We start from the raw sequence: 57,671 nt of genomic DNA, 5'->3' as shown, positions 1-57,671 counted from the left end.
TATTATTTGTTTTTGGATCAACTACTCATTTATTTTTAATAGCCTTGTTGTAATAATTTCCTTGGGTTTTTTCTAATTCATAACCCACTCTATCACGTATTTTATCAATTTTAGCTTTTTGAGAGTCAGGCATACTATTATAAGCTATTGTTCATGGATCTACCGCAACACCTGCTGCAACTGTTAAATTAGATGAAAACTGAGTCATGATATGACTATCTCTATATCCTGGATTACCATTGGCATTCGTTTCATTTAATACCGAAGAAAAACCTGGTTTTAAATAATCTTTAATCTCTCTATTATTTTCATTTAATACACCAACTGGCATATATAAATTATTATATAAATTTGATCCATTAAACGTTTTATATAAACCACCTTCTATTGTTGGCGTTTCCAAATCCACCTTAAATGTATAATTTCTATTTTCATATGTTTTATTAATCGTGTGATTAAAAATGTTATTACTTGCTACTCCAAACAAAGTAGCTACACCTGTTAACATAACACTAATTCCGAATGAAACTAATTTTCAAAAACTATTAAACGCTAATGTGAATGCAAATCTTTTCTTTACATTCTTTTTAGCTGTTCATTTTTGATATTTTTTAAATAATTTAGAGCTACTTACGTCATTTACTCCAGAAATTAAATCAATTGCTTTGTGTCTCAACGAAATTAAAGAGACTATATAAATTAGCATACTCATACCTATAAAAGGCAAGAATACTGTGAAAAACAATGAAATAATATCAAATGGTAATTTAGATTTTGGCACAGTTCAATATGAATTAAATATACTTAAAACTAAATATTGACTTTGATTACCAATAACATAACCTAAGATACCACCAATTACCGCTGTTACCATTGCAAAAATAGTAAATGATAAAGAAATTTGAGAAGGTTTATAACCTTGTGCAACCAATATACCAATAACTTTATTTTTATTTTTTATATATCTTTGAATAATAAAAATAATTGATATTGCCACAACAAATGTAAAAACAATCATAATTGCAATGGTAAAGAATGAAATAGATGAAATTATTTTTTGAACCGCTGTTATTCTTAATGATCTCTCTGGATTTATAGCATCTATTTCAGTTGTTAGAAATACACGTTGTAATTTTCCACTATCTTTAATTAAACTATTCACTATTTTAGTAATATGATTTTTTAATTCTACATTTGAATGTTTTGTAGAATTTTTTACTAATAAAGCTTTTTTAACAACATTTCCAATATATGCGTTATGAATTCTATCAAAGCCTAATTTATTAACATAAATTAAAGCTTGATTAGTAATATCAACTTGTAAATTGTTTTCATCAATAACGGGATACATATAATCAACTGTTGTTTCTTGTCCTATTATTATGAATTTAACTCCATTAACATTGATTATAAATTCATCACTTAAACTATTAATTAATTGATTCATTTCAATAGGATTAGTTGGTATGTCACCAGCATAAATACTTTTATTATTATTTTTTAAATAAGCATAATTAACTTTAGCTAAATAACTATTTGTATTGTTAAATACAACATCTTTCAATTCTTTAGGTTCAATAATTGTGTCAATTAAATCTGTAACCAAAGAAATAAAATTAAAACCAAAAATATTGTTTTTATTTGATTTAGATATTTCTTTTAATTTATTAATATAGGCGCCATCTATATTTAGTTTTTCAAAATTATCTATATTTATAGGAATACTAGAAGTATCTAATGATTTTGTAGATTTATATAAAAATGTTTTAAATCGCACAAATAATTCAGAATCTTCTTCAAAAAGAGCTTCAAAATTAACCAATCTATTTAACAATAAATATGATAAATTACCATTAATTTTTCCTGGTTGTTGTTTTTGTGTTGCAAGGTATGAAATAGAAATTTCAGGAAAAATAAATCTTAAAATAGGATTTATTATCGCCTCTGATATACCGAATATTTCTACAGGAAAACTAATTGATGATTTTTGAATTAATTTAATTGCTTGCTTTCTTATTGAATAGAATGAATCTTTTTGTAAATAACGTTTTACAAATTTATTAATAGTAGTGTAATAAATACCATTAGGATTTTCTGAATTATATGAATAATATTTACTTGATGCTATGTATCCTAATTGTAAAATTAACATATTTTTATTTTGTTGTACTCATTCACTAAATTTAGGATTACTATCAATTAAATTTTGTATTTTAGAATTATCATATTTACCGTTTGATTTTAAATCAAATAAAGTAATTTGTGAAGGATTAGCTAAAAATTCGCTTAATCAAAAATTAGTTGTCTCGAAAAATGGTATATTTTGACCTTTTGCTTTTTTATGTGCTAAAGCCAAAATTTCATTATCAATTGCTAAATTTAAAAAATCATTTACAAATTTTTTCGATTCTTCAAAATTAGCTAACTTATTATCAAACATTTTTATTCATGGTAAATAAATATTAAATGCTTGTGCTCCTAAAGCAAACTCATTTGAAATTATTGGATTGGAAACTGAAGAAATTGCTTTCTTAAGAGTTTGTCAAAATGACAAACCGCTATCAAAATTTTGTAAATCATTTAATAAATCAGCACCTGTTTTTTTATTATCATCAATTATTAAAGAAGTTCCACCTTTTGTTTGATTTACAAACAATTGAAATTTAATTAAATTATCTAAAAATTGTTTCTTTGTATCTGTTTTATTTAGTAAATCAAATTCATTTAGGAAGTTTTTATCTTTTTCACTAAAAATGTTTAAATCAATCAGAGCTGATTCCTGAGAATTACTTGATGATACTTTTTTTAGTATATTTTCTAGTTGAATACTTGCATCATAATTAGAATAAATGGTGTTTTGTGGTGCTGACAATAATTTTGAAAAAATGTTTGCAAAATCAAAGAAACCTAATTTATTTGGATCGTTTGCTGGAATAAAAATAATTTCTTTTTTACCAGAAGGACTTGTAATATTTAATTCTTGTGTTTCATTTGATAAATTAAACATCGTAATTAAATTTTGTTTAAATGCTCTATTTGAACCCGGTTTCTTAAAAATTGATTTGAGAAATGCTATTATTCCATCATGAAATTCTATTTGTTCTACACTAACGAAAAATGATTTATTTTCGATAAGATTAGTTTGCGAATTTAAAACTTCTTTTTTAAATTCATAATTCTTAATTTTTATAGATTTTACTAATTCTTCATATAAAATATCAAAATCAATGCTTTTAATTATATTAATCAAAGATGTTTTTACATTATCAAAAGCTTCTAGATTATTCGAATTATTAAGTTTACTAATAATAGGTGTTAAAACAGAAATTAAAGAAGGATTCCATTTTTGTAAAAAATTATATAAAACCCCATCTGTATTATTTAAGTCTAATAGTACTGAAAAATTGAAATTATCTATAAGTTTTGATAAAGCTAATTTAAGTTGTTGTTGATTTAAAGAACCAAAGACTCATTTGATTATTTGCGCTGATGTTAATTTTTTATAATAAGTTTTTGAATTAACAACAACTTCTGAATTATTTTCATTTTCAAATCATAATTTAGCTTGTTCACTCAATTTAGCAAAATTTATAGAACTAATGAAATCATATAAACTACTAATAAAAATTTTAGGATCTTTTGAAAGCTCTACAAGTGAGTTGGCTGTTATATATTTATTCAAATCAAGAGCTGTTAAGTCATAAATTAAATTAAATAAATTATTTGTTTCGTTTTTTAAATATTGCTTTTGAGATTCTAAATCTCCTTTATCAGAAAGCGTAATTTTAATTTGTTGAATAATACTAAATAAAATAGATTTTAATAAATCACCAGATTGTTCATGACTAAGTTCATAAACTAAATCGAAACCTATTTTAGGTAAAATAGCTTTATTAAAATTTCCAGAACTAAAAACAGTTGCAAAGTTATTTTGATTTAATACTTTTTTCAATATTTTAGATAATTTATAAACTTGCTCTGCGGTTAAATATTTTTCTTTTACTAAATCATAATTTAATAAAAATTTTTCAACAGAATTTATTAAAAAATCAATTTTGTTATTATTTAAAGCATCTTGTATTAATTCTGTTTTTGGTGATAAGAATAACAAAGGAATATAATAAATATTTTCAAAAAGTTTGTCTTTTTTAACTCAACCTAATTCATCAGTTTTTATAAATTCAGTTCCTATTGTCAATTTATTTTTTATCATTCATTGATTAAATAATCCAAAATCTAAACCTTCACTTGTGAAAAAATCGTTATACAAAACAAATCATTCTTCAGGGGTTACAAACTGGTTATTATTTTTTAAACGGGTTACAATTTTAAATTTGTTTCCAACAAATATTACACCAAGATTAAATTGGTCAATCTCTTCTAAAGTAGGTGTTTGTTTAGTTAAATCAAAACCAATTAAAGGTAATATTTTAATATTATTTAGTGTTTTGCTTCTGTTTAAAAAAGGATTATTGTCAACCACTTTGGCAAAATGATAATAAGGTTTTATATAATCTGGATCAGTATATAAATTTTTACCAATTGATTGAATAATCATTGAAGCAACATGTGGATTTATTTGAGCAGTTTTAAAAATATTTGTTTTTGATGAATTATTTCTATTTAATAATGTTGGTTCATAATATTCTTCATATAATTTACCTACATTAATTTGAATTCCATCTATTTCGTTTTTTTCATTTCCAGTATTAATAAAATGAAAAACATTTTTTTTATTAGTTGTTTCATTTATTCCATCTACTGTTAAAGTTTCACGAATACCAATGTTATCTTCTCCAACACCAAAAGAATTGTTTTTTTGATTTTTTATTCTATTAATAATTTCGTTTTGTGTTGTTACATAAGCTTTATTTTTAATAAAATTAAATCTTGTATTCTTAATATTTTCATCTGAAATTTCTGTTAAAAAGTCTTTATGGCTTAATTTTGTAACATTTTTATTAAAAACTTTTTCGATATTTCAAATTGTTTGTGCATTTTGTAAAGAAATGCTATATGGTGTATCACTCTTATTAGGCATCCTTCTTGAATCAGTTGTATATAAATACAAATTCTCTGTTTCAAAATAATTATTTGAATCATTTAAAGGTAACAATAATTGTTTAATTAATTTATTGTTTTGTTGTAACATTCCATTTGCATCATAAGGAACAATAATATTTGTTTTTCTTTTTTTTCAATAAGAAAAACTTTCTAATTTGTCTCACAAATCATCTCTATTGATTGAATTCATATCGCCGAGTGTTTGAATAAATGTTTTAAAAGCTCCACTTCATTTATTTTTAGCATTATTTTTGTCAACAAAACTTGTGAAGTAATTTCATCTTAAAAATTCGATATCATTATATTCTTTGGCTATTCATTCTTTTTTAAGTAAGTACTTTTTATTTGCTTCAAATGTATAATGTTGTTTTTGAATGGTTTCCTGATTATTATTCAATCCAAAAATATCTTTTGCATATCAAAAGCTATTTAATTTTAAATTTTCATTTAATTGTTGAAATGAACCTTCATAATCAATAAATTTAGAAAGATTATTATTAATATTATTTTGTTTAAAAATAAATTTACTTTTTTCAATATGATTAAAAGATAATAAATTTGCAACCTGAGTTGGTGTTAATCCAATTCCAATACCACTATCAACTCATTGATTTCCCAAAGTAAAATCAAATGTTAGCAATTTATCTTTTAAATTAACATAAAGTGAACTTAATTGTTTACCGTATATTTCTGTATCATTACCAACATTTATTATTTCTAAACTCATTATGTCACCAATAGAATATTGTTTATCAAAAAATAATTGATTTGAATCATTTGGTTCCAAAACAAATTTTTTAGTTAAATTTATATATTTATTACTACTTGTCTTTTCAAAAACTTCTACTTTAGTTTCATGCTTAAAATTAAAGCCTAATCCATCTATATCGTCTAAATAAAACTCAGAATTTGATATTTCAATATTGTTATTTTTTTCACCTCTGTAAGAAGTATAAAAGTTTACTAAATCATCTTTTTTAATATAATAATCAGAAAAAACTGGATTCAGTTCACCAATTTCTGACAATTTAATAAAACCATCATTGTTTGTGATGTATAAAATATTTGATTCTGAACCAAAATATTCTTTTTTATTGTTTATTGGAGTAGAGGATAAACCAAAAGATTTATCATAATTTATACTATATGAAATTGGAGTATAAAATTTTTGATTATTTGATTTTAGAGAATCTGCTGTTTCTCCATTAACAAAATATCCTTCATTATATGCATTGCCCTGCGTTGGTAAATTTAAATCAACAGAAACATCATGTAATTTAGAAACTTGTTTGTAATTTTCAAATCCTCCAACTAAAGTTGTTCTCATACTTGATAATAAAGTAAAAATTGCTGATGTTAAAAAAACTAAAAAGCTAAGACCTATAACAACAACTTTATTTTTTGAGAGTGACTTAAAAACTTCTTTAAATAATCTTCACATATCTAAACTCCTTTTTTATTTAAAGTAAAATAATATTCACTAATTATAATAAAAGTTAAATAATATAAAAATATATAAAAGGTCCAATTTTGGACCTTAGTATTATTAATTTGTTTTTTCTTCAAAAAGTTCATCTAATGAAAATTGATTATCCTCATGAATTTTTTTTGCCTCGGTTTTAGGAGGTAATTCCATATGTTTATTAATATATTCAATTTCTTCTGCAACAATAGTTTCTTTTTCTAAAAGAGCAGTTTTAATTAATTCTAATAATTCTCTATTTTCATTAATTACTTTATGTGCATTTTCTTGAGCCTCTAAAATAATTTTACGAACTTCTAAATCAATTTCATGACCTACTTGACTTGAAAAACCTGCTGATTTTAAATAGTCTCTACCTAAAAATGGACTACCTTCATCTTCCTCATATTGAATAGGTCCTAATGAAGACATACCAAATTCTGTAACCATTTTTCTTGCAATTTTAGTTGCTTTAGAAATATCATTGCTTGCGCCAGTTGATATGTTTTCCTTACCATAAATGATTTCTTCACTTGCACGACCACCCATGAAACTAGTTATCATCGCAATTAATTCTTTTTTAGTTGCATTATATTTTTCTTCTTCAGGAGTCATTAAATTGTATCCACCTGCTTGACCACGAGGAATAATAGTAATTTTTTGTACTTTGTTACCACCAGGTACTTTTAATCCAACAACCGCATGACCCGCTTCATGGTAGGCAACCATTGTTAATTCTTCTTTAGTAATAACTCTATTTTTTTTAGCAGGACCCGCCATAACTCTATCAATAGCTTCATCAATATCTTCACGAGTTATATATGCGTTATTTGATCTAACAGCTAATAAACTTGCTTCATTTATAACATTTTCAAGTTGTGCTCCAGAATAACCAGGAGTTCTTTTTGCAACTTGTGCTAAATTAATATCTGGCGAAATTCTTTTACCTTTTGCGTGTAATTCTAAAATTTCTTGACGTTCTTTTACATCAGGTAATCCAACAGTAATAGTTCTATCAAAACGACCTGGACGTGTTAATGCTGGATCTAAAACATCAGTTCTATTTGTTGCTGCAAAAAATAAAATACCATTATTTTCTTTCATACCATCCATTTCAACTAGTAATTGATTAAGTGTTTGTTCACGTTCATCGTGACCTCCACCTAAACCTGCACCACGGGTACGACCAATAGCATCTAACTCATCAATAAAAATAATCGCAGGTGCATTTTTTCTTGCTTCTTCTACAACTGTACGTACTCTTTTAGCTCCTAAACCAACATACATTTCTACAAAATTAGAAGCAGAAATAAAGAAGAATGGAACATTTGCTTCTCCTGCTGTTGCTTTTGCGAGTAATGTTTTTCCTGTTCCTGGAGGACCACCCAGTAATATACCATGTGGCATTCTAGCACCCGCTATCGCATACTTTTTAGGATTTTTAAGATAATCAACAATTTCTTGAATTTCTTCAATTGCTTCTTTATTTCCTGCAATATCTTTAAATGTTTTATCACTTTTTACTTTTTTAGCAGGATTTTTGTCATCACCAACTGCTCCCATCATATTCATACTTTTTTTCATCATTGATCTATAGAAAAAGAATAATAGTACAAATAAAATCAATGTTGGTAGAATTGAAAGAATTAAACTTTTTAAAAATGAAGGTTTATTAATCTCTAATGGAATTGATTCAATTGATGGCAATGCTCCATCATATTTTGCAGCATTAAATAAATTATTTGCTAACGTTCCTGAATTTTTTAAGTCACTAATTTTTAAATATTCTGCAACATTAGTTCTGCCAATATGAGCAATATATGAAACGACTGAAGAATTTTCTACATATTCAAAGTTAATTGTGCCTAAATATTCATCTCCTCTTACATTCCTCAAATATATATTATCGGTAATACTTTGTGAAGCATTTTTTATCTTTTCTTGAAATTCTGCAATATTAATAACTTTTGCAGATGGCTTTAATCTTTCATACAAAAAATATGTAAATAAAGCAATAGCAATTAAAGATAAAATAGTTGTCACTACTACAAGTGATTTTTTATTTTTCATTATGTCTCCTTTATAAATATAATTTTAAAATTATATAGTAATATAAATAAATCAAAAGTTGAATAATCATCTATTATTAACATATTATTTTTTTCGATTTATATTATATTTTTCCATAACAGTTCTAAAATCATTATATACAAATGAAATTGCAGCATCAGCAGAAATCTCTGCTATTGATTCAAAAATAGGCATTTCTTCTGGTTTAAAAGGCATTAAAACATATTTTTTTAATTCAATTTTTTTATCTCTACCAATGCCTATTCTCATTTTTTTAAATTCATTATTATTTAACTTAGTTACAATACTTTGAATACCATTATGTCCTGCAGAAGAACCTCCAATTTTAATAGCAGCATGCCCTAAATTAAAATCCTTTTCATCATGAATAACCATAATATCCGTTGGATCTATTTTATAAAAATGAGAAATGGCTTGTACAAAATCTCCTGAATTATTCATATATGTTAATGGTTTTGCAATTATCATGTCTTCAGCTACCACAAATTTTCCATTAAATTTTTCTTTATTCAATTTTAAATTTAGTTTTTCAAGAATTTTATCTATAACTAAAAAACCTGCATTATGTCTAGTAAATTTATATTCTAAACCTGGGTTACCTAATCCAACTATTAATTTCATAATTTAATCCTTTTCTAATAATACTTTTATTGATGTTCTTATTTTTAAATTAGTCGACGCATTTTCAATTTTTTCAAAATATAATCTAGAACTTCCTAAAATTACTAACTTTTCCTTTGCTCTAGATATACCGGTATAAAGCAGCTTATTCTTTAACATATAATTATAAGAATCTAATATAGGAAAAATTACTGCTGAAGCTTCACTACCTTGAAATTTATGAATAGTAATAGCATATGCTAATGATAAATTTTCTTTATATTCTGATGGTGTATATTCAACTATTTTATTTCCAAAATCAACTAATAAATTATTGCTGCTATTAAGTTTTTTAACATAACCTATTTCACCATTATAAACATCTTTTTCATAATCATTTATTAATTGAACAACTTTGTCATTACAATAAAAATGTTTTATTTCACCCCCTCAATTAAAAGTTACTAAGGGTTTAGTTTCACCACTACTTTGAAAATTTAGATTTCAATTTTGAAGAATTTTATTAACTTCTTTAATTCCAACAGAGGTTTTATAGGTTGGAATTAATAATGCAACATTGTCTATACCATAATCCAAAACCAATTCCTGATAATATGATTCTATATTTCTTAAAAACTCATCATTGTTCATTTCACAAAATTCAACTGAATCGGAATTTAAATCTGGCCTAATATGCTCTTTAATATTTAAAAAATGATTACAAATGTCCAATTTTTCTGTTCTAAAAACTTCTTCCAATATTGTAGTTGGAATTTTTTGTGAATTTATAAAATCCTCTAACATATTGCCGGGTCCAATGCATGGTAATTGGTTTGCATCTCCAACAAAAATAATTCTTTCAATATTTGGACAAGATTCTAAAACAACAAAAAACAAATTTATATTAACCATTGAAAATTCATCAATAATTATGACTTTAGTTTTTTCAGCAAATTCACCTTTTAAAATTATATTTTCATCATCTTTTGGTAATTTTAAAAAACTATGAATTGTTCTTGCGGGAATGCCATATTTATTACTAATAATTGTTGCTGCTCTACCAGTTGGTGTTAAAATTTCTACTTCTTCTTTTTTATAATTTGATTTTAAAACAAATGTTTCATATATTTGTTTTATCAAATAAGATTTTCCTGTTCCCGGAAAACCCGAAATAATTGAAACTGAATGATTAATTGCATTTTGAAAAGCCTGGACTTGTAATTTTGAATATTTAGAATCTATAACATAATCATTTATATTTTTCTTTTCCTTGTTCAAAATTGTTTTTATTTTATCTACAATATATAATTCTTTCTTATACATTTGCATCGTTGTAATCAAATGTGTTTCATCAGAAAAGTATAATTCTCCATTATTAATACATTCTCAAATAGCCTCAAAAACATTATCCAATGAATAATTATGTTTAGTAATAATAATATTTGACAAATCATTAATATTTATTAAAGTATTATTCTCCATAAAAAATTTTGTATTAATATAATAAAAAATTAGAGCTCTTAATTTTTTTCTTTCGTAATTTATAATTTTCAAAGCTTTTGCGAATAAATCAACCTCTTCAAAGTTTAAATTATTATTAACATATAAATCAAACGGGTCCTTTGTTTTATACAAATCCACAAAATTTAATCTTCCAAATATATCGGTTAATTTAGAATAAAAGAGTGTTAGATTATGTTCAACAAAAAAAGCATAATTTTCATCCTTATATTTCTTTGAAAAAGTCAATAAATTTTCAAATACTTCTGGTTTTAATAATGTTTTAAATTCTAGAGGGTTTGCGATAAATAACTCAAAAAAATCCTCACCTTTCGCTTTTTTAATTTTTTCAATAGTTTTCTTACCAAGACCTTTAACTTGCATAACTAATAAGTTTTCTAATTCTTGTTTATCTTTTATTTCACTTACTTTTATTGTTTCCAATATTTTAGTATCTTTATACTTAGAATTTTTATTTTCTTTTAAAGTAATTTCATATGTAACAGGATAAAGTTCAATTTGTTTTTTTGTCATAAAAACTTTGATAACTTCATCCTCTTTCGTCCTAAAAACTGTTAAAGTATAATCTCATTTTTTAGATTCACCGCCAGCAAAGATTTTCATAAAATTTCCAACGTATTTTTTATCTGTATTTTTATCATTACTATTCATATATTAAAAAATTATAATTTTAAATATTAAATAATTAATAATATAGTGACAAAAACCGTTTTTTTTATATTTATCCACATAGTTATTAACATATGTAAATAAATGTTATTTTCGATCATAAAACACTATAATATAAGTGTTTTGGTTGTTGATAATAATGTGGATAACTGTGTTTTATAAACTTTTAATGAAATATTGTACAAATTATGTTTTATTTTTTTAATATTATTATTAATATGAAAGTAAATAAAAAAACATCTGAAAAAAATGCATTATTAAAATCTTGAACTGCAACTTTTTTAAACTCAATAAATAGTGATATTCCTGATAGAATGTTATATAAAAATTTTTTTTCAACATTAGAAATATATGATGTTGATCAAAATAATCATGTAACTATTTCAACAACACTAGCAGATTCAAGTATTTTAGTTCTAAAAAATTTGTTTGGGACTCATATTTCAAAAGCATTGGAAGACACTTTTGAAAAACATTGTGATTATAGTTTTATAACAATTAAAGAAGAAACGCAAATTAAAAAAAATAAAAAAAATTCTGAAAAAATAGAAATAGAAAATAATTTAATAAAAAAAGAATCTACTTTTTCAAATTATGTAAAAGGAAATTTTAACGAGGAAGTAATTAAAATTGCACAATATATAATAGCTGGCGGAAAAGAATATAATCCTATATTTATTTATGCAAAATCCGGTCTTGGTAAAACACATTTATTACATGCTATTGCAAATGAATTGTTAAATAAAAAAGAAACAGTTAAATTGATCAATCCAATTACTTTTGCAAGAGATATTTCTTTTCTTCTTCAAGAAAATGATCAAAAAAAACTAAAAACAATGAAAGATGAATTTGATAATGTAGATATTTTAATGTTTGATGATTTTCAAAACTATGGATTAGGTAATAAAAAATCAACTATTTTAACCATTTATAATATTTTAGATAATAGAATTCAAAACAATAAAATTACTATTTTTTGTTCTGATAAACCTATTTTCGCATTATCTGCAATGTTTGATGAAAGACTTGTTTCAAGACTAAATATGGGTTTACAATTAGAAATTAAACAACCAGAACAAAATGATTTACTAAAAGTTTTAAATTTTTTATTAGATATCAATCATTTAAATCCTAATAATTGAGAAGAAGATGCAAAAAAATTTGTAACTAGAAATTATTCAACATCAATAAGAACTCTAATAGGAGCTATAACGAGAATAAAATTTTTTAGTTCTGAAATTAAAAAAAGAGCAAATTCACAATATACATTAACAGTTGTGCATCAAATTTTAGATACTTTACAAAAAAACAAAGAAAATATCACACCTGATTCAATAATCGAATATGTTTCGAAATATTATAAAATACCTAAAAAAGAGGTTTTGGGAAAAACTAGAAAAAAAGAAGTTGTTTTAGCAAGACATATTGCTATATATATAATAAGAAAACAATTAGATTTATCTTTAGATGAAATAGGTAGGTGTTTCGGGAATAGAGATCATTCAACAATTTTAAATGCAATAAATAAAATTGAAAAAGATAGTGATAATCCAGACAATACACTAAAGAGAACAATTTCAATAATTAGTGATGATATTTACAAATTAAAATAAACACATTTTATTAATATTTTATAAACAATAAAAAATATCAAAAAAATAAATAATAAACAAATTTTATATAAGAAAATATACTTTTTAATAATTATTCACAAATAAACAACATATATTATTAAAATAAAAGGAGAAAAAATGAAATTTAAAATTCAAAAATCAATATTAGATGAAACTTTAGATATTGTTTCAAGGTATTCAGACTCAATAAATTCAATGTATGCGTTAAGATGTATTTATATTGAAATAACAAAAGAAAAAATCATCTTTAAGGCTTCAGATGGTGTAATAAGTATTATTAAAAAAATTGATGTTGATAATGTTAATGTTATAGTTGAAAAAGAAGGAAATTGTTTAATACAAGCTAACATTTTAAAAAATGTTATTAAAAAATTATCAGGAGAAGTAACATTATCTTTAAGTTACAATTCTTTAAAAATAGTTCAAAATAATTTTGAATATACACTAACTACAAATCCAATTGATTCATTTCCAAATATCGAAGATAGTTATAATGTCACAAAATTTGAAATAAATACTGAAGAATTTAAAAAATGTGTTAAAAATGTTGCTTTTGCAACAAGTAATGATAATTCGTTAATTTATAAATGTATTAATTTAAAATTTAAAGGAAATACTGTAAGAATGGCTGCAACTGATAGCTATAGACTTGCATATAGTAAAATGAATATACAACATAATTTTATAAAAGAATGAGACTTGTCAGTTATTGCTAAAAATGTTAAAGATTTAATTCCTAGTGATGCACCAGAAAAAGTTGTTATGTTTTATAATAATGTAAAAATAGGTGTTGAATACAAAAATACTTTTATAATTTCACAAATAATAGATCTTCCATTTCATGAACCAGAATCATTAATCAATAATATGAATATTCAATATAAAATTGAAATTGACAAAAATGAATTTCTTGATTTAATGAATAAAGTTTGATTTATATCAAATGATAAATATAATAGATTAGAATTAACAATTAATAAAAACGAAATAACTATGTTAAATAGAATTGACGAAATTGGAACTTCAATTGCAAAAACAAAAAACTTTAAATTTGATGGAAAAGCTTTTGAAATGGATTTAAATTATAATTTCACCAAAGATGCTTTAAATGTTTTTAATGATAATGTATTTATGTTAATTGATGATAAAATTCAAAAAATTTTAATAATATCTAAATCAAATGAAAATGTAAAACAATTAATTACACCTATAAGAAGATAATATGAATTCAATTGTAAAAATTAAAGGTGAATTTATTACCATTGGAAAATTACTTAAATTAATTGGTGAAATTGATACAGGTGGAACATCTAAAATTTTTTTAGAAACAAATGAAATCAAAATAAATAATAAAAAGCCTCAAGGAAGATCTACGAAAGTATTCCCCGAAGATATTGTTTGAATTAATGATAAATTATTTAAAATAACTAACTAATTTTTAATCTAATTAAAATAAAATAAACAGTAAAAGCTATTTTAATATTTAAAAATATATTTGTTATCTTAAAACATAAAATATTATAAAAATTAAAATAATTACAAAATTAAAAATGATTCCTGCATAATCTAGGAATCATTTTTACAATAATGAATTTTAAAGTAAGATAATTTCTTCTTCTTTACATTTATCAATAATATGGTCAGGTCAAATTCCAACTTGAACTTCTCCAATATGTTTTTTTTCTAATAAAAACATTGATAATCTACTTTGTCCAATTCCACCACCTATTGTAAAAGGCATTTCATTTTTTAAAATTTTATTATGATAATCTCCAAACGATAACTCATCTATATTTTTAAATTTAGCTTGTTTTAATAAAGATTCAGAATCAACTCTAATTCCCATTGAACTAATTTCAATTGCTTTTTCATTAACTTTATCTCAAAATATTAAATCACCATTTAAATTTCAATCATCATAATCGAAAGCTCTTTCACTTTGAGGTTTACCATTTTTTAATGGGTATCCAACTTTATAAACAAAAAAAGCTTTGTTTAATTTTGCAAATTCATTTTCTCTTTCTTCTTGATTTAAATTTGGATATTTTTCTAATAATTCTTCAGATGAAATAAAAACAAGATTTTTTGGTAATTTTGAAGATAATTGAGGATATTCAAAATTAATTTTATTTTCAACATATCTTATCGTGTTATAAATTTTTAAAACTGTTTTTTCTAAATATTCTAAAGTTCTATCTTTTTTAGAAATAATCATTTCTCAATCTCACTGATCGACATAAATAGAATGGATATTATCAAATTCCTCTTCTTGTCTTATTGCGTTCATATCAGTTCATAAACCTTCATATTTTTTGAATTGATATTTTTTAAGAGCATATCTCTTTCATTTTGCTAAAGAATGAATAACTTCTAATTCTTTGTTTAAATATTTAGGGTTAAAATTAACAGGTTTTTCACCATTCAAACCATCATTAATTTTTGTTTCTTTTTCTACAAATAAAGGTGCTGAAACTCTGATTAAATTTAATTCTTGACTTAATTTTTTAGTAAAAGTAAATTTTAAATTTTGAATTGCTAATTGTGTACTACGAACATCTAATTTATTTTTATACATTATTTTGTACCTCTTTCTCTTTTTTAGTTGATTTTAACATATATGATAATGTTGAAATATAGATACCTAATGACATTAATTGTCATATTGTTGCTGTTAATAATGTTGTACTTAATTCTTTATTATATAAAGCCATTGATATTCAATAACAAACTCATAATATATTAGCTACAACAAATAGAAAAATCATGAATTTTGATAATCCGCTAAAATCTTTATTTTCAAAAGATTTTAATATTTGTGGTAAAAATGCGAACGTTGTTAACATAGGTGCTATTTGCATTAATATTGACATAGTATATTTATCAACATGATATTGTCCATTATTTGCTCATATTCCTACAGCTCCTGCTGATGAAAGACCTAAGGATAAAAATAATGTTAATCCTAAAACTATTCATTGCATTTTATTTCTATATTTATTTTTTGAATATCTATACATAAAAAATAAAACTAACGAATAAATTAAACTACATACAACGTTAGCAAAATAACTTGCAGTAATTTTTCTTTCTCAATTTTGATCAAATGAACCTATTATTATTCACAGAAGTAAAGCAACAAAAAATATTCAAAATGAATAATATTTTACATTTCCAACTTCTTTAGTTTTAATTAATTTTATAAGTTGAGGAAGTGTTACAATAGCTGTTATTATAGATGAAACAATTCCAAAAAATATTGCCATCCATCCAGCTCATATTCATCCTCCTTCTTGTAATCCAAATGCTTTAAACATTTTTGCTCCTATCATTATTTATAATATTATTTATAATATTGTTAATTTCTTTATATTTTTTGTAGAACATTGCATGCCCACATTCATTAATTTCAACAAAATCACAATTTTGTTCTTTTATAATTTTTTGTATTTCTTTTTCTAATACATATTTATCTTGTTTTGCAAAAACTATTGTAAAACAATTGTTTTTATCAAATAAAGGTTTTATTTTTTTATTAACGTATTCCTGATTTAAAATCTGTTGAGTAACAATTTTATTAAATTTTCTTTTTCTTAAATTTAACACTTCATTATCTATTTTTAATATATTATCTTTAACAGATTTTTCTAAGAATTTTGCATTATCATAATCAGATAATAAATTTAACTGACTTTCATAAAATTCTTCAGAATTATTTGGTAATAGCCAATTTAATAATTCAAGATAATGTTTTTTATCATCTATTAAATAATAGTTTAATGGTGCACACATTATTATTTTGTTTATATTGTTATTTAAACCTGCAAATAATGAGGGAACTGAACCCATTGAATGAGAAAGTAAATAAATAAATTTATTACCAAACATTTTTTTAATAAATTCACTTACTATTTGCGAATAATATTCCAATGTTGGTTCTTTAATATGGTTACTAGATTTACCACAACCAGGTAAGTCTAAAGCAAATAAATTATAATTTCTTTCTAATCTATATAAAGAAATTACTCTTGCTGCCTCATCGCTAAAACCATGTACAAATAATAAAATAGGTTTATTTATATCAATATCTTCAGATAAATAACTTATTGTTTCATTAAATATTTTTATTTCTTTTCTAATCATATTATCCTAAAAGCAATTTTATTATTTCTTCTTTTGTGATTGTTCCAAAATATTCGTTCATATTTATAGAATCTAAAACTTCCTTAATTGAACTTTCATTTAATTTTTTTTCAATAAATAATGGTTCAATGTTTTTAACATTATTTTTACTTAAAAAATCACCTTCGAAAACAACATTTTTAATAACACCTTTTTCAATATTACCTTTTATATTTAAAATTCCCCCAGTAAATTTTTCACCATTTTGGAATGTAAAAGTTGCTTTTTTATTAAAAATTCATTCATCAGAACTAAATTTAGTTCTGAGTTTATTTAATTTTTCTTCATATTTTTTGTATGGTATTTCAATTATTTCACCCTTATATTCTTTAACAAAAAAATCTAATAATTTATTGATAAATTCTTCAGTAGACATTTTTATTTTTAACTCGTCATAAATATTAGTAACTCTTTTTCTTATTGATTGTATTCCTTTTGATTCATATTTAATCTTATTTGGATTTAGAGCTTTTGATAATTTTGTTAAATCAACGTTAAAAAGCAATGTACCATGACTGACTATTCTATTTTTTGATATATATTGAGCATTACCGCTTATTTTGCAGCCGTTTAATAAAATATCATTTCTACCATGAAATTGAGCATCTAAGCCTAATGATTTAAAGAAAGCAATAACCGGTTCTAAAAATCTTTCATAACTATTAGTTTTATTATTATTGCTAATAAAACTGAAATTAATATTACCTAAATCATGATATACAGCGCCACCGCCCGACATTCTTCTAGCTAAACAAATGTTATTTTGTTTAACATATTCATGATTTATTTCTTCAAAAGTATTTTGATTATTACCCACAATTATAGCGTTATCATGTTGATATATCAATAATATATCTCCTGTAAAATCCGTATCATTCATAATAATATTTTCTAATGATAAAGTTGTGTATGGAGATGTTTCTTTAATTCTAAAAATTTTCATTTTACTCCTTATTTTTTTATGTTATAAATATACCAAAAATAGTTATAAAGGTATAAAAAATCAGGTATGAAACCTGATTTACAATTATTAAGCTTTAATTTTATATTTTTCTCTATAATATTTTGTTTTCTTAAAGTAATGAATTGCAATAGTTTGAATAATATTTCAAACACTACTAAAAATTCAATAAACTTGAACACCACAACTAAATGCAAGTGTAAGAACCAAAAATACAACTAATATAATATTTTGAGTTTTATTATTTTTCTTAATTGCCGCTGCTTCTTCAAGTGTTGTTCTTTCCTTAAATTTCTTTCTATTTAATAATCTAGGCGTTATTTGTGAAAATACTTGAGTGATTGCTGCAGTAATTAATATAAATAAATATTGTCATTCAGCTTCAAAAAATAATCTTCTTCATGAAGTTGCTGCAAAGTCCATTCCCAATCAATGTGTTGATTTCATATCAGGAACACTTTGTATAACTCTTCACATAGCAATAAATACAGGTATAGAAATAATTATTGTTAAAAAAGCATCTAAAGGATTAATATTATTTTTACGATATAATTCAGCAATTTCTTGTTGTTGTCTTGCCTTCATTTGTTTATTACCTTTAAATTCAGCATATTTAGCATCTATTTTAATTTTTTTAGCTTTTAAGTCTTCTTGTTTTGATTGATTAACAGTTGCTTTTCATGTAAATGCTAAAACAATTAAACGTGTTAATATAACAGCTATAACAATTGCTAATATTGTTGTTCAACCACCTGCAGCAGGTAAAGGTTCACGAACACTTGAAGTAAGTCAAGCGATAGGTCAAACCATTAATCCGAAAAATGGTCCTAATTTTCAAGCCCCTGCTCAACTATAAATAGCTTTTTGTGCTTCTGAATGTGTAAAAATACGTCTTCCAGAATCGGTTGTATCTTTATCACCTAATACACTATTTTCACTAAAGAATGAAGTGTATTGAATTTCATTATTTTTATTTTTTAAAATATTACCATTTTCATCTACTCTAGGTATTAAGCTGGTTGATTCATATAAAGCAGATTTTTTTATAAAATTAACAATTATTTTATTGTAATTTGACATAGCAAGCATTTGTTCATCAGTTAATGATTCAACTCTAGCGTCACCTGTTCCATTTTTACCATAATCAATTGTTGCTTGAATTCATTCTTCATAAGAAGAAAAACCAACACTTTTTAAAACACGATCATAGAATTTATTACCATATTTTGGTAAGAATATTTGTCTATAGAATAATTCTACAACATCTCTTGAATATCTTCTATTTGAGTCATTATAAGTATTATTTAAACTAAAAATAGAAGCTGTTTTATAAACATGTGTTTTATTTTCTCCTAATATTTGGAAAGCTTGAATATTTTTGTTTATTGAATATTCGTTTTTTCCTTTTTCTTTAACATAGAATTTCTCAAAAGAGAAATCTGGGTCAAGAAATTTAATTGTTTCTAAATTATTAAACACAGAATTATAAGAATTCGATGCATACGATTTAAAAAGGTATTTTCCATTATCACCCCTAAAAATAGGTTGGCCATCGACTTCAGAATTATCTGAATTTAATAGTCTGATTGATGATGAATATGAATTATATTTTCCATAATTATCTGCACCAGCTTGTTTTCTTAATTCTGCTATAACATTAGCATGTGTTTCATAATTTAAGTGGTAGTTAGCCTCTGGCAATTCTTCAACATTATAAAATTCATCAGATTTTGATGTTTCTGATTTGTCTTTTTTGAATGTTGCAACTGAAGGACTAATTCTTTTTTTAGATGTGTAAAACTCGGTACCGTTACCGGTGTATGAAGAATTTTTAATAACAAATGTTTGTACACATCCTGTAAGGGCAAGACCAAAAAGTAATATATAAATTACTAATTTAAATCAATATCAAATTTTTTTAAAAAGAGATTTCCTTTTTTGTTGAGGAGAACCTTTTTGAAAATAATCAAAGTTATCTGATCTATTTGGTTTCATTTCTTATTTTGTTAAATAACTTTCGTGTAGTTTCTAATTTAACCTGGTAAGTTTGATTTAAAAATTCTTTTCTTAAAATAAATACAAAATGATAATTCATGTCATAAATATTTAAAGAATGAACAATAGATTTTAATTGTCTTTTATAATAATTTCTATGAACTGCGTTACAAAAACTTTTAGGAACTGTAATGCCTATTTTAAAGTCTTCACTTTCCTTGTAGTAAATAACAAGGAATTTATTTATAACTTGCTTTTTGTTTTTAATAACATTATCAAACTCTCAAGTTTTTTGAAGACGATATTTTTTTTTCATTTTAAATCCAACTTAAAATTTGATTATTTAGAATCTGATACTGTAAGTCTTGCTCTACCCTTAGCTCTTCTAGCAGCTAAAATTTTTCTACCATTTGCTGTTGACATTCTTGCTCTAAAACCATGTGTTTTTGCATGTTGTCTTTTGTTTGGTTGGTATGTTCTTAAACTCATAATTTCTCCTTAAATATTTTTGTTAAGTTTTAACTGTAATATAAATATCAAAAAGTTAAAACGCTTTATTATTATATATTAAAACTTAAATTTAATATCTAATTTTTATGTTTATGAAAATTAAAAATGTAATAAAATATAAATCGCAAATATTTTTAGTAATTATTTTTGAAAAAAGAAAATTATTTTTTACTAAAATTACTACAAAAAAGGGGAATTGGAATATGTTAGATATAAAATACATTTTAAACAATGAACAAAAAATTAGAAAAGCATTGGAATCAAGAAATTTCGATATGACATTATTTGATAAGTTTTTTGAATTAGCTTCTCAACGTGGACAATTGATGTTTAGTGCTCAACAAAAAAAAGCTGAATTATCAAAATGTGGTGCTGATTTTATTAAATTTAAAAATGATAAAAATAAATTAAATGAATTAAAAACCAAAATTTCAAAAATAAAAAAGGAACAACAAGAATTTGAAAAGAAAGCTAATCAAGTTGAAGTTGAAGTCAACAATTTACTATTCCAAATTCCCAATTTACCCTTAGATGAAATACCTTTAGGGGAGGATGAACACCAAAATAAGGTTATTAAATGTCACGATAAATTAGGTAGAGGTTTAGTTACAAATGTTAAACCACATCACGAAATTGCGCAAGAATTAGGTATTTTAGATATTGAAAGAGGTGTAAAACTTTCAGGTTCTCGTTTTGTAATTTATAAGAATTTAGGTGCCAAATTAACTAGAGCATTAGAATCATTTTTATTAGATTTGCATACAAAAAATAATTATGAAGAGTATGCAGTTCCTGTAATTGTTAAACCAGAAATACTTTTTGGAACTGGACAATTACCCAAATTTGAAGAAGATTTATTTAAATTAACTAATGGAATGTATTTAATTCCTACTGCAGAAGTTCCTGTGACAAATATTTATAATAATGAAATTATTGATTTATCTAAACCGCTGCGTTTTACAGCATATACTGAGTGTTTTAGATCTGAAGCCGGTAGCGGAGGTAGAGATACAAAAGGTATTATTAGAATGCATCAATTTAAAAAAGTTGAATTAGTTAAATTAACAAATGCTAATGATGCTATTGATGAATATAATCAAATGTTAGAACAAGCTAAATTGGTTTTAGAAGAATTAGAATTACCATATAGAGAATTATTATTATGCACGGGTGACTTAGGTTTTTCAAGTAGAAAAACAGTTGATTTGGAAGTTTGATTGCCTTCAGAAATTCAATATAGAGAAATTAGTTCTGTGTCATATATGGGTGATTTTCAAGGACGTAGGGCAAAAATTAGATATAGAAACGAAAACGGTCAAACTGAATATGCACACACCATGAATGGTTCTGGATTGGCTATTGATCGTTTAATAGCGGCTATATTAGAAAATTATCAAAATTCAGACGGTTCAGTTTCAATTCCTACAAAACTTATTCCATATATGGGAGTAGATAAAATAATAAAACAATAAAAAATCACCAGTAACAAATGGTGATTTTTTGTAAATTAATCTTTAAGAAATTTTAAAATGTTTTTTATTATATTTTTATATGTAAAAAAGCAATTTAATATGTTTGAATAAAATCTAATAATTTTTTTTCGTTTTTATTATTAAATAAAACATCGATTATACTTTTTAAAAAAGGAATGTGAAGTTTATTATTATTTTTAATTATTTCATTTAAATTTTCAGCTGCATAATATCCTTCAATTGTTTTTTTGTTTATTTTTAAAGTTTTTTTAATACCCATTTCTGCAACTTGTCTACCAAATGAAAAATTTCTACTTTTAGGACTAGAACAAGTTAAAAATATATCTCCAATTCCTGCTAATTCAAAGCCTATATTATCACTAGAATGTGGGTATAATGTTTTATAAACTGTATGAATTTCTTTCACTCCTATTGACAATAATGCAGCTTGAGGATTATTATATGGATGATAATAATTTATCATACCAATTCCTATCGCTAAAACATTTTTTAGTGCAGCGAATAATTCAGAACCTCTTTCATTTTTATTTATTACCAATCTAAATGTATCGTTGTTAAATATTTTTTGAACATCTTTTAAAAAGTTTTTATTAGGACCAACAATGTTTATCATAGTCAATTTATTTTCAAAAACTTCTATAGCAAAAGAGGGCCCAATTAAAGTGCAATAATTTTTAATATTTTCTTGAAATTCATTCGTTAAAACTTCAGAAAAAAAATTGTTTGTTTTTTCATCTATACCTTTTGCAACATTAATTAAATTTATTTTTCTCCCATCTAATTTTGTGCTTATCTGTTTTAATACTGGAACAATATGATTAGATGGAACAGCCAACACTAGAAAATCAAATTCTTTCAAAGCTTCACTTAAATTGTTAGTTGCTCTTAAAAAATGTGATTTATTAAATCTTAAACTATTGAAATATTTAGAATTAATTCCTTTATTAATATCATTTATTTCATTATTATCAATACCTCACATTACAACATCGTTTTCATTTTTTGTTAATACTGTAGCTAATGCACTTGCTCATGCTCCCGTTCCAATAAAAGTAATTTTAGCCATATTTTCTCCTTATTTATTTTTTTCAACTTTTTTTAATGATGCAAAATTCAATGTTAATTTCATAAAATTTTTAAAATGTTTCAAAGATTTTTTTTCATTGCCTAAATCTGCTTCTTTCATACTTTTTACAATTTGTTGATGCGCAAGTAATTGTAGAATTCCAAAAATTAATAGAATTGTTCCACCAATTCAAACTAATATAGTTCCAATTATTCCAAATATTTTTCAACCTACAAACACAGAAATTAAAATGAAAGATAAAAATAAAATTAAACTAATAAAGAAGAATATTTCACTAAGTATTAGATTAGTTCTTTTTGTTTTATTGTAAATTTTTGGAAAATGTAAATAGTTATCTCTTAATTCTTTATAATCATATTCATAAATATATTCAAACATACTACCTCTTTTTTTATTTTTCTAGACTATAATATAAATCTACAATTTGTTCCAATGATAATTCTTGTATTCTAGTGAATTCATTTAAATTATTTTTATGATATGCATTTTGAATTTTGTCAATTGGATATTTGGTTTTTAAACTTCATATTAATTTTTTGCGTCTAGATAAAAAACATAATTTGAAGAAATTTTTTAGTTCATTAAAATTTTCTACATTGTCTTTAAATTCTAATGTAACGATAGCTGAATTAACTTTGGGTGAAGGTACAAAACATTTATTTTTTACAAATAGTTCCTTTTTTATATTCGCCACATAGTTCGCAGTTATTGTTAATTTTGAATAATCTTTTTCATTCTTTTTTGCAACTAAACGGTTTGCAACTTCATCTTGAACTAATAATATAGCTCTTTTAAACAAATGTCTATTTTCTAACAACTTAAATATTATTTCGCTTGTGATATAGTAAGGAATATTACCAACAATTTCATAATTTTTATATTGAGATAAATTAGCTTCTAAAAAATCACCTTTAACAATTTGAGAATTAAGCAAAATATTATTATTCAATAAGTACTCTATCATGTCATCATCAATTTCAAACGTTATTAAATTTTGAGCTTCCTTTGTTAAAAATTTTGTTATTGCTCCTCTACCAGGTCCTATTTCGATAATATTTTTATTTTTAGGATTAATGATTTCAATGATTTTTTGAATTATATTTTCATCAACTAAAAAATTTTGTCCAAATTTTTTTTTAGCCTTTATTTTAGTGCTTTCTTGATACATTTATTTTAAATAACTCCTTTGCATTTTTTAATATTTGATCAGCAAATTTTTCAACAGACATCTGCTTAATACCTGCAATATAATGTACTGTATAAATTACATAATTAGAATAATTTAGTTCGCCTCTTTTGTGACTAGGAGATAAATAAGGAGCATCGGTTTCAGTTAAAATTTTATCGATAGGTAGTCACTTTAATACTTCGATAGTTTTGTTAGCATTTTTATATGTTACAACACCACTAAAACTAAAATAGCAACCTAATTCATAAAATTTTTTAGCTCATTCTAAATTTCCGCTATATGTATGAATCATAAATTGAACATCAGGATAATTTTTTAAAATTTCATATAATTCTGCATAAGCATCTCTCATATGAATAACAACTGGTAAATTATATTTTTTTGCAACATTAATTTGCGCTATCAAACTCTCAATTTGATTTTTTTTGTTTGTGTTTGGATAGTGAAAATCTAATCCAATTTCGCCAATTGCTTTAATATTTTCATCAATTTGATTTTCTAAAATTTCACCATCTTTTTTACCACTAGAACAATTAGGATGAATACCTATAACTGGAAAAGTATAATCAAATTGTTTACAAATTTTTTTAACTTCTTCATTTTCTTTAGGATCACAACCTGTAACCATCATAGCTACAATATTTTTACTTCTAGAGTGTTCAATAACATGAAAATTATCTTTATAATAAGATTTCAATGGATGTGTATGACAATCAATATATTTAATAGACATTTATCTCCTTAAAACTAAATTTAGTATTCATACATTATATTATAATTAAAATTAAAGCAATGTTTTGATAAATTTGAATTTACGAATTATCTTAATTGATAGGTTTAAAGGTAAAAAAAATATTAAATTATATTTATGATTAAAAAACTAGTATAATTTCATAATTATGAAATTGTTTAAAGAAAGAATACTACCCGGAATAATTTTTACTCTTATTATTCTTGGAATAATTATACCTTTAAGTATTTTTGGTCCAAGTCAACCAATAGCTAGAATTTGTTCGTTTATATTTTCTGGTATTTTTATTTCATTAATTTCTTATGAATATTTAAAAGGACAAAGAATTCCACTACCATATGTATTTTTACTTATGTTACCAATGATTTTTTCAGTTATGTTGCCAATTGTTAATCTTAAATTATTAACTGATTTAAATAATTCAAAATTCGATTCATCACCACAATTTATAGGTCAAATGGTTAGAGAAATTGCTAAAGATTGAGTATCAATATTATTTATATTCTCTGTTAGTTTGTTTATTTTTATCATTGAATTTATATACCGAACAAATATGATGATAAGTGATAGAGTTATAAGAATGATTCTCACCTTTATTTCTTTATATATATTGTCAATTAGCACTAGGATAGCACATATGTTTCTAATATTAAATTGAAAATACCTATTAGTATTCTTTTTAATACCAGTTGCGCATGATATAGGCGCTTTTATGGGAGGAAAAACATTAGGACATAAATTTTTTAAACAAAAACTTGCACCAAAAATTTCACCTAACAAAACATGAGAGGGTTTTATTTTTGGAATTATTGCTAGTATGATAATTGCAACAATATTATCTTTTTCATTAAATTTATTCAGTGATACAAATAATTTTTATAGCAATATTGAGAAAAGTTTTTTAATTATTTTTGGTCCTTTAATTTCAGCTTTAGGCGACTTATACTTTTCATATATTAAAAGAATAAACGGTATAAAAGATTATTCACGGCTTCTTTTAGGTCATGGAGGTATTTTAGATAGGTTTGATAGCTTATCATTTATTGGTTTTTTATTTTTTATAATTTTTATATTTATTTAGAATTAATCATAAAAAAAATTAAAATATCAAGTTAATTGTTTTTACTTGATATTTTTATAATTCATTTGTTTTATTAAAACAATTCCTAACATTTTCTATAGTTAATTTTATTAAAATTAAATCCATCTTACAATGTTTTGATTTTATTGTATTTGTTTCTTTCATAATTTTTTAATTTTCAATCATCATGTATATTGGAGATACTTAAATTGTTTATTTAAAATATTATGCAATTTTTTCATTTTTATAATTATTTATAAACTACTATTTAACTAATATATATAATAAAAATATTTATATTCAAAAAAGTTTAGAGGTAGTATGAAACAATATTTAGATTTATTAAAATTAGTTAAAAATAAAGGAATAAAAAAAGATGACAGAACTAAAACGGGAACTATAAGTTATTTTGGAACACAAACTAGATATAATTTAAAAGAAGGTTTCCCTCTTTTAACAACTAAAAAAATGGCATGAAGATCCATTGTTATAGAATTATTATGAATTTTAAAAGGGGATACAAATATAAAATTTCTAGTTGATAACAATGTTAATATTTGAAATGAATGACCATATGAAATTTATAAAAAATCTTCAGATTTTAAAAATGAAAATATTAAAGAATTTATTGAAAAAATTAAAACTGACAATAATTTTGCAAAAAAATATGGTGACCTAGGACCCGTGTATGGTAAGCAATGAAGAAATTTTTTAGGTGTGGATCAAATCAAAAATGTAATTGAAAATATAAAAAATAATCCTTATTCTAGACGACATATTGTTAGTGCATGAAACCCAACAGAAATTCAAAAAATGGCATTACCGCCATGTCATTCTTTTTTTCAATTTTATGTTAATTCTAAAAAAGAATTATCTTTGCAGTTATATCAAAGAAGTGGTGACTTATTTTTAGGAGTTCCTTTCAACATAGCCTCTTATTCTTTGCTCTTATCTTTAATAGCACATGAATGTAATCTTAAAGTTGGAGAATTTATCCACACAATAGGAGATGCTCATATTTATTCTAATCACATAAATCAAGTAAATATACAACTTCAAAGAGAACCATTACCACTATCTAAATTAATTTTAAATACTAATAAAAAATCTATTTTTGATTTTAATTTAGAGGATATTAAATTAGAAAATTACAATCACCATTCAAAAATAGAAGCAAAGGTTGCTGTTTAATGATTAAATTGATTGTTGCTTTAGATAAAAATAATTTAATTGGTAATGGGAATAAAATGCCTTGAAATATTAAAGAGGAATTTATTCACTTTAAAAAAACAACATTAAATAATGCTTTGTTGTTCGGAAAAAACACTTTTTTAGGTCTACCAAAAAAATTAGAAAATAGAATTGTTTATGTTTTGTCGGGTGAAACTTTATCAGGTTGTGATAGAACAATACATAATGAAAAAGAATTATTAGAATTGTTTAATTTTTACAAAACATCCAAAGAGATATTATTTATTGCTGGTGGTAAATTTATTTATGAAAAATATTATCATTATGCAGATGAATTAATTATTTCGAAAATAAAAAATGAATACAAAGGGGATATTTATTTAAATTTAGATTTATCTAAATATGAATTATTTGCAACTACAAATAAAAAAGATTTTATTGTAGAATACTATAAAAAAGTCATTTAGACAAAAAATATAGTTATAAAAAATTACACATTGTTTTATGTGTTTTTTTATTCTTTTTAATTTTAAAATAACAATTTATAATTAGAATTATGGAAACAAATACAAAAAAACAAAATAATATTTTGCTTAATTATTTAGATAAAACTAGCAAAAAATTATCTAAAAAAATTAGAGTTGAAACAGTATTGCAAATTATTTTTACAACAATGGTTATTTTACTTAACATTAGTATTATTGTATTGAGTTCAATAGCTATTAAATTGGGTGTTAATGAAATTAAGAAAGGAGTTTCATCCAATCAACAAAATATTTATATTACTGTTGCTGTTGCTGCTTTTACTATTGCATTATTTGTTCTAGCAATAATTCAATCTATTTTTAAATCAAAAGCTAAAACATATAATTATAAAAAAATGTTTGAATCAATTCAGTATGTTACTACATTATATGTAAATGATGCTGATTTTAATGAAGATAAATATAAACAAAATATGGATGAAATTGAAAAAATTGGTATGAACAAACCTAATCAAAAAATTAAAGACATTATTTTAAATATTCTTTCGGAAGGAAATAAAAATGGTAACTAATCCTTTAGATTTTATTAAGACACTTGAAAACAAAATGAAAAGAATTGTTTATGTATATTCTTTTTGATATTTTACTTTAAATATTTTATTACTTATGGTTTCACTTACAATCTCAATTCTTTCAAGTATTCAAGTTTTTCATAACTTTAAAGCTTTTGGCGAATGAAATAGATATTTACTAGTTACTACAGGAATATCAGCTCTTACAACTTTTCTTGCATCATTAATATCCTTTTTTTATTTATCACAAATAATTGAAAAATACAAAGGAAGATTGCAAAAAATTGAATTAGAAAAATTACTATGAGAGGAATCATTAGGAATTTATAAATCGAAAAATAAAAATATTGAATATTTTAAAAAAATATGTGAAATTTGTAATTTAAAATGGGAGGCTAAAAATGAACAAGGAAAATAATGTTAATTTGCAATTAATTAAAGAAGCAGAAACAAAATTTAAAGAATATCGTAAAAAATACTTAATTTCAAAGTCTATTTATATTTTTATTGGATTAATTATTTTAGTTATATCTTCTTTACAAATATTATTTAACTTATTTGCTATTAGATGAAATGATAGTTATAATCTAAAATTAATATTTTTAACAATAGCTATTATTTCAGCTATCATTGTTTTTATTCAATCTTTATTACTATTTTTCAACTTTAAACAATCAAAAGAATCAAACTTATCTAAATTAAGAAAACTACAGTCATTAAAAGAATCATATTTGAATGAACCAGAAGCATTTAAAGTCTCGAAAATTGCTAATGAAATTTACGAAATTGATAACAATAAATAATTAGGAGTATATATGAAAAATAAAGCTTTATATTGAGATGGATATTTCATGGCTTTAGCTAAGGTTTCTGCTATGAGATCAAAAGATCCTTCAACAAAAGTGGGAGCATGCATTATCAACCAAAATAAACGAGTAATTTCTCTCGGATATAATGGAATGCCAAAAGGTTTAGATGACGAATTTCCATGAACTAGAGAAGGCTCTAGTCCCAAAGACACCAAATATGCTTATGTAGTACACGCAGAAATGAATGCTATTTTAAATGCATATCAAAAATTTGAAAATTGCATAATTTATACCTCGTTATTTCCTTGCTCTTCTTGCGCTAAAACAATTGCTCAATCAGGAATTAAAGAAGTTGTTTATGAAGAAGACAAATATCATGACACAGAAGATGCAGCAATTTCAAGAAAAATTTTAAAAATATCAAATATTAGCACTCGCAAAATCGATATTAATACTAGTGTTGAGGTTAATGTTGGTAATAATAAATATAAAAGTTAAAAAAATAATCTGCTTTTGCAGATTATTTTTCTTCACTCTCTAATACAGAATATTCAAAATCAGTTGGAACTTTTTTACCAAAATATTCAAGTTCTACAACAGCTGTTTTATTTTTATCATTACATTCAAGAATCATACCTGTTTGTCCAACAAAAGGGCCATCAATAATTCTTATTATTTCACCTATTGCAAATTTAGATTTAGTTATACCTTCATCAAAATCTTTTTGCAATTTTGCTTCAGATTTAAAACATTTTTTAATTTCGTGTGCTGTAACTGGTGTAGGTTTTGCACCTTTTCCTGATGAACCAATTAAACCTGTAACATATTGAGTATTACGAATTACAAATCATGCATCATCTGTCATATCCATATGAATAAATATGTATCCACTATACATATTTACGTATTTAACTTTATAAGGTTCTCCATTATTCTTTTTTTCTGCTTCCTTAGGTGTTAAGGTTGGCTTCATAAAAATTTTAAATGGTCCATCTTCTGTTGCATTTTGGTCAAAACAATGATCAACTTGTTCACTGATAATTCTATTTTTTAATGCTTCGACAACCTGCATTTCTTTTCCAGATACAGTACTAATCATATATCATAAATATTTTCTATTTTCCATAATAACCTCTATTAAATTTTATATTTTGTTCAAATTAATGATACTAATGTCGCGAAGATAATAACAACAATTGTAAATATTAATGCAAAAAAAATTATTTGAAAGAATGAGGTTCAATTTTTTTTTGATGAAGGTCATCTCACTCTTTTAATTTCTTTTACAAAACGTCTCATTAAATATTTTTTTTGTTTCTTATCTTTCTTGTTTTTCATGCTATTTTTCCTCTTTATGTAGGGTGTGAATTCGACATCTAGGACAAAATTTTTTTATCATAATTCTATCTTGATTGGTTAATCCTTTAGGTGTAACATAATTTAAACTTTGACATATTTCGCAACAAAGTGCAACTTTTCGTTTTTGCATAGTTTATATTATAAAGTAAAGTTATATATTTAATACATATTATTATAAATAAGTAAAAACCACCCTAATAATTAGAATGGCAAATATTTTTAATTAATATCCAAAAAATCAATTAGCTTTTTTAAATAATTCATTTTTGGTATTGTTTATTTTTTGTGCAGTTCAAAAATTACAAGTAATATTTTCATTTTCTAATTGGTTTCAAATAATAAGTTCATTATTATTTAACTTTCTTTTCATTTCTTTAATGTCACAAATATCATTGTATTTTAAAATTTCTTTTTTAGCATTTTTGTCCTCTAAAAAGTAAAAACTTTCATTATCAAAAGAAATTAATTTTGAACTAAATGATCTACTTTTTGCCAATCAATACTTAATTTTATTTAAACAAAATTTCTTACAACAACCTATAAGAAAAGTTTTGAATGAAGCGTTATTTATTTTTGGATTATATTTGTTAACAAAAATCGCTGAATCTGCTAAAAACTCATTATAGATATCCAAATTATTAATTGGTAAGTTATTATAATTTATTAAATTTAAATTAATACAAGTTATTAAAGATTGGTAATAAAATTTATCAATAATTTTTATTATTTGGTTTTTAGATAATGAATGAAAAAATAATTGTAATTCTAGATTTGATTTTTTATTAAAATAATTGAATTTTTCATATAAATTCATTTTAATCCTTTGTTATTTGATGTATTAACAAGCCTGAAGCAACAGACACATTTAGTGACTGAACTGTTCCTTTTTGAGGAATATAAATAATTTCATCAGATTGTTTTAAAACTGGTAAAGATACTCCATTTCCTTCATTTCCAATTATTAGACAAGTTGGTTTATTATATTCAATTGAATCAAAGCGTTTTGCATTAACATTTAATGCCGAAGAATATATTCAATAATTTCACTCTTTCATTTTTTTTATTGTTGCAACTAAATTAGATACTTTTATAATTTTCATATTAACAAAACCGCCAGAGCTTACTTTTAAAACTGTTGAAGTTATATCGCATGATTTATCCTTAGTTAAAACAATGTGTTTAATTCCAAAAGCATTTGCTGTTCTTATTATAGCTCCAAGATTATGTGGGTCTTGAATATGATCTAAAATCAAAACATTATCAGGTTTGTCTTTATATATTTGATCTAATGGGAAAATGGGAAAATCTTTTAATATTGCAATTATTCCCTGATGATTATCATTTTTATATTCGTTAAAAAAAGTCGAATCTTTTATAGAGATGTTTATTTTTTTATATTTAGTTTTCAATTTTTGTGCAAAAGAATCACTATTTACAACAATGCTATCAATAGGCAAATTATTTTGTATTGCATCCATAACCGTGTTTCTTCCACACAATATTAATTTTTTCATATTTGTTTTCTCCTTAATTTTAAAAAAATAACAATAAAAATATTGTTAATAAAACTTGTTTTTAATTAATTCATCTCTAATAATATCTGCTTTTTTATAATCTTTTTTATCTATAAATAAGCGTCATTGGTGAAATTTAGTCAATGCATCTTTATATCTATATTCATTGGTAATATCTGGGTGGATAATGTTTAAGACTTGATATATATTTTTAGCAAAATTGATATTTTGAGTTTTATTAAAACTTTTAATTTGTTCATTTAATAAAAAATTGTATTGCGAAAAATCACAATTTTTAAGACTTTCAAAAATTTGTTTTTGTTCATTATTTTTTTCTATATTTTTAAATTCGTTTAAATCAAAAGTTATAAAAAATTTAAAAATTAATTTTTGATATTTATCTTCAATTGATTTAATATAGTCAATTCACTCGTCTGTAATATTTATTGGGGCGGTTAGTTTTGAATTTAAAATTATCAATTTTAATAAATCTGGAGAATTTTTTTCTAAAAATTCACTTATTGAAATTGTATTACCTAGTGACTTAGACATTTTTATTCCGTCTAAATTAATTTGTCCAGTTCTTATTCATTTTTTTGCAAGATGCTTTGAATATAAAGCAAAATGTTGAATATTTTCATTTTCATGATGTGGAAAAGTTAAGTCCATTCCGCCTCCATGAATATCAACACCATTTTGACCAAAATGTTTATCTATTAGAGCACAGCATTCAGTGTGTCATCCTGGTCTTCCTGGACCGAATAGAGATTGAAATTGAATACCTTTGTTTGTTTTTTTTCATAACGCAAAATCAGCTTCAAATTTTTTATTTTTGTTTTCCTCTTCAAAAATCATTTTATTTAAATTTTGATTAGATACTAAACCATAATTTTGAGAATTTTTTTTAACATCAAACCAAATATTTCCATCAATATCTTTATATGCATTTTTGCTTAAAAATATTTTGTTAATATAATTAGTTATTAATTCCATATTGTTAGTTACTCTTTCAACATATGAAATAGTATCAACATTCAATTTTTTAAGACATTCAAAATACTTTTCTTCATAAAATTTACTTATTTCTAATTCGTTTTTATTTTGTTCAATTGCTCTATTAATAATTTTGTCATCAATATCAGTAATATTATGAACAAATATAAATTTTTCATCTAAAAATCTATAGCCTTTTAAAATTAAGTCAAAAGTTAATATTGGTCTTAAATTGCCAATATGAGCTTCATTATATACTGTTGGACCACACACATAAATCTTTAACATAAATATAATTATATACCATAAAAAGTGTAAAAATTTTTTAATTTATCTTAAACATTAGTGCTTTTGATTCTATAAAATAGTCCTTTTAGTCAATTAATGAAATAATAATATATAATATGGTTAAAATTAATATTAGTATATAATAGAAAAGCAATTTAAAAAATTGCCTCTAGCTAGTGGGAGAAACTATAAAAAGTATCGCTAGTACCACACTATCGAAAGGATAAATAACAAATGGCAAAATCAAAAGCTGATATTGTCCGTGTTCGTAAATTAGAATTTAAAGCTGGTCAAGCTAAACCTGGTCCAGCTTTAGCAGGTGTTGGAATCAATATGCCAGATTTCACACGTGCATTCAATGATGCAACACGTGATAGAGGTAATGAACCAGTTCCGGTACAAATTACCGTTTATAAAGATAAATCATTCGATTTCAAATTATTTACTGCACCAGCAAGTTACAAATTAAAACAAGCTGCAAAACTTGACAAAGGTAGTGCAAACTCAAAAACAACAAAAGTTGCAACAATTAAGTTAGAACAACTTAGAGAAATTGCTGAATACAAATTACCAGATTTAAATACTGATAATGTTGAAGTAGCTATGAAGATAGTAGCTGGTACAGCTAAAAACATGGGAATTCTTATTGAAGGATTTGATGATGTTAAAGCTGAAAAAGCTGCTGCTGCTGAAGCATTAAAAGATGAACAATATGCTGCTCAAAAAGAAGCTGAAATTGAAGCTGCTGAAGAAGCACTTAAAGAATCTAAAGGAAAAGCAATCGATGTAACAACAATTTCTGATGAAGAAAAAGAAGCTGAAGGAGAGGATAAATAATGTCTCTAAAAGGTGGAAAAAAAATAAGAGCTGCAAGAGAATCATTTGATAAAAATGCAGTTTATGACTTACAAGAAGCAATCGATTTAGCTAAGAGAACTTCATATTCAAAATTTGACGGTTCTTTAGAATTAGTATTTAAATTAAATCTTGATGTACGTAAAGCAGATCAACAATTACGTGGTGCTGTATTATTACCAAATGGTACAGGTAAAAGCGTAAGAGTTTTAGTTGTAACAAATAATGTAGAAAAACAAAAAGCATGTAAAGCAGCCGGCGCTGATCAAGTTGTAGATGGCGCAGCACTAGAACAAAAAATCAAAGAAGATGACTTTGATTTCGATGTTATGGTGGCAGATCCAACAATGATGCCTATTCTAGGAAAATATGGTAAAAAACTTGGACCTAAAGGTTTAATGCCAAATCCTAAAACAGGTACTGTTACTCCAACTCCTGAAAAAGCTGTTGAAGAACTTAAAAAGGGTAAAGCAAACTATAGAACAGATAAAGCTGGTATAGTTCATACAATAATTGGAAAAGTAAGCATGGACACAACTAAATTAGTTGAAAATGCTCAAACAATTATTTCATTAATAAAAAGATTAAAACCTGCTGCAGTTAAAGGTACATATATGCAAAACATAGTTGTAACTGCAACAATGGGACCTGCTGTTAAAGTAAAAATTGAAAGATAATTTATCTAAAAAAACACCAACTTAGTTGGTGTTTTTTATTTAAAACACATTTTTATAAATGTGTTAAAAATTAAATTAATTAATGACTTCATTTATAGTTGATACATTTTTTATTTTTAAAACAAATTTTCAAAAATAACCAATTCCAACGGGTAAAATAAATGCTAATAAAAACATAAACATATCCAATAGAATCACTATAAAAATATTTCCCCCACCATAAAATAAAGGTTTCTGAAAATTTAAAAAACCATAAATGACTATTTTTGTATTTATATAAATATCATATTTGGAATTTTTAATATTATCTTTAATAAATTCATCCGTTATTTTTAAACCTGAAAAATACATTATCATTGCTAAACAAAAATAAATAATTACAAAAAACGAAGCAATATAAATTGTTTTTTTATTAATAAATATATTTTTTCTATTTAGTATAGCAAACACTATTGCAATTAAGGGATTCAAAAAATGAACAATAGTTGATAGTACAAAATGTTTAGGATTATAACCATTATTCAAAAATATTTGTGGAAAAATTAAAGATCAAAATACAATAAATGTAATAGTTATGTAAATTGTCGAACAAAACAAAAATTTTTGATTAAATTCTTTTTTTGTGTTTAAACTAAAAAAAATTAAACTTAAACCAGATAAAAAATTTGAAATATACGTAAAAGTAATTGTTGATTCCCAAAAAGATGGAATAACTTTTGGTTGTAAATTATTGTTGATTAATCATTGTTTTTCAGCAATGCTTAAATTTGCTAATAAATTTTTAATATTTGTTGCAATCAATGAAAAATTACTTATAAAAACAATATTTAAACATAAAATAATTGTAATTCCAGCTAAAAACGTTGTCGATTTTAATTTTTGTGTTTTATCAAATATAAAAATTGATTTTTTATTCATATATCTCCTTATTGTAATTTTTAAAAGAACAAATATATTTTAATAAATAAAAATTAAATAAAAAATAAAACAACACATAGATTATTTATATTGTATTACATTTTGTTTTTTAATACTTTTATATTATTAAAATCAAAATGTCTTTAATTATTATTAATGATGAAATAGTTTGTATTCTTGGTAGGATGATAATTTTTATTTTGAATTTTATACCTTTAAATTATGTACTTTAAAAATTTCATTCAATTCTTTTATATAATAATATTTATATTAATAATCATAATAATTTATAATTTGAATTAAATATTTAGAATTATAAAACGAAAGGTTATGTTGTGAAATACAAAAGAATATTGGTAAAACTTTCAGGAGAAGGTTTAGTAAACAAAGAAAAACGATTGGCTATTGACTATAGATTAGTTGAAGATATAGCATATCAATTAAAACAAATAGTTGAGAGTGGCACTCAAGTAAGCGTTGTTGTTGGTGGAGGTAATTTTTGAAGAGGTGCAAGTGCAGAAAAAAATGGAATTCCAAGAAATAGAGCTGATTATATCGGAATGCTTGCAACAATGATGAATGGATTAGCACTTCAAAGTGGTTTTGAAAAAGTAGGAATTAAAGCTAGAGTTCAATCATCAATTAACATTGATCAAAAAGTATCAGAAAATTATATAAATGAAAAAGCTTTAAAATATTTAGCAAATGGTGAAGTTGTGATTTTTGCTGGAGGAACAGGCAGACCATATTTTACAACAGATACAGCTGCAACATTATTTGCCAGTGAAATTAAAGCCGAAGTTATTTTAATGGGTAAAAATGGTGTAGAAGGAATTTATGATTCTGATCCAAAGAAAAACCCAAATGCAAAACATTATAGTAAAATTACATACGATGAAATTTTAGATAAAAAATTGCAAGTAATGGATTTAACTGCTACAAGCATGGCAAGAGATAATAATATAAATTTAATTGTGTTTAACATAGCTGAAAAAGATGCTATTTTAAAAGCTTTAAATGGAAAAATTAAATATACGGAGGTTACTAAATAATGGAATTAGACTTATATATATTAAATTTTTTAGATGAGGCTGAAAAAGCCAAAAATCATTATGCTTTTGAACTTTCAAAAATTTCAACTGGTAGAGCTAATCCTCAACTTATCAAAGGTATAAAAATAAATTATTATGATACTTTGACACCATTAGAAGAATTAGCAAATGTAACTGTTCCTGAACCGCAACAACTTCTTGTTAAACCTTTTGATGTATCTACAACACATGAAATAGCTAAATCTATTTTAAATGCAAACTTGAATATTTCGGTTTCTGATGAAGGCAATCAAGTTAGATTAACATTTCCTGCATTAACAACTGATAGAAGAAAAGAAATGATTAAAAATTTAAGTAAACATACAGAAAATGCCAAGGTGGGTATTAGAAACGCTCGCCAAAATGTTAATAAAATGATTAAAAACGATGAAGATCTTTCAGAAGATATTGAAAAAAGATATCTTGACGAAATTCAAAAAGAAGTGGATAAAGCTATTGAGCACATCAACAAAATGACAACTAAAAAAGAAAAAGAATTAATGACAATGTAAAATATAGAAATAAAAAAAACACTTTTTTAAAAAAGCGCTAATATCTTAATTATAAATCAAAATTTCAAAAACATCCTTTTAAAAAATAGGATGTTTTTTAATGTGGAAAAAAGCAAGATTTTATCAATATTTTCATAAATTTAAAATACAATATAAACTATGATATTTACAAAATTATTAATTAAATATCGGTTTGTATAAAATTAAGGAGACAAAATGAAAAAAAGTTCAAAAATGGTTTTAACTTTAGGTTCTATTGCTACAACAATAGCAGCGATACCTATGGTTTCATCAGCATGTAGTAGTAAAATTAGCCCAATTACAAAAAAACAAAATACAGGAAATGAAAATCACCCAAAAGAAATTGCTGAAGCAAACAAGGTTGCAGGAATTGTTTCTAATCCAGAATTTCAAAATGCAGAAACTCCAACTGAAGCATTCGGTATGTGTGTAATAACTGATGGTGGAAATATAAATGATGGTTCATTTAATCAATCAGCTTGAGAAGGTTTATTGCAAGTTGCAAAAGATCAAAAGATCAAAACAGATCTTTATGACGTTCTAGAAGTTCAACATCAAAAATTTGATGAAGCTTATGAAGCTGCATTAAATAAAAATTTCAAATACTGGGTATTACCAGGTTTCTTACATTTAGACCCAATTAAAAAATTCTATAAAGATAACAAAGAAACATTCCAAAAAAAAGGAATAGTTATTATTGGAATAGACTTTTTAGTAACAGGTGAATATGGTGCTCAATTAGATGAAGGTGCCGGAATTTCGTTGTTATTTAATACTAAAGAAGGTGGATTTGCAGCAGGATATGCAGCTGCTAAATATCTATCTCAAGAAGCTAATGAAAATGATAGAGATTTTGCTACATTTGGTGGTGGAACATTCCCAGGTGTAACTGACTTTAACGAAGGTTTTTATAAAGGTGCAATTTATTGAAATACTAAAAACCCTTCAAATAAAGTTAAATCAACAACAGCTACCGTTGATTTAACATCTGGCTTCGAAGCTAAAGATCCTATGGCAACTTCTGTAACTAAAGCACTTTCAAACAATCCAAAATTAGTTATGGCTGTAGCAGGAATTGCAACAAATGAAGTTGCTAAATCAATGAATGATGATGTTTTATTAGTTGGTGTAGATACAGATCAATCTAAATCAGCTTCAAAAAACAAGAATAGATTTTTCACAAGTATTCTAAAAAGAATTGGACAAGCTACATATGATACTTTAGGTGCATTAGTTTCAGGTAAATTATTAAACCAAAATTTAGGTGGATATGTTGCTTTTGGTGAAAATAATGCTAAATCAGGACTTTTACAAAAAGGTATTAATGATAACTGAATTGGACTTGCTGATACAACATTAACTGGTTCAGAACGTACAAAAGCTGAAGCTGCCCTTGCTGAAGGTATGTCTAAATTCAAATCTCTAACTACTGAAGAATTAAATTGATTACATTCTGGAAAAGTTAATTTATCAGATGCAGATGAAAACACTGATCTTCAATCAAGATTAAATGCTTTAAATGATTTACTTAAAAAATAAATATGAATCAAAACGCAATTCAATTTGTTAATTTAACAAAAGAATTCCCAGGAATTAAAGCTAACGATAACGTTAGCTTTAATATTCTCAAAGGTTCAATCCATGCACTAATTGGTGAAAATGGCGCTGGTAAAAGCACATTAATGTCAATATTGTTTGGATTGTATGAGCCAACGTCAGGAGAAATTTTTGTTAATGGCAAAAAAGTGTTTTTTAAGGGACCTAACGATGCAAACAATGCAAAAATAGGCATGGTACATCAACATTTTAAATTAGTGGACGTGTATACTAATTTAGAAAATATCATTTTAGGTTCAGAATGAAACACAAATGGTTTTTTAGATAAAAACATCGCAATTAAAAAAATTAAAGCATTACAAGAAAAATATGACTTAAGATTTGATTTAAATCAATTAAGCGGTCAAGCAACAGTTTCTACTCAACAAAAAGTAGAAATTATGAAAATGTTATATAAAGATAACGATATTTTAGTTTTTGATGAACCAACTGCTGTTTTAACTGATGAAGAAATTCAAGGTTTACTAAGATCGTTTGAAATGTTTAGAAAAGCTGGTAAAACAATTATTTTTATATCTCATAAATTAAAAGAAATAATTCAAGTAGCTGACTATGCAACGGTTTTACGTAGAGGTAAAGTTTCAGGTACTTTTGATATGAAAAAAACTTCTAAAGAAGAAATAATTCAAGCTATGGTTGGATCTAAAGTTGAAGAAATTAAAAATACTTTGAATACTGAAAGAAAAGATGTTATTTTTGAATTAAACAATGTATCAACTAATAAAGGGATAATTCATTTAAATGATATTTCCTTTAAAATTCATGCGGGTGAAATTTTTGTTATAGCGGGTGTCGAAGGTAATGGTCAAAATGAGTTAGAAAAAGTTTGTTCGGGAATGACAAAAGTTAGTGCCGGTCAAATTAAATTAAGAACAAAAAATAAAGAACAAAATTATGAATTAATAGACATTACAAAAGAAGGTGTTTTAAAAAGAAGTAAAAGAAATATTTCATTTATTCCCGCTGATAGACACCACCATGGTCTAATTCTTGATTATACAATTTTAGATAATGCCATATTAAGAAGATTATGAGATAAGAAATATCAAAAATTAGGTTTTATTAAAACAAAAAAAATTAAAAATTTTTCAAATCAAATTATTGATAACTATGATGTTCGAGGTTCTCGTAAGGGAACTGCTCTATCTCGTTCACTATCGGGAGGAAATCAACAAAAATTTATTGTAGGTCGCGAAATGATGACTGAACATGATTTTATCATTATTATTCAACCGACAAGAGGTTTAGATATAGGGGCAATTAATAATATTCATAATCAAATACTAGAGGAAAAGAAAAATGGAAAAGCAATTTTGCTTATCTCATATGAACTTGATGAGGTTTTTGCTTTAGCTGACACGATTGCGGTTATAAATGAAGGAAAATTATTAACAATTAAAGATGCTAAAAACATAACAAGAAATGAAATTGGTAAATATATGTCTTCTAATGCCAATTTAGAAATGAAAGGAGAGTAATGAAAAATAAAACCATAATAGAACCTTCTTTCAAATCGAAAGTGAATAATAATTTACAAAAAATATCAACTTTTTTTAAATTAGAAAAAAATAAAAAAGCAAAAAATAGAATAATGGCATCAGTATGATCATTAATATTTGGTCTTGGCGCTGCTATGATTTATATATTTATATCAACAGCAATTACATCACCAACACACACACCTCGAAATCCATTTTTATTTTTTGCAGCCTTCGGTGAGGTTTTTAAATATTCTAATTCGATTCAGAGATTTGGCAATTATTTTATAATATTTGGATTTACTGGTTTAGCTTCTGCTATTGGCTTTAGATCAGGGTTATTTAATATAGGTATTAGTGGGCAAATGACTGCTGGCTCAATTATTTGTTTTTCTATAATTGCAAGCAAAGATTTAGGAGATATAAAATTAGCTCATTTAATTATTTATTTAATTATTTACGCATTTGTAGGATTCTTATTAGGATTGTTTTCAGGAATTTTAAAAGCATATTTAAATATTCATGAAGTAATTAGCACAATTCTAATGAACTGAATATTAGTTGGTATTGCAAGTTACATTTTTCAACTACAAAGTAATTCTTTTGGACCACTTACTGCTAAATACATTGATCCATTGAATGGTGGAGGTGTATTAGGGGGACCATTATATATTCAAAAAGAAATAAAAGAATTATTTTCGTTAATTCTATCTTTATCTCTTATAGTAATTGGTATTGGTCTATGAATCATGTATAAATTTACAACACTAGGTTATAAATTAAGAATGTTAGGTTTATCTAAAACCAATGGCCAATACATTGGAGTAAATGATAAATTACTTACATCACTTATTTTAGGTTTTTCTGGGTTATTAGCAGGAATAGGTGGTTTCTTTTACTACATGATTTTTGAAACCAAATTTATTGGAATTCAATCTCCATTAGTTATTGGTTTTGAATCTATTGCTATTGCATTATTGGCATTAAATGCTCCTTTGGGTGTTATGTTAATTTCATTGTTCTATTCCATTCTTTATACAAGCAGAATTTATACAACAACAGGATCTTTAAACATTTTAAAAGAAGATTTGAATGTTATAACATCAATAATTTTATATTTTGCTTCAATATCACAAATTCTTCTACAATTTACCCCCGGTAAATATGTCTGAAAAAAAATAATTTTGTTATCGCGTAAAAGTTGAAGAGCTAAAATGCATATATATTGATTGCGAAAGAAAAAACAAAGAGTATTAAAAAAATATAGATTGCATAAGAGTAGTATTCAACAAAATATAACAATAGAAACTAAAGCATTATATTTAAATAAATATATCGATTACAAATTAAAATATGAAACTAAAATAAAACAAATTGAAGCTAAAGAACTTTTTTACCTTAAAAAAGTAGAGTTGATGCAACCTATTATAGATTTAATAAATGAAATAAATAAATTAAGAAAAGAATATAAATTTCAAAACAAAGAACAAAGAAATAACATCGATAAAATTAAGCATTTAATTAAATTAATCAATAAAAATTATGAACAAACATTAAAAGAAAAAGATGAATATAAGTTAAGCGAATTAAATAAAAAAATAGACTTATACTTACAAGAAATTAATCTGCAAAAAGATCTATTAAATGAGGTTATTGGCAAAAAAGGTAAGCAATTTATTAATGATGTCATTGAACAAAATAAACTAAAACGAATTAATAGTTTCAACTGTTTAAATGAAATAATTAAAAATAAAAAACATATTTTAAAAGAAAACAAAATTATTTATCAAAATATGGTAAATCACCACAAAAATATTTGTAAACTATCATTAAAACAATGAGACAAAAATAAAAAATATGCAAAAAATTATTTGGAATTAAATTTAAAATCCTTTGATCAAGAAAATATTAAAAAATTAAATGAACAGACATCATATATATTTGATATTAATCAATTTGAAATTGAAACAACAAGCTTTAAAAAACAAATAAAATTAGCAAACAAAAATTACAAAAAACATAAAAATGATTTTCTTAAAATAGCTTTAAATTCTAAAAATAATGATGAAACAATAGAAAACTTCTCAAAAATTTCGGATCAACATAGAGCTCTTAATGATCAATTAAGAAAATTAAAAAAATCTGAAAAACAGGATATTAAATTACAATATAAAGCACAACTGAAAGAAAATAAGAATTTATTTAAATTAGAAACCAATAAAATTTATGAATTCTATTTAAATAATTATATCTTAATGCCAAAAGAATATAGAAAGGAAGTGGAATAATGATTGTTGCGTGAGGTGCATTTTCAATTGTAATTTCAATATATTTCTGTATTTTTGCTGTTAGTGCTATTGGCGGTATGTTTACTGAGCGTTCAGGTATTGTTAATATAGGAATTAATGGTGTTATGATAATAGGCGCTGTTACATATTTAGTAATTACACAGATAATGTCCAAAATATTTCCTATAGATATACAAAAATCTATGTTTTGACAACTTCTTCTATTTCCAATAAGTGGATTAGTTGGTATGTTGTTCTCAACACTTTTAGGTTTTGCAACCATAAAATTAAAAAGTGATCATACAATTTCTGGTTTTGCAATAAATTTATTAGCATTTGGTATTGCTTTAATACTTCTTATTATTTTTGGTAATAATACAAATACACCAAATAACAATGTTACAGAAATGGCAGCTTATGTGGAGGTTTCAGGAACTAAATTTGAAATTATTTCACTAAAATTAGTTATTACAATTTTAATAGTTATTATTTCCTATTTAATGTTATACAAAACAGCCTGAGGTTTGCGCTTTAGAAGTGTGGGAGAAAACCCAAATGCATCTGATGTTGCAGGTATAAATGTAAATTCGATAAAGTGACAAGGTGTTTTAATTTCTGGTTTTTTATCAGGTTTAGCCGGTTCATTTTTCGCTCAATCATCTAGATTATCTTTTACAGGTGAAGTTAACGGTCTTGGTTATTTAGCTTTAGCTATTATGATTATGGGACAATGAAATGTTTGATTAATCACATTATCTTCATTTGTTTATTCATTATTATTTGGTTTAGCTGATTTATCAGGTTATGTTAAGAGTGTTGAAGCTTTTGCATATTTATTTAGAACTATTCCATATCTAGGTACTTTAATAATGGTTATTATTATGGGTAAAAAAACTAGAGCTCCTGCTGCAGCAGGAATCATTTATGATAAATCTAAAAGATAACGAGAGCTAAAAAAGAAAACGGTGGCAAAATTATTTAATTAAAATGATTTAAAAAAAAATAGGGATAACTCCCTGTTTTTTTATTATTTTTACTTTTAATGCTTTTCATTTAAATCATCTGTCAGTAGAATAAAATAAGGATAAGGGTTCCTAAATCCTTATTTTATTTCGTGGCTATATCCAGTATTATTTGCAACAATAATTTCACTATTTTCTGCTTCAAAAACTAATTTGTTTTTATTCAAAAAACTCTTAGTGTCAGATTAATTCACCACAAATAAAATAAGTGCAATATTGGTTCCTAATATTAAATTTAATTTTTTTCATAATGCAATTGAATCTGAATTAAAAAAACAGGTTTTGTCCTGTTTTAATTTCAAAAATTTATTTATTTTGAGCTTTTTGAATAATTTCTATAACTTCTTCTATCGTGTTTATTTTTAATAAATCCTCATCTGTAACCCTTATATTTAATTCTTGTTCTGCTTCATATACTAATTCTGCTAATGAAAGCGAATCAATTTTTAATTCTGCTAAACTTGATTGAAGAGTTACTTTTTTAGATGTTAATTTTTGAAATTTTTTTATTATTAAATCTTGTAAATTCATAATTTATATTATAAATAAAAATTATTTAAAAACGACAAATCTATATTTATTATTAATATCTTTAATTAAATGTGCATTCTTTATGTTTTTTCATTTGGACTCATGTTTAGGATTAATTTCCATTATTAAAATTCCATTTTTGTTAAGAAATTTTTTATAATCACTTAATATTTGCTCATATATTGCTCAACCATTATCATCTGCGAACAACGCAATATGTGGTTCAAATTGCTTTACACTTTCATCAATATCCGTATCTTTTTTATTTAAATATGGCGGGTTAGAAATAATAACGTCAAATTTGTTATTAATTTTTTCAAATAAATTGCTATGTAAAATAGATATTCCTTTCAACTCATCTGCATTCAAATTGTTTAAACAATTCTCCTTTGCAATTTTTAAAGCTTCTAATGAAATATCACTTAATATAACTTCAGAACCTGGTAAATCTTTTTTAATTTTTATACCTATACATCCTGATCCTGTGCACAAATCCAATATTTTTGTATTATTTTTAGCATATTTTTTAAGAAACAAATCAACTAATTCCATTGTTTCGTATCTGGGAATTAATACATTTTTATTTACTTTAATGTTTATACCTAAAAAATCAACATATCCCATAATATGTTGAATAGGTACATTTTGTTCGAGAAGTTTTAACTCTTCTAAATTAATAATCTCTTTTAAACCATATTTTCTTTTTTCATTTAGGAGATCTTCTTTTGTTGGCATTAAAAACCACTTTCTTTAATTTTTTGATTTTGTTCTTCAGTTAATAATGCTTCGATAATTGGTTGCAATTTACCTTCAACCACTTGTTTCAGACTTGTTGAAAAACCAATTCTATGATCTGTAACTCTATCTTGTGGATAATTGTAAGTTCTAATTTTTTCGCTTCTATCTCCGTGACCAGCAAGTTTTCTATATCCTGCTTCTTCAGCTTGTTTTTTTTGAATTTCTAAATCATATAATTTTGATTTTAAAACAGTTAGTGCTGTTTCTCTATTTGCAAGTTGATTACGTTCATCTTGAGATGTAACAACTATTCCTGTTGGTAAATGTGTAATTCTAACCGCTGAATCTGTTGTATTAACTGATTGGCCCCCTGCGCCACTTGAACGATATGTATCAATCTGTAAATCAGATGGCTTGATTTCAATTTCCACAGTATCATCTATTTCAGGCATAACAGTAACTGTTGCTGTAGAAGTATGAATTCTGCCTGAACTTTCAGTGACAGGAATTCTTTGTACTCTATGAACCCCACTTTCAAATTTTAATTTTGAATAGGCTTTTTCGCCTTTAACTGAAAAAACTATTTGCGAAAATCCGCCTGTATTAGCCGCAGAAGACGAAATTAAACGAATTTTCATATCTAAACTTTCAGCAAATTTTGTATACATTTTATATAAATCACCTGCAAAAATGTTAGCTTCATCCCCTCCAGCAGCACCACGAATTTCCATAATAACATTTAAATCATCATTTTCATCTTTTGGTAAAATTAAAATTTTTAATTCTTCCTCTAATTTGGCTAACTTCATTTCATTTTCTTCAATTATTGTTTTAGCTAGCATAACTTCATCTTGATCTTTGGAATTAATCATTTGTTTAGCTTCTAAATAATCGTTATTTAAATTTTCATATTGGATAAAAGCCTCAGCTATATCTTTTATTTTATTTTTTTCTCTACAGATTTTTGAATATTCCTTAATGTTTTGAATAACTTCATCCTCCATAGATTTTTCTTCTAATTTCAAATATTTGTCTTTTATATCAGACAAAGAGTTATACATATTTTTTTCCATGTATCTTATTATAATAAAAACATTATTTTTTAAAGTAAAGTAATTATAATTATTGTATATAAATTTACATTTACTTGAGGAGATATATGAAAGCAAAAAATAATTATTTATTAGAACTAAAATATGTAAAACCTACCAAATCCGGTTTTAGAAATGAAACCATAATTGATAATGATTTTCATGCAATAAAATCCGAAGATATTTTAGAATTATTAATTTTACAATCAATGAATTTTAATAAGCGTTATGGCGTTAAATATGATTGAGTTGTATTAAATAAAAATAATATTAAAAAATTTGAGAACAATAATGAATGAAAAATCGCGGGGAAAATAAAATTTGATGTTATTACTTTTGAGAGTAAAACTTATGATGATTTAAAACAATTAACATCGAGATTTTTAAACAATGTTAATAAAGAAATATTATTTTATGAACAACAAAGAGAAGAAATGTTCATGGAATGAAAAGATTTTGCACAAAAACATGCTTTAAAAATTGCAAATAGGGTGTTCGAAGAAAAAGGATTTAAATACAATTTTAATTTTTCAGAACTAAGTAATCGTTATGTTTATAGTAATTTTGAACTAAATAAAAAAGAATTAAAATTTATGCCATACACTTCATGTCCACTAAAAGAAATGTCTTGTGACGAATTCGCAGAATTGGAAATTGCTACTGTGATTGAACAAAATGAAAAATTAGCTATTTTAAAATGTAATGATTTTCAAATTAAAACACCTATTACTGACAACGAATATGCTATATTAAATGATGAAATAGATTCGTTCGAAAAACCGGAACACGAATGAGTAATTCATTATGGATATTCTTCATCATTTAATAAAAAAATTGTTAAAGAAATATTGCAAGAAAAATATATTCGTTATTACTACGGAATGATTAAAAATAAATGTAATTTTTCAAATGACAAAATTACAAGATTTGATTTTTATTTAAAAACAGAAAATTTGATTCAAAACTCAGAAACAATGGATTATATTGGATTTGTTGAATTAAATACAAATGAAATTAAAGAGGAAAATATAAATTTTATTATGGATAATATTAAAAAATTAATTGTTATTCCTCTTCGTGAATCAATTAAAAATGCAAATGTGTTAAATAAATATGAAATAGTTGATTTTATTAATAAAAATATGGACAAAATTTATAAAAAATATATGAATATCATATAAAAAATAAAAAAATATATATAAAACCGGAAGATCAATGTTTATCTTTCGGTTTTATATATAGATAAATATTATATGCATTACAAAATATAAACTTATTTTTACTTTTCATATTAATAGAGAAATAATCTTATCTAAATATGATTTAAGAATTGTATATAATATTTATAATTTAAACTAATATATTATTGAAAGAGGAATAATGGGATTTTTTGGTTATTTAAAAAACAAATTATTTAAACAAAATAAAGATAAAGTTGCATTAAAAGAAAAAGAATTAGCAAAAAAAGAAGAAGAAAAATTATTAAATTCAAAAAAATTAGAAAAATATAGTGCAGGTCTTTCTAAATCTAGTTCATTAGGCAAAAAAATTTTTGATTTACAAAATAAATACAAAAAAATTGATGAAGATTTTTTTGAAGAATTAGAAGAAATTTTGATTATGAGTGACATAAACGCCAATTTAGTTTATGCAATAATTACGCATATTAAAAACGAAGTAAGAGCTAGAAATCTAACTGATTCTAAACATATCGGTGAATTAGTAGCGGATCAAATGTTTGTTATTTACACAAATAAAAGCATTATTGATACAACACTAAAATATGATGATGATAATTTAAATATCTATATATTTATTGGTGTGAACGGAAGTGGAAAAACTACTTCTATTGCTAAAATAGCCAACAAGTATATTAAAGAAAATAAAAAAGTTTTAATCGCTGCTGCTGATACTTTTAGAGCAGGAGCAGTTAATCAATTAGAAGTTTGAGCTAATAGAGTAGGTGCAGATATTGTAAAACCTATAAAAGAAGGCGCAGATCCCTCAAGTGTGGTTTATCAAGCATTGGAAAAAGCCAAAAAAGAAAACTACGATTTGTTGTTAATTGACACAGCTGGAAGACTACAAAATAAAATTAATTTGATGCGTGAATTAGAAAAAATGTACGGAATTATTAAAAAATTTCAAGAAGATGCACCACACGAATGTTTGTTAGTTTTAGATGCAACAACAGGACAAAATGGAGTGAGTCAAGCTAAAGCTTTCAAAGAAGTTGCAAATCCTACAGGAATAATTTTAACCAAAATGGATGGAACCTCCAAAGGAGGTATTGTTTTATCAATAAAAGATGAATTTGATTTAAATGTCAAATACATTGGATTAGGTGAAGCAGTTGATGATTTACAAGAATTTGATTTAGAAAATTTTATTTATGAAATGACTAAGGATTTAATTATTGATAATGAATAAAAATATTTTACAAATTGAAAATAGGGAAAAATATATTAAATTATTTGAAAAATATAATTCTTTTTTAACTCAAGTACAAAAGCAAGCTTTTCAATTATATTTTTACGAAAATCTTTCTTATCAAGAAATTGCTAATGAGACAGCAACAACTCGTTCTGCTGCTTACGATAGTGTAAAAAAAGCAATTAAAAAATTAATAAAAATTGATGAAAAAATATTAACAAATTAAAGAATTTAATTTTATTAAATGCAATAGACATTTTGAGAACATCAAATTAAGGAAATAAAAATAATTTAAGAGATTATTTATATATTAATTGTGTCAAAATATAAATTTAATTTATAGCTTTAATAGGCAAAAATGGAAGAAATGTGAAGTGCAAAACAAAAGTAAGAACTTTTTATATTTAAATCTACTTTTAAAATTTATATAAAAAAACTATAATTCCATGAACCATAGTTCTGATTCACCCATCTCATAGCTTCAAAATTCTACGAGATGGGTTTTTTATATTCTTTCTTCAATTCATAATCTGTTTTTGAATTTTCTTGATATTTTTTCATATCCAAAAAATTATAAAAGTTCTCACTTTTGTTTTTCACTTGATATAAAAATGAAAAAATTGCATATTATTTTAATTTTTTATATAATATAAAAAAAGATATATAGGAGGTGTTATGTGCAACAAAAGTTAATAAATCGTTCAAACACCTGTAATATATATATATATATAACCTAGTAACAAACAAATTCAAAAACATAAATAATAGTAATAAGACATACAAAATGTCTATTTTTTTATTGTGTTTTTGTTTTTTTAATAAGGAGAGAAAATGAAACAAAACCTCTTAATTAAATGTTCTGATTCTCTTGAGGAAATACAAAAATTAAATGATAAATCTATAAAACTATTATATGGTTCTCCGCCTTATCCTAATGCAAATCGAAATTATGATTCATGATCAATAGAAAAATATATAGATAAAATTTCACCTTTTTTGATTTATTCGCTTCCAAAATTAAAAGATGATGGTTTTATTGTAATTAATGTTAAATCAAACAGAACAAAATCAAAAAAAGGTAGGTATTCCTCTGAAAGATCTTTAATTGTTGAAGAATTAATGATTTATATGAAAAAAATACTAAATTTGTATTGTGTTGATATTGAAATCTGAATAAAAACAAACCCTGTCCCCACAGGTGTCAGAGTTGCTTGTCAAGATGCTTATGAATATAATTTGTGATTTTCAAAATCACCTATATGAGAAATAAATATTGATGAAATTAGAGAAACATATTCAGAAGAGACATTAAAAATATATGAAAAAAATGTTTATAAACCAAGAAATAATGGTCTTAAATATGTTTCAAAAGAAAAAAGAATTAAACCCAATCCAAAAGGAGCTCTTCCTAAAAATTATTTCAATAATATTGAAAATATTTTTAATGATGTTTCGAAAACTCTTAAAAGAGAAATTATAAGTGGTGAAACAAATATTGTTCATGGAGCAACTTCTAATAAAAAAATAAATCATCAAGCAATCCAACCATCTTACTTACCAGAAAAATACATTAAAGCCTGTACTAAAAAAGGAGATATAGTTTTTGATCCTTGATTAGGTTCTGGAACAACAGCAGTAGCAGCAATAAATTTAGAAAGAAAATTTATAGGTTTTGAAAAAAATAGAGATTTTTACAAAATAGCTATAGAAAGAATAAACAAGGAGACAAAAATTGGAAATTAAATTAAGAGATTATCAGCAAAAGATAATTGAAAATTGAAAACAAAATAATAGATGTGGATTATTTCAAATGTGTACCGGTTCAGGTAAAACAATAACAGCTATTTATGCGATTAAAGAATCTTTATTTTCCTATAATCAAGTTCCAATTATTTTAGTTCCGACTTTAATTTTACTTAATCAATGAAATGATGAATTGAAAAAGTTTTTACCAGAAGAAGTAAAAATTCATCTTTTGGGGGATAACAATAAAATAAGTAGATTAGATTTATGGACTTATACTTCAGAAAATATTAATAAAGGAAAAAATAAACATATTATTTTGTCAACATATAAAAGCGCTTTAGCACAAAAATTTTATGAACTCTCTGGCAATCATATTTTATTAGTTTGTGATGAGGTCCATAATATAGGTTCAAATGAAAATAGCAAACTTTTAAATATGAAAATTAATTATAAAATAGGTCTTTCTGCAACACCAAATCGCTATTTTGATGAAAATGGAACAATAAAAATTTTAGATTTTTTTAATAGAATAATTGAACCTGTTTTTACTTTAAAAAATGCAATAGAAAGAAAATTTCTTTGTGAATATTATTATCATTTTTTAAAAGTGAAATTGACAATAGAAGAGCAAAAAAAATTCGATAAATTGTCTTCTAAAATTAATGCTTTAATTTGAAAAAAAGAAATAAATTTTGATGAAAATAGACTTTCGATTTTAACAAACAAAAGATCTAATATTTTAAAAGAAGCAAAAAATAAACTAAATCTAACAATTTCTTGATTAGAAAAAGAATTTAAATCAAAACAGCATTGACTTATATATTTAAATAATAAAAATCAAATTAAAAAATATAAAGAAAAAATTGTTGAAAGAATCCCGCATCTTAAAAACGAAATTTACGAATATTACTATGATATAGAAGAAGATAAAAATTTTATATTAAGTCACTATGAAATAAATGGTGGAATATTGTTAGCAATAAAATGTTTGGATGAGGGAGTTAATATTCCTTGTATTGATAGAGTTATAATTGTTGCTTCAACTCAAAATGAAAAAGAATATATTCAGAGAAGAGGGAGGGTTTTGAGAAAATTTTTAAATAAAAATTATGCTTATATATATGATTTTGCAACAATTTCCAACAATGAATATGAAATAGATAATGTAGTTAAAAAAGAAATAAAAAGAATTGAGTGTTTCGCTCAAGATGCAAAAAATAAAGAAACATTAGTTTTTGATGTTGAAAGACTAAAAATCAGAGGAGGAGAATAATGAATTTAGATCTAAAAAAAGAAGAATACAAAAAAATCCTTTATGAAATAGCAGAACAAAAATTAGATAGTAAGGGTGAAGAATATATAAACAAAGTTAAAAAAGCAATAAATAAAATAATTGATTATGAAATAAATAAACAATTTAGCGAAAGAGACTTAAACAAATTAAAGGAGATAATTGAAGATGTTACATATTAATAAATTAAAATTGTATAACTTTAGACCTTACTATAAACAAACTGTTTTAGATTTTGGAACTAAACAAGGTATAAGTCTTATCAGAGGTGAAAACGGTGTTGGAAAATCTTCAATAATTGATTCAATTAAATTTGTTTTAAGAGATTCGAAAAATTATCTCGACATAATCAATGAAATTAATTCATTAGCTTGAAAAGAAAAAGATTATCAAATGAGTGTTGATTTAGAATTCACTTATCAAGGAGATTTATTTATTTTAACAAAATCAGTTAAAGCAATGAGAAATTTTAATAATCCCACAAACGATGATTTTCAAATAACTACAAGGTTAGTTAAAAATTTTAATCCAGTCGTTGATGAAAATGAAAGAAAAGAAATAATTGGAAGTATTATTCCAAGCGATATTATCGAATTTATTCTTTTTGAAGGTGAAGTTATTACCAAATATAAAAATTTACTAGATTCCAAAAGAAATGACCATATTTCAAATTCAATTAATAAAATCCTAGGAATTTCAGCAATAATAAACTCAAGTAACGATTTATTAAAAATAAATAGATATTATGGGGATGAAATAATAAAGATCAATAAAAATATTATTAAAAATGATAAATCACTAGGCGAATATAAAAAATTAAAAGAAGATCTTGAAAATATTGAAAACGAAATAAAAAAATCATACGAAGAATTGAAACAAAAAGAATACGAAAATGAAGAAATTAAAACTGAATTGTCAAAAAATCAAAGAATTTCTTCTATTTTAGAAAAAATCAAAGAATTAAAACAAGAAAAAGAGAAATATTTAAGTGAAATTGTTATTGCAAAATCGAATATTAAAAACATTTTAAAAACATATAAAAATTATGCAAAAGATCTAATTAGTGAAATCATAAAAAATACGCCAGAGGAAATTTCTATATTAAAAAACGATTATCTTAAATATCTAAGTTTAAAAAAAGATACAGATGAATATGAAAAAATTCTCAATAATGAAAGATGTAAATTTTGTTTTCACAAATTAAGCGAAGAAAACTTCAATAAGATTAAAGCGGTTGTTGAAAATAATTTAACTTTACTAAAAGAATATCAAAAAAAAGATTTTAGCCTTGTTGAAGAATATAATAACAAAATTCAAAATTTTGATTTTTTCTTAAAAAATAACAATTCGTTTGATTTAGAAACAATCAAAAAAAATGAAAATAACATCATTGAATGTAATCGTAAGTTTCAGGAAATTGAAGACAATATAAATAATTATGAAAATCAATTTGATATCAATGGTGTAGATAGCGAAAAAATTAATAAATATAAAACAATTCTTGTCAATAATGAAAAAGATATAGAACTCTTAAAAAGAAAAATTGAAAAACTGGAAGAAATTAAAGAAAATCAACAAAAAAATATTAAAAACTTTATAAATCTTTCAAATACTGATGAATTAAAGGAAAGCGAAAAAATTTTAAGAGAAAAACATCAACTTTCTGAAGATTTAGCTAATATTTTTAATGATTCTGTCGAAGAATATAAAAAAAATATGAGAAAAAAAGTGCAAAAAAGCGCTACCGAAATGTTTGTAAGTATTTCGCAAAATCCTCATTATAAAAAAATAGTTTTTGATGATTATTATGGGGTGACAATTTATGATAGTAACGATGAAAAAGTAATTAAACCATCAACTGGTTATGTTAGTTTATTGGCTATTTCACTAATTTATGGACTTCATAAAAATTCTAGTTTAACAGGCTCAATTATTTTAGATGCACCTTTTTCAACTTTATCTGAATTTCATAAAGAAAAAATAATAACTGTTTTTCAAAATCTTTCTCCACAAATTATTCTAATGTGGTTTGGTGATGAAGGAGAAAAAAATAACATTTTAAAAACGGCAATTGGCGACAATCTTGTTTCTGAGTACCGTATTTATAAAAATTACGATGAAAATGATGTTGATGCTTCATATAAATCATTAATCAAATGCATCAAAGAGCCTAGTGAGTATTAATTGGAGGTAAATGTGGAATATAAATCTATAAAACAAATGGGTTTAACTAAAAATAGTGATACATGTTTAACAAAACTAATTGATTTTGATTATATTTCTGATAAGCAAGACGGAGCTAGAATAGCTGCTATTTATGCTATAAAAAATAAATTGTATCAAGATAAAAATTTAAATGAAGGTTATAATGGCCCGACAACTTGAAATATTGATAATGTTGATCCGGGTGGTTGAATTCAGGAAATTATAAAATTTCAAAAAATAAACAAAAATTGTCATTCAACAGTTGCTTTTAAGTCTTTAGTAAATATTGGTTTAGAAGATATTTACGAAAAAATTAAAGATATTGACAAAAGTAATCCTTGTTTATGAATAAGCAAAATTTTAGAATAAAAAAATAGTGAAATATGGAAATAAACAAGATAAATATTTTTATTTTTAATATGTTGGAAAATTCTTCTTGTGTTGATAATTGACCAAAAAGAATATATGAGGATTTCTCATCTGCAAATTTAAAAATAAATGAAAAAAATCTAATAAAAATTTATGGTAATAATAAAGTAACTCATAAAAAAATTAAAATTATTAAAAATATGGATACTTCTTATTTGTCAATTTATGCTGCAAATTTATTTATGTCTTCAAAAATAATAAAAGAAAAATTGTTAATACATAGTAATGAATTAAATGATTTCTATTGCAATACACTAAGTGAACTTAAAGAAAAATATAATTTGAATATAACGCACGCTCGCAAATTAAAAGAATTAATTGATTGATATTTAATTTATAAAACTCAACAAGAAAACAAAAAACCTTTTTTAGATTTTCAAATCAATAATATTTTTAACAATATTGATAAAGAAACAACAAATATAAATTTTGACGTTTGATTGAATTTAAATAAAAATAACGATAAATATAAAATTTTATTTTTATATTTAAGTGGCAAGAGTACCAATGAAATAGCAATATTAGAAAATGTTTCTTTAGAAAGAATTAGACAAATCTTACAAAAAATAGCTTTAGATATCTATGAAGATAAAAGTTTAATTTTTGACGAAACTGAAAAATATAAAAAAATAGCTCAAAGTTATAAATTTAGCAAAGATGAAGCTGATGTATTAAACTTAAATTACAATTTTTATACTTTTTTTAGAATATTTGTAAAAAGAGAAGGTTCTAAAAATTCAAAAGATTATATTTATGATAACAATTTAATTTATGACGAAAAATTAGCGAAAAAAATAGCATCATTAAATAATGAATTTTTCGTTGATAAAAAATTTCAAAAATTAAAATTCAGCGATGCTTTTATCTTATTTTCGAAAAAAAATTCTTTGAAATATTTTAATTTGAAAGAAATTTGGCCCGACTTTGTTAAATGGTGCGACAAATATAATATTGACTATAAAACAAAAGAAATTGATGAATATGTTATGTCCGAAAAAAATAGACTTATAATAGGTCATCTTTCAAGAATGGAAAATTTGATAAGTTTAGGTAACCATGAATATAAATTTTACGATTTTGAAAATTATCCTTCTAATGATTTTAAAAAAATGCTTTTAGAATACTTGACAAACATAGATAGCATCGTAAATATAGAGCATTTTTACATAAATAATGAAGACTTTTGTAACCAAAACGATATTTATAATGAAAAAGAATTGTTTATGGTTATTAAAAAACTTTATAGTATAAAATTTAAAAATATATTGGATTTTAGAAGAAATCCAACGATTAAAAAAATAAATTTCAACATGAAAGATTTTATTTACAAAAAAGTAGAAAATTTTCCTAATTTCACTATTAATAGGTTTAGAAAGTATTTAGATCAAAATTATTCATTAGGAAAATTTTCATATTGAAATAATATTTGTAAATTTGTTAAAGAAGCGGCCAATTTTTACAAATTAAAAGATTTGTCAAGCGAAGAACAAATAATAATGAGTGAATGTGAAAAAATTGTAAAAGAAATAGTAATTGACTTTCAAAAAGAATATCTTTTTAAAAGAGATTATTTTGAAGAAAAATATTTAAAAAATATTACTGGAGAGTATAGAGAATATCTTCTTTCTAATTCATTTATGAATAATTTTGGAATAACTATAACTAAATATTATGTTTATTTATCCAAATATGAATCTGTTTTAAAAGCTATAGCTCAATGAATAAATAATCAAGAAAATTTTATGATTCGAAATTTTAATTACAAAATAGATCCAATTCATTTAAAAAATGTTTTGCTTTCTTCAAATCCAAGTATTAAAAAAATTTTTTTGCTTTCTGATGACAACAATACTATTTTTAATGTTTCAAAAATAAAAGAAAAAATGAATTTTGAACCTTTAGTTGAAAAAGTTATAAATCAAATAGAAGAAGAAAAAATCATTAATTTTTATTCTTTTTTAAATAAAAATAATTTAATAGAAAATTCTTATGAAAAAGAATGTTTTAACTTTTTAAATAGTATTCATAGTGATTTATTTTTATATTTAATCAAAGCTAATTCAATTATTAAAGAAATTAGATCAAATGATGTTGATGGAAAATTTTCTTTGATTTATAAAAGCAAAAATTATTTTTTTATTTCTAACTTGATTGAGCAATCATTGTATGAAATATTAAACCAAAATTTAAATACTTCTGTTCAAGCAAAAGAATTAGAAATTTATATTTTAAAAAATTACAATTTTGAATTTAATATTCATCCAAGCTATTATTTTAAAAATGAAAAATGAAATTATGATAAAGAAAATGATTTGTTTTATTTAAAATAAAACCTATTTATAATTGCGTTTTAACACATAATGAAAATTTTTGACAATGAAGATAATTTTTTATATACATAAATTTGTTATTTGTTTTTTTGAAAATTTAGTGTTATTGAGACAAACATTTTTATTATAACAATTGTTTAATTTTTAAATTTAATTTACAATTTAGCATATTTTGGCCATGGAAATAATTAGTGGTTGATATATAAAAAAATGAAATACGAACCTTATTTTAGGTTTGTTTTTTTATTTGCAATACAAAATATTGAAAAAGGAACTCAACCTATGGCAATTTCCAAATTTTCAATTGTGAATCAAAAACTTTTAGATAAAAAAGTATTTTTTTATGTAAAAAAGATATAGAAAATTATTCGAAATTAAAAAAGTATGATAAGTTAGACATTTTTTATGAAGATGTGCAGCTTTAAATTAAAAATAAATTATGTATTTAGATTTATTTAAATTGTATTTAAAACAAGAATTAAATACAAAACTTTTCATCATCAGCATAAAAAATAACAACAAGACGATGCAAAATTTTTAAAATTGGATAACTATTGTTTTGAAAATTTATAGCTTTAGGTCTAGGTTATTTTTTATTTAAATTTTTTAATGCGTCAGTTAATAGCCTCATTAGGCGTCTTTCAACTTTACAAATGTTCAGGTTATATCTTACACAAATATTGTATTAACTTAAAACTCACTTTCCGATGTTAAGTTTAGTTTCTTCGTTATATCTTACACAAATATTGCACTAACTTAAAACCAATATACGAATTAAATGACGCTAATTCATGTTATATCTTACACAAATATTGTACTAACTTAAAACCTTCTTTGTCGTCTTGTTGTTTGTTTTGTGGTTATATCTTACACAAATATTGTACTAACTTAAAACATAAT

The 57,671-nt window shown here is 23.8% G+C and carries 53 protein-coding genes (1 of these 53 running past the window's edge); 28 read left to right on the top strand and 25 right to left on the bottom strand.

All coding sequences use genetic code 4. The features are described 5' to 3' along the window. From T388_RS0101240 to T388_RS03650, 4 genes are all read right to left on the bottom strand, one after another. A protein-coding gene (locus T388_RS0101240; protein ID WP_027120527.1) for an FtsX-like permease family protein crosses the window boundary here: on the bottom strand, positions 1-6,505 show its 5' portion. 1,511 nt of this gene lie to the left of the window's left edge; the window shows 6,505 of its 8,016 coding nt (coding positions 1-6,505); the start codon lies at positions 6,503-6,505; its stop codon lies off the left edge, out of view. Positions 6,506-6,610: 105 nt separating this feature from the next. Then, positions 6,611-8,596 (bottom strand): ATP-dependent zinc metalloprotease FtsH, encoded by a 1,986-nt coding sequence (ftsH, locus tag T388_RS0101235; RefSeq protein ID WP_027120526.1) that lies wholly within the window; start codon positions 8,594-8,596, stop codon positions 6,611-6,613. 84 nt (positions 8,597-8,680) lie between these two features. After that, on the bottom strand, positions 8,681-9,238 hold the full coding sequence (gene pth, locus T388_RS0101230; RefSeq protein ID WP_027120525.1) for an aminoacyl-tRNA hydrolase: 558 nt from the start codon (positions 9,236-9,238) through the stop codon (positions 8,681-8,683). Between the two features lie 3 nt (positions 9,239-9,241). Next, positions 9,242-11,341 (bottom strand): ATP-dependent DNA helicase, encoded by a 2,100-nt coding sequence (locus T388_RS03650; RefSeq protein WP_169733523.1) that lies wholly within the window; start codon positions 11,339-11,341, stop codon positions 9,242-9,244. A 284-nt stretch (positions 11,342-11,625) separates the two neighbouring features. Here T388_RS03650 and dnaA point away from each other — a divergent pair, with 284 nt between their 5' ends. The 3 genes from dnaA to T388_RS0101210 all read left to right on the top strand — a co-directional run bounded on the left by dnaA (position 11,626) and on the right by T388_RS0101210 (position 14,476). After that, on the top strand, positions 11,626-13,020 hold the full coding sequence (gene dnaA, locus T388_RS0101220) for a chromosomal replication initiator protein DnaA (RefSeq protein ID WP_027120524.1): 1,395 nt from the start codon (positions 11,626-11,628) through the stop codon (positions 13,018-13,020). A gap of 138 nt (positions 13,021-13,158) precedes the next feature. Beyond that, positions 13,159-14,262: a DNA polymerase III subunit beta gene (gene dnaN / locus T388_RS0101215; RefSeq protein WP_027120523.1), complete on the top strand. Its 1,104-nt coding sequence runs from the start codon at positions 13,159-13,161 to the stop codon at positions 14,260-14,262. Position 14,263: 1 nt separating this feature from the next. Next, complete coding sequence (locus T388_RS0101210; RefSeq protein WP_027120522.1) at positions 14,264-14,476, top strand: RNA-binding S4 domain-containing protein; 213 nt, start codon at positions 14,264-14,266, stop codon at positions 14,474-14,476. Between the two features lie 159 nt (positions 14,477-14,635). On the opposite strand, the gene asnA is transcribed toward T388_RS0101210, so the two are convergent. From asnA to rpmH, 7 genes are all read right to left on the bottom strand, one after another. After that, positions 14,636-15,616, bottom strand: coding sequence for an aspartate--ammonia ligase (asnA, locus tag T388_RS0101205; RefSeq protein ID WP_027120521.1), 981 nt, complete (start codon positions 15,614-15,616; stop codon positions 14,636-14,638). Next, the gene (locus tag T388_RS03645) at positions 15,609-16,355 is read right to left on the bottom strand and encodes a PQ-loop domain-containing transporter (protein ID WP_051586179.1); all 747 of its coding nucleotides are present in this window, start codon (positions 16,353-16,355) and stop codon (positions 15,609-15,611) included. Before T388_RS03645 ends, asnA begins: the two co-directional genes overlap by 8 nt. After that, positions 16,348-17,181 (bottom strand): alpha/beta fold hydrolase, encoded by an 834-nt coding sequence (locus T388_RS0101195; protein WP_027120520.1) that lies wholly within the window; start codon positions 17,179-17,181, stop codon positions 16,348-16,350. The genes T388_RS03645 and T388_RS0101195 overlap by 8 nt, the downstream gene beginning before the upstream one ends. A gap of 1 nt (position 17,182) precedes the next feature. Continuing rightward, complete coding sequence (locus tag T388_RS0101190; RefSeq protein ID WP_027120519.1) at positions 17,183-18,163, bottom strand: lipoate--protein ligase; 981 nt, start codon at positions 18,161-18,163, stop codon at positions 17,183-17,185. A gap of 87 nt (positions 18,164-18,250) precedes the next feature. Continuing rightward, positions 18,251-20,176, bottom strand: coding sequence for a membrane protein insertase YidC (gene yidC / locus T388_RS0101185; protein ID WP_027120518.1), 1,926 nt, complete (start codon positions 20,174-20,176; stop codon positions 18,251-18,253). After that, on the bottom strand, positions 20,163-20,492 hold the full coding sequence (gene rnpA, locus T388_RS0101180) for a ribonuclease P protein component (protein WP_027120517.1): 330 nt from the start codon (positions 20,490-20,492) through the stop codon (positions 20,163-20,165). Before rnpA ends, yidC begins: the two co-directional genes overlap by 14 nt. Positions 20,493-20,515: 23 nt before the next feature. After that, positions 20,516-20,665, bottom strand: coding sequence for a 50S ribosomal protein L34 (rpmH, locus tag T388_RS0101175; protein WP_027120516.1), 150 nt, complete (start codon positions 20,663-20,665; stop codon positions 20,516-20,518). Between the two features lie 224 nt (positions 20,666-20,889). Between rpmH and serS the strand changes: the two genes are divergently transcribed. Then, positions 20,890-22,158 carry a serine--tRNA ligase gene (gene serS, locus T388_RS0101170; RefSeq protein WP_027120515.1) on the top strand — a complete coding sequence of 423 codons (1,269 nt, stop codon included), beginning with the start codon at positions 20,890-20,892 and terminating at the stop codon, positions 22,156-22,158. A gap of 94 nt (positions 22,159-22,252) precedes the next feature. On the opposite strand, the gene T388_RS0101165 is transcribed toward serS, so the two are convergent. Genes T388_RS0101165 through T388_RS0101150 form a run of 4 tightly spaced genes read right to left on the bottom strand, consistent with a single transcriptional unit; the run spans position 22,253 to position 25,188 of the window. After that, positions 22,253-23,245: an NAD(P)H-dependent glycerol-3-phosphate dehydrogenase gene (locus T388_RS0101165; RefSeq protein WP_027120514.1), complete on the bottom strand. Its 993-nt coding sequence runs from the start codon at positions 23,243-23,245 to the stop codon at positions 22,253-22,255. A gap of 9 nt (positions 23,246-23,254) precedes the next feature. Further along, positions 23,255-23,644, bottom strand: coding sequence for a hypothetical protein (locus tag T388_RS0101160; protein ID WP_027120513.1), 390 nt, complete (start codon positions 23,642-23,644; stop codon positions 23,255-23,257). A 13-nt stretch (positions 23,645-23,657) separates the two neighbouring features. Further along, positions 23,658-24,434, bottom strand: coding sequence for a 16S rRNA (adenine(1518)-N(6)/adenine(1519)-N(6))-dimethyltransferase RsmA (gene rsmA, locus T388_RS0101155; protein ID WP_027120512.1), 777 nt, complete (start codon positions 24,432-24,434; stop codon positions 23,658-23,660). Beyond that, positions 24,415-25,188, bottom strand: a complete 774-nt coding sequence (locus tag T388_RS0101150; protein WP_027120511.1) for a TatD family hydrolase — start codon at positions 25,186-25,188, stop codon at positions 24,415-24,417. Before T388_RS0101150 ends, rsmA begins: the two co-directional genes overlap by 20 nt. 166 nt (positions 25,189-25,354) lie before the next feature. Between T388_RS0101150 and T388_RS0101145 the strand changes: the two genes are divergently transcribed. From T388_RS0101145 to T388_RS0101110, 7 genes are all read left to right on the top strand, one after another. Next, entirely contained in the window at positions 25,355-26,287 is a 933-nt protein-coding gene (locus T388_RS0101145) for a phosphatidate cytidylyltransferase (protein WP_027120510.1), read from the top strand. A 321-nt stretch (positions 26,288-26,608) separates the two neighbouring features. Further along, positions 26,609-27,478, top strand: coding sequence for a thymidylate synthase (gene thyA, locus T388_RS0101135; RefSeq protein ID WP_027120509.1), 870 nt, complete (start codon positions 26,609-26,611; stop codon positions 27,476-27,478). Continuing rightward, entirely contained in the window at positions 27,478-27,945 is a 468-nt protein-coding gene (locus tag T388_RS0101130; RefSeq protein ID WP_027120508.1) for a dihydrofolate reductase, read from the top strand. The genes thyA and T388_RS0101130 overlap by 1 nt, the downstream gene beginning before the upstream one ends. A gap of 89 nt (positions 27,946-28,034) precedes the next feature. Beyond that, positions 28,035-28,535 carry a hypothetical protein gene (locus tag T388_RS0101125; protein WP_027120507.1) on the top strand — a complete coding sequence of 167 codons (501 nt, stop codon included), beginning with the start codon at positions 28,035-28,037 and terminating at the stop codon, positions 28,533-28,535. Continuing rightward, positions 28,525-28,953, top strand: coding sequence for a DUF4231 domain-containing protein (locus T388_RS0101120; protein ID WP_027120506.1), 429 nt, complete (start codon positions 28,525-28,527; stop codon positions 28,951-28,953). Before T388_RS0101125 ends, T388_RS0101120 begins: the two co-directional genes overlap by 11 nt. Next, a complete protein-coding gene (locus T388_RS03810) occupies positions 28,937-29,338 on the top strand; it encodes a DUF4231 domain-containing protein (protein WP_051586178.1) in 402 nt (133 codons plus the stop codon). Before T388_RS0101120 ends, T388_RS03810 begins: the two co-directional genes overlap by 17 nt. 12 nt (positions 29,339-29,350) lie before the next feature. Continuing rightward, on the top strand, positions 29,351-29,842 hold the full coding sequence (locus T388_RS0101110; RefSeq protein ID WP_027120505.1) for a deoxycytidylate deaminase: 492 nt from the start codon (positions 29,351-29,353) through the stop codon (positions 29,840-29,842). A 22-nt stretch (positions 29,843-29,864) separates the two neighbouring features. On the opposite strand, the gene nusG is transcribed toward T388_RS0101110, so the two are convergent. The 6 genes from nusG to T388_RS0101085 form a co-directional block, all read right to left on the bottom strand. Continuing rightward, positions 29,865-30,470 carry a transcription termination/antitermination protein NusG gene (gene nusG / locus T388_RS0101105; RefSeq protein WP_036456795.1) on the bottom strand — a complete coding sequence of 202 codons (606 nt, stop codon included), beginning with the start codon at positions 30,468-30,470 and terminating at the stop codon, positions 29,865-29,867. 11 nt (positions 30,471-30,481) lie between these two features. Further along, positions 30,482-30,682: a preprotein translocase subunit SecE gene (secE, locus tag T388_RS0101100; protein ID WP_027120503.1), complete on the bottom strand. Its 201-nt coding sequence runs from the start codon at positions 30,680-30,682 to the stop codon at positions 30,482-30,484. A gap of 1 nt (position 30,683) precedes the next feature. Further along, positions 30,684-30,833: a 50S ribosomal protein L33 gene (rpmG, locus tag T388_RS03840; protein WP_084489745.1), complete on the bottom strand. Its 150-nt coding sequence runs from the start codon at positions 30,831-30,833 to the stop codon at positions 30,684-30,686. A gap of 93 nt (positions 30,834-30,926) precedes the next feature. Continuing rightward, on the bottom strand, positions 30,927-31,517 hold the full coding sequence (locus tag T388_RS0101095; RefSeq protein WP_027120502.1) for a hypothetical protein: 591 nt from the start codon (positions 31,515-31,517) through the stop codon (positions 30,927-30,929). A 1-nt stretch (position 31,518) separates the two neighbouring features. Beyond that, positions 31,519-32,217, bottom strand: coding sequence for a 23S rRNA (guanosine(2251)-2'-O)-methyltransferase RlmB (gene rlmB, locus T388_RS0101090; RefSeq protein WP_027120501.1), 699 nt, complete (start codon positions 32,215-32,217; stop codon positions 31,519-31,521). A 45-nt stretch (positions 32,218-32,262) separates the two neighbouring features. Further along, complete coding sequence (locus T388_RS0101085) at positions 32,263-33,498, bottom strand: cysteine--tRNA ligase (protein ID WP_027120500.1); 1,236 nt, start codon at positions 33,496-33,498, stop codon at positions 32,263-32,265. 234 nt (positions 33,499-33,732) lie between these two features. On the opposite strand from T388_RS0101085, the gene rplK reads away from it, so the two are divergent. Both rplK and rplA read left to right on the top strand, forming a co-directional pair. Next, positions 33,733-34,335: a 50S ribosomal protein L11 gene (gene rplK, locus T388_RS0101080; protein WP_027120499.1), complete on the top strand. Its 603-nt coding sequence runs from the start codon at positions 33,733-33,735 to the stop codon at positions 34,333-34,335. Continuing rightward, complete coding sequence (gene rplA / locus T388_RS0101075) at positions 34,335-35,030, top strand: 50S ribosomal protein L1 (protein ID WP_027120498.1); 696 nt, start codon at positions 34,335-34,337, stop codon at positions 35,028-35,030. Before rplK ends, rplA begins: the two co-directional genes overlap by 1 nt. Before the next feature lie 75 nt (positions 35,031-35,105). Here rplA and T388_RS0101070 read toward each other — a convergent pair whose 3' ends face one another. Next, complete coding sequence (locus tag T388_RS0101070) at positions 35,106-35,948, bottom strand: MAGa3780 family membrane protein (protein WP_027120497.1); 843 nt, start codon at positions 35,946-35,948, stop codon at positions 35,106-35,108. A 335-nt stretch (positions 35,949-36,283) separates the two neighbouring features. Between T388_RS0101070 and pyrH the strand changes: the two genes are divergently transcribed. The 6 genes from pyrH to T388_RS0101040 all read left to right on the top strand — a co-directional run bounded on the left by pyrH (position 36,284) and on the right by T388_RS0101040 (position 43,899). After that, positions 36,284-37,000 carry a UMP kinase gene (gene pyrH / locus T388_RS0101065; protein ID WP_027120496.1) on the top strand — a complete coding sequence of 239 codons (717 nt, stop codon included), beginning with the start codon at positions 36,284-36,286 and terminating at the stop codon, positions 36,998-37,000. After that, positions 37,000-37,551 (top strand): ribosome recycling factor, encoded by a 552-nt coding sequence (frr, locus tag T388_RS0101060; RefSeq protein ID WP_027120495.1) that lies wholly within the window; start codon positions 37,000-37,002, stop codon positions 37,549-37,551. Before pyrH ends, frr begins: the two co-directional genes overlap by 1 nt. A 216-nt stretch (positions 37,552-37,767) precedes the next feature. Then, positions 37,768-39,111: a BMP family ABC transporter substrate-binding protein gene (locus T388_RS0101055; RefSeq protein WP_027120494.1), complete on the top strand. Its 1,344-nt coding sequence runs from the start codon at positions 37,768-37,770 to the stop codon at positions 39,109-39,111. A gap of 2 nt (positions 39,112-39,113) precedes the next feature. Continuing rightward, a complete protein-coding gene (locus T388_RS0101050; protein ID WP_027120493.1) occupies positions 39,114-40,667 on the top strand; it encodes an ABC transporter ATP-binding protein in 1,554 nt (517 codons plus the stop codon). Beyond that, positions 40,667-42,955 (top strand): ABC transporter permease, encoded by a 2,289-nt coding sequence (locus T388_RS0101045; RefSeq protein WP_027120492.1) that lies wholly within the window; start codon positions 40,667-40,669, stop codon positions 42,953-42,955. Before T388_RS0101050 ends, T388_RS0101045 begins: the two co-directional genes overlap by 1 nt. After that, positions 42,955-43,899: an ABC transporter permease gene (locus tag T388_RS0101040; protein WP_036456794.1), complete on the top strand. Its 945-nt coding sequence runs from the start codon at positions 42,955-42,957 to the stop codon at positions 43,897-43,899. Before T388_RS0101045 ends, T388_RS0101040 begins: the two co-directional genes overlap by 1 nt. 384 nt (positions 43,900-44,283) lie before the next feature. Here T388_RS0101040 and T388_RS0101030 read toward each other — a convergent pair whose 3' ends face one another. From T388_RS0101030 to prfA, 3 genes are read right to left on the bottom strand one after another with little or no spacing between them, the layout of a single operon-like run. After that, positions 44,284-44,508: a phosphopantetheine-binding protein gene (locus T388_RS0101030; RefSeq protein WP_027120490.1), complete on the bottom strand. Its 225-nt coding sequence runs from the start codon at positions 44,506-44,508 to the stop codon at positions 44,284-44,286. A gap of 21 nt (positions 44,509-44,529) precedes the next feature. Continuing rightward, entirely contained in the window at positions 44,530-45,243 is a 714-nt protein-coding gene (gene prmC, locus T388_RS0101025; RefSeq protein ID WP_027120489.1) for a peptide chain release factor N(5)-glutamine methyltransferase, read from the bottom strand. Beyond that, positions 45,243-46,319 carry a peptide chain release factor 1 gene (gene prfA, locus T388_RS0101020; protein WP_027120488.1) on the bottom strand — a complete coding sequence of 359 codons (1,077 nt, stop codon included), beginning with the start codon at positions 46,317-46,319 and terminating at the stop codon, positions 45,243-45,245. Before prfA ends, prmC begins: the two co-directional genes overlap by 1 nt. Positions 46,320-46,405: 86 nt before the next feature. Between prfA and T388_RS0101015 the strand changes: the two genes are divergently transcribed. The 9 genes from T388_RS0101015 to T388_RS0100975 all read left to right on the top strand — a co-directional run bounded on the left by T388_RS0101015 (position 46,406) and on the right by T388_RS0100975 (position 56,771). Further along, positions 46,406-47,518 (top strand): hypothetical protein, encoded by a 1,113-nt coding sequence (locus tag T388_RS0101015; RefSeq protein WP_027120487.1) that lies wholly within the window; start codon positions 46,406-46,408, stop codon positions 47,516-47,518. A 199-nt stretch (positions 47,519-47,717) separates the two neighbouring features. Beyond that, positions 47,718-48,767, top strand: coding sequence for a signal recognition particle-docking protein FtsY (gene ftsY / locus T388_RS0101010; protein ID WP_027120486.1), 1,050 nt, complete (start codon positions 47,718-47,720; stop codon positions 48,765-48,767). Next, a complete protein-coding gene (locus tag T388_RS0101005; protein ID WP_027120485.1) occupies positions 48,760-48,996 on the top strand; it encodes a sigma factor-like helix-turn-helix DNA-binding protein in 237 nt (78 codons plus the stop codon). Before ftsY ends, T388_RS0101005 begins: the two co-directional genes overlap by 8 nt. A gap of 605 nt (positions 48,997-49,601) precedes the next feature. Then, positions 49,602-50,513, top strand: coding sequence for a DNA-methyltransferase (locus tag T388_RS0101000; protein ID WP_027120484.1), 912 nt, complete (start codon positions 49,602-49,604; stop codon positions 50,511-50,513). Further along, positions 50,503-51,789: a DEAD/DEAH box helicase family protein gene (locus T388_RS0100995; protein WP_027120483.1), complete on the top strand. Its 1,287-nt coding sequence runs from the start codon at positions 50,503-50,505 to the stop codon at positions 51,787-51,789. The genes T388_RS0101000 and T388_RS0100995 overlap by 11 nt, the downstream gene beginning before the upstream one ends. Then, positions 51,789-51,989, top strand: a complete 201-nt coding sequence (locus T388_RS0100990; RefSeq protein ID WP_027120482.1) for a hypothetical protein — start codon at positions 51,789-51,791, stop codon at positions 51,987-51,989. The genes T388_RS0100995 and T388_RS0100990 overlap by 1 nt, the downstream gene beginning before the upstream one ends. After that, positions 51,976-53,991: an AAA family ATPase gene (locus T388_RS0100985; RefSeq protein WP_027120481.1), complete on the top strand. Its 2,016-nt coding sequence runs from the start codon at positions 51,976-51,978 to the stop codon at positions 53,989-53,991. The genes T388_RS0100990 and T388_RS0100985 overlap by 14 nt, the downstream gene beginning before the upstream one ends. 12 nt (positions 53,992-54,003) lie before the next feature. Further along, complete coding sequence (locus T388_RS0100980; protein ID WP_027120480.1) at positions 54,004-54,381, top strand: hypothetical protein; 378 nt, start codon at positions 54,004-54,006, stop codon at positions 54,379-54,381. A 14-nt stretch (positions 54,382-54,395) separates the two neighbouring features. After that, a complete protein-coding gene (locus T388_RS0100975; RefSeq protein WP_027120479.1) occupies positions 54,396-56,771 on the top strand; it encodes a hypothetical protein in 2,376 nt (791 codons plus the stop codon). Positions 56,772-57,671 lie beyond the last annotated feature (900 nt).

It is taken from the genome of Mycoplasmopsis lipofaciens ATCC 35015 (genome assembly GCF_000686585.1).
GTDB classification, from domain to species: Bacteria; Bacillota_I; Bacilli_A; order Mycoplasmatales; family Metamycoplasmataceae; genus Mycoplasmopsis; species Mycoplasmopsis lipofaciens.
The sequence above is the reverse complement of the archived record's forward strand: the minus strand, read 5'-3'. Positions and strand labels throughout refer to the sequence as shown.